The organism is Henriciella mobilis (genome assembly GCF_003576285.1).
Classification (GTDB): Bacteria; Pseudomonadota; Alphaproteobacteria; order Caulobacterales; family Hyphomonadaceae; genus Henriciella; species Henriciella mobilis.
This window is the reverse complement of the sequence record NZ_QWFX01000005.1, coordinates 855,190-912,860: the sequence shown is the minus strand read 5'-3', so window position 1 is coordinate 912,860 and position 57,671 is coordinate 855,190. Positions and strand designations below refer to the sequence as shown.

Genomic DNA, 57,671 nt, shown 5'->3' with positions numbered 1-57,671 from the left:
CCAGAAGTACCGGGACATCGGCGAATTCGAGTCGACAAGCGCCAGCATCTTCGCCAATGCCAACTGGCGCCTGACGCCGGAGTGGGAGCTGATCACCGGCGTGCGCTACACGCAGGATGAACAGGACTATATCGGGTGCTCCGGCGACATTGACGGCTCGATGCAGCCGAACGTGAACATTTTCAACCGCTTCTTCTTCGTCGGTTTCTATCCTGATGTGACGGCGCCGCCGGCCCCGCTCCTGGAGAATAGCTGCAACACCTACAGCAACGTCAAAAACAGCTTCGGCCCTGTCGAATCGAATGTCGATGAAGACAATCTCTCCTGGCGGGTCGTGGCAAACTACACGCCGACCAACATGGAGAACCTGCTGCTCTTCGGGTCGGTGTCGAAAGGTTACAAATCCGCTGCGACGCCGGTCAATGCCGCCTCCAAGGCAGAGCAGAACTTCCCGGCAACGCAGGAAAGCCTGCTGGCCTATGAGCTTGGCATGAAGGCCGGCCTGCTGGATGGCCGGATGCAGGCCAACGCTTCGCTGTTCTACTATGATTATGAGGACAAGCAGGGCGCGCAATTCTTCCCGGACCCGATCTATACGGCCCTGTCACAGCTGCAGAACGCACCGGAGGCCAAAGCCTACGGCCTTGACGCGGAAGTTACCTGGCTGCTGACGGACGAGCTGACGGCGATTGGCGGTCTCACGCTCCTCAACACGGAGTATGGCAGCTTCGATACTTTCGACTTTGCCGGCCAGCCGACCAATGTCGAAGGCGATCCGTTCCTCTACAGCCCGGAAACGGCTGCCAGCCTGACGCTGCTCTATGACAAGCCGATTTCGCCGACGCTCGGCCTGCAGGCCACGCTGAACGGCCGCTGGCAGAGCGACTCGACGGCCGGCGACCCAGACAACCCGCTCTATGACATCGACTCCTACGGCATTCTCAACGGTTCGATCGGGCTCTATTCGCTCGAAAGCGGCTGGGAAGTCTCACTCTGGGGCCGCAACCTGACCGATGAGTACTATTGGCAGCAGATCACTTCCAACGCGAACGTGATCATGCGGTTCGCCGGAAAGCCACGCACTTACGGCGCTTCACTGACCTACCGCTTCTAGCAGCGTACAAAAATTCCTCCCGACATAGCTGGCGCCGGCTTCAAACCGGCGCCTTTTTTTGTTTGGACTCTGCGTACTGAGCCGGTGTCCGCACCTTCTTATCCGGCCTTGGACACGCCATCAAAGCAGATGCAGGCTCACAACACTTGACATTATTGTAAATTGTAAACATTTGAACTGGGAATGAGGATTCAGCATGCCCGACGCAAACGACATCGCCACTGACGCGCCCTCGCAACTGCCCAGCGCAAAGATCGGATCGCGTGCGCCGGACTTCGAGGCGCGCACAACGGAAGGCCTCGTCCGCCTGTCGGATTTTCATGGCCGCTGGCTCGTCTTCTTCTCGCATCCAGCAGATTTCACGCCTGTCTGCACCTCGGAGTTCATCACTTTCCAAAACCAGATCGACCGTTTCAGGGCGATGGATTGCGAACTGCTCGGCCTGTCAGTGGACAGCCTGTATGCGCATCTGGCGTGGGTGCAGGATATCGAGGCGCGTTTCGGCGTGCGGATCACCTTCCCAATTGTCGAAGACATCTCCATGTCTGTCGCCCGTGCTTATGGCATGGTCCACGACTCCTCGGATTCCACCGCCGCGGTCCGCTCCGTCTTCTTCATCGATCCGGACGGCATCATCCGGGCAATGATACATTACCCGCTCGCCATAGGCCGTTCGGTCGAGGAAATCCTGCGCGTGCTGGCCGCATTGCAGACCTCTGACCGGGAAGGCGTTTCAACCCCTGAGGGTTGGACACCCGGCGAGGCCGCCGTCCTGCCTGCACCGGCCGATATTCGCGAAGCCGATGCCCGCGCCGCGATGAATGGCGGCACCTGGTACTACACCCACAAGGAGGCCGGACAATGAGCCTCGACATGGACAAGATGCAACCGCTGGCCGGAGAAGCCACCGCCTTGCTCAAGGCGCTCGCCCATCCGGCCCGTTTGATGATCTGCTGCCAACTGCGCGACAAAGAACTCTCCGTCAGCGAGATCGAACAGACCCTTGGCATCCGGCAGCCGCGCCTCTCACGTGAGCTCGCCAAGCTGCGCGACGAAGGCCTTGTCGAGACCCGGCGGGATGCCAAGTCGATTTTCTATCGCTTGTCGGACAGCTCCCGCGCCGGTGCCATGGTCGATGCGCTTTGCGCGGTGATGCTCGACAAGCCAGCACCTGCTTCCAAGCCACCTGCGGCCTCCGGTTCCAGCTCACCTCAATCCAGCGGTTCAGGGCATTTTGCCCGGATCGTCAGCTAACGAAAAAGGAAACAGACCCATGACCAAACCAATGGTTCAAGGGTTCTTCGACGACGCCACCAATACGATCAGCTACGTCGTCTGGGACCCCTCCACCGACAAGGCTGCGATCGTCGACTCGCTCCTCGATTTCGATCAGGCCTCGGGGCGCACCAGCACGCAATCGGCCGACCAGCTGATCGCCTTCGTGCGAGACAAGGGCCTGACGGTCGAGTGGATCATCGATACGCACGTCCACGCAGACCATCTCACTGCTGCGCCTTACATCAAGAGCCAGCTCGGCGGACGCACAGGCATCGGCGAACACATCTCGACGGTTCAAAAAGTCTTCGCCAGGATCTTCAACGAAGGTCAGAGCTTCCACACCGATGGCAGCCAGTTCGATCACCTCTTCAAGGATGGCGAAACCTACCGGATCGGCACGATAGAGGCCAAGGCGATCCATACGCCCGGCCACACGCCTGCCTGCATGAGCCACCTGATCGGCGATGCGCTCTTTGTCGGCGACACCATCTTCATGCCGGATTTTGGCACGGCGCGCTGCGACTTTCCCGGCGGCGATGCCGGCACGCTCTTCGACTCCATCCAGAAGCTGTTTTCACTGCCCGATGAGACGCGCGTCTTCCTGTGCCATGACTACAAGGCGCCGGGCCGCGACGAATTCGTATGGGAAACCACGATCGGCGAAGAGAAGGCGCACAATATCCATGTGAAGACCGGCACGACACGCGAGGCATTCATCAAGATGCGCACCGAACGCGATGCGACACTGGCCATGCCGAAGTTGATCCTGCCTTCAGTCCAGATCAACATGCGCGCGGGCAACCTGCCCGAGCCTGAGGACAATGGACAGCGCTACATGAAACTGCCGATCAACGCGCTGTAAACGAGGGGGGCAAACCAGCATGCCATTCCGGCTGTCGAGATACTTCCCCATCCTGGAATGGGGGCGCGAGTACCGCCGAGAAACGCTGGTCAACGACCTGATCGCGGCGGTCATCGTGACCATCATGCTGATCCCGCAGTCACTCGCCTATGCGATGCTGGCAGGCCTGCCGCCGCAGATCGGGCTATACGCGTCGATCCTGCCGCTGATTGCCTACGCCATCTTCGGCACCAGCCGGACGCTTGCGGTCGGCCCTGTCGCCATTCTGTCGCTGATGACGGCCGCGGCCGCCGGAAAGATCGCAGTGCCTGGCTCTGATGCCTATGTGCAGGCCGCGCTGATCCTGGCATTCATGTCGGGCGCAATCCTTTTCGCACTCGGCCTGCTGCGAATGGGGTTTCTCGCCAACTTCCTGAGCCATCCAGTCGTTTCGGGCTTCATCACAGCCTCGGGCATCATTATCGCCGCCTCGCAGCTGAAGCATATACTCGGCGTCGAGGCAGGCGGCCACAATCTGTTCGAGATCGTCCTCGCGCTCGCCCGCAGCCTGCCTGAAACGAGCCTGCCAACGCTGATCATTGGCGGCGCTTCGCTGGTTTTCCTGTTCGGATCGCGGAAGTTTCTCAAGCCATTGTTGCTGAAGGCCGGCCTGTCGGAGAAAGCGGCGACCATCGCCACTCGCACCGGTCCGGTCTTTGCTGTGATTGTCAGTATTCTCGCCGTCGCACTCCTGAGGCTCGATGAGGATGGCGTACGCATCCTTGGTGACGTGCCTCGCAACCTGCCGGACATCGGCCTGCCCACCTTTGACCGGGACACCTGGATGCAGCTGGCCGGCTCTGCCGCCCTGATCAGCCTGATCGGCTTTGTCGAATCGGTTTCCGTTGCCCAGACCCTGGCGGCGAAGCGGCGCCAGCGGGTCAGCCCGAACCAGGAGCTGATCGGCCTCGGCGCCGCCAGTATGGCGGCCGGTGTGTCCAGCGGCTATCCTGTGACAGGCGGGCTTGCCCGGTCTGCGGTGAACTTCGACGCGGGCGCCGAGACGCCAGCGGCCGGCGCTTTCACGGCCATCGGCATCGCGCTCGCGACGCTCTACCTGACGCCTTACCTCTTCTACCTGCCCCAGGCCGTGCTGGCCGCAACCATCATCGTTGCGGTGCTATCGCTTGTCGACCTGAAGACGATCTGGCGGGTCTGGTCCTATTCCAAGGCCGACTTTGCAGCCATGGCGGCCACGATCCTTATCACCCTGCTTTCCGGGGTCGAGCTCGGCGTGACGACGGGCGTTGCCTTGTCGCTCTTCCTGCACCTCTACAACACAAGCCGGCCGCACTTTGCCTTGGTCGGCCAGGTACCGGGCACGCACCATTTCCGGAATGTGAACCGCCATGCCGTGGTGATTTCTGACAAGGCGCTGATCATCCGCATCGATGAGAGCCTCTACTTCGCCAATGCACGCTTCCTCGAAGACACCGTCTATTGTGTGGTCGGCAACCGGCCGGACCTCAAACACCTCGTGCTGATGTGCCCGGCGGTCAATCATATCGACGCCAGCGGCTTGGAGAGCCTTGAAGCGATCAATCATCGCCTGAAAGATGCCGGCGTCACGCTGCACCTGACCGAAGTCAAAGGTCCGGTCATGGACCGGCTGAAGCGGTCCCACTTCCTCGAGGAGCTGACCGGCAAGGTCTACCTCGACACTTATGACGCGATGGTCGACCTCGATCTCGACTGCGTGCGGTCAGCCTTCAGCAAGGATGTGAAGACGACGACGCCCGATGCCATTCCCTGCCCTTCGCTCGCACTGGCAGGTCTGGAACGCGTTTAACCGATCCACAAAAAAAGAAAGAAAGGATGTTGGATATGTCTCTCAGAATTGGCGATACGGCCCCGGACTTCTCGATCCCAACGACAAAGGGCGATATCAGTTTTCATGACTGGGCGGGCGGCAGCTGGGTCTTCCTGTTCAGCCACCCGGCCGACTTTACGCCTGTCTGCACCACCGAGATGGGCCGCACCGCACAGCTCGCCGACGAGTTTGCAAAACGCAATGTGAAGCCGCTCGGCCTGTCCACGGACTCTGTCGAAGACCACATCAAGTGGATCGACGACGTCAACGACACACAGAACACTGACCTCACCTTTCCGATCATCGCCGACACGGAACACAAGGTCGCCCAAGCCTATGACATGATCCATCCGGGCGAGAGCGAGACCGCTGCGGTGCGCTCAGTGTTCATAATCGATCCGAGCAAGAAAATCCGCCTGACCATGACCTATCCGATGAGCGTCGGGCGCAACTTCGACGAGATCCTGCGGGTTATCGACGCGCTGCAGGCCGGCGACAAATACAAGATCGCCACACCGGCCGACTGGACGCCGGGCACCAAGGTTATCATCCCGCCCTCCGTCACCAACGAGGCCGCGCGGACCCTGTTCCCGCAGGGATGGGACGAAATCCGCCCATACTTGCGTTTGACAGAGGTTGAGTAGGAAAACCTTGAAGCGGCCAGCCTGCCTGACGCCTGTCAGGCGGGCTGGTCGGCGAACTGGAGTTCGCCTTCGCGCGGTGGCGAGAAGAGGGGTGCCAGCCTGTTCGAGGTGACCCTCGAAAAGCTTGGTGGGTCCCATTCGGGCGCCGTGTTCGGATCGAGCAGCACAGACCGCATTCCTTCCCGAAAGTTGCGCGTGCAGACCAGCCGCGAGAGAACACGATACTCCAGCCGCAGGGCTTCGCGATGGTCTGACAGGATTGCACCGGTCTGAAGCTGGCGAAGCGCAACACCGGCAGAGAGCGGGCAGGTCTTAGCAATCCGCTTGCCCTGCTCTTTCGCCCAGTCCGATCCAGCCGACAGGGCCGCAATGATCCCGTCGACCGTTTCATGGCTAAAGCAGTGCTCGATTTCCTCACTCGCCGATTCCAGGAATCCGGACTTGACCTCGTGCGGGGGCCCGAGGCTCCCGGGTCCGTCATTGCAGACGTTTTCCTTCAGCGTCTCCAGCTGCTCGGCATCGGCGATGTGCGTGGCAAGGCCGGACCAGACAAGATCGCTGCCCGTCAGCTCCGTACCTGTAAGCACCAGCCAAACGCCAATCCGGTGACGCAAGCGCGAGAGATACCAGGCGCTGCCGGAATCCGGGGCGAGCCCCACGCGGGTTTCCGGAAACTGGAAGCCTGTCTGCGGGGTCACCACCCTGTGGCCGGCCGCCATGGCAAGCCCGATGGCGCCGCCGAGCAGGCGTCCATCAAGGAACGCTACTACCGGCTTGTCATAGCGCCGGATCATGTCGATGAGGCGGTACTGCGCCGCAAAGAAGGATACCGCCTGACGGAAATCCCAGCTCGCACACTTGGCCAGGAAGCGCAGGTCGGTTCCCGAGTAAGTCAGACCGCCGGGATGCGCGAAATCCAGAATGACGTGGTCGACCTCTCTGGCCTCGCGCCATTCACGCAGCGCTTCTGTCATGGCAACAACGACATGCTCGTCGATGGCGTTGGCCGTTTCCGGTCGCGTGAACGACAAGACGCCTGCATGACCGCGGATGGTCCGCACCACATCTCCATCCGGACGCGAGGACCGTTCCGATGACGGAGCGTGACGGTATTTCGACGATGGCAGATCGGACGAACTCATGTCGCGGGGTCTAGGTCCAAATTCTTAAAACTACAATGACGGAAACACTTCAGCTGATGTGGCGCCACTTCGTGTGTAGGTCTGGTGGTCTGCTGGAACAGCATCGATTTCGAATGTCGCACGATTCCGTCCTCCTGAGGGCAAGTGACTCAGCACCTTACGTAAGGGAAGGATGGATAGCAGAATCAGGCCTTGCCGTCACGCATGCTTTGAGCGCTGGCTGCAGTCCACTTGGCCTGGGCCGGCGCCGTCGCGTTCCCCTCAAGCTGCCGGCGCCGCGCAACGACAGAGGAAAACCTGAAACTCATGGCCTGCATGTCGCCATTCGAATTCAGAAGCGCCATACGCTCGGCAGGGCTCAGCAAAGCCGAGAGTTCGTAGACGGAGCTTGCCCGCTCCCCCCGGGCGCGCGCCATGGCAAGCGGGGGATGAACATCGTTGGGATCGAGAGGCCAGAACGGGTCGATCAGGGATGCGCGCTCCCTCTGCCGGTCGCGATCGAGCAACAGCGTCTGCAAGCGATCCGGCTCCAGGCTGGCGAAAACGGGCTTGAGTGACCGAGCATCTGAGTAACAGTCCGGCTCATCCAGGCTCGCTGGCGTCACGAGACCGCCATGACGGCCAGCGAAGTCGCCAGCTTCCGGCTTCGAGGTGAAATAAATGATGGGTGCACTGAAGATCAGACCGACCGTGGCCGGCGCAAGCCAGGCGGCATAGACGGGTGAAATCGCGATGGCTGCCCCGGTCAGGAAGACACCGAGAAAGGTCGGGAAAATACATTGGGTGAAGGTTGTGGCGAAGGAATACCGCCCATCACTGCGGGCCTGCGGCGACCATCCGGAATCTCGCCCGCTGAACACACTGATCACAGCGCCCGTCTGGGTCGCCATCAGGATTGGCGCCATCAGCACGGAAACGACAAGCTCGCTCGCCACGCCCACGGCGGTCCGTGCCGCGCCGACTTTCCTGCGCCATGTCCGGCTGATCCAGCCATAAAGAAGGCCGTATATCTTCGGTGCAAACAGGATCGCCATGGTCACGACGAAGAGGCTCAGCGCACGTTCTGAGTCGATGACTGGCCAGGTCGGGAAAAGCGATGCGCCATCGCCGAAATAGTCCGGCACCATGAAGCTGTTCTGCAGCGAGAGCAGCATGCCAAGCGTAATGAAGATCAGCCATAAGGGCGATGCGAGATAGGAGAAGATACCGTTCACGAGATGGAACCGGCTGGTCCAGGTGAGCTGACGCGCCCGTGCCAGAACGGCCATGTGCTGCATGTTGCCCTGGCACCAGCGCCGGTCGCGAACGACATGATCAATGATTGTCGGCGGGCCTTCCTCATAGGAACCACCAAGGTCTGGCCGTATCTCGACATTCCATCCGGCTCGCCTGAGCAGCGCGGCCTCGACGAAGTCATGACTGAGGATCGACCCGCCAAGCGGCGCCTTGCCGGGTATTGAGGGGAGCCCTGCACTCTCGGCCAGCGCGCTAACGCGAATGATCGCATTGTGCCCCCAGAAATTACCTTCCTTCTGCGCCCACCAGGCGATGCCATGGCCGAGCACGGGCCCGTAGAGTGCAGATGCGAATTGCTGGGCGCGGGCAAACAGGGTGCACGCACCAACGAGTTGCGGGATGGTCTGCACCAGGCCGGTACGGGGTTGGGCGTGAATGGCTTCTACCAGGGCCAGGATCGTCTCTCGCGACATGTGGCTGTCAGCGTCATAGACAATCATGAAATCGTAGCGCCCACCCCAGCGGGTCACGAAATCCCTGATGTTGCCCGCCTTGCGGTGATGATTGATCGTCCGGCGCCTGTACCGGATGGCGACATCAGCGGGTGCCTTCTTCTGCAACTGTCTGACGCCGGCTTCTTCGAGCAGCGCAATGTCAGGATCGGTTGTATCACTAAGAATGAAACACTCATATCGGCCCGGTGCGCCAGCCATCTGTCTGGCGGTTGCCAGCACGGCCGGAAAGACCTGATCAACAGGCTCATTGTAAACCGGGAAAGCGATGACGGTGCGCGCTGTCGAAATACTGACTGGCACGGCCGATGACGTGACCGCAGACCGCTCGGCCCGAACCGCACAAATGAAGCCGATCGTTGCATTCACGAAGGCAAAGCAGATCCAGCTGATATTCAGTGCAAATACGGCCAGCAGCATCCATTCGAGGATGGTGAGACTGGAGACAGCGAGCACCTGATACATTTCATGGGTTGCCCAGCCCGTCAGCGCGAGCGACGCGGCCAGGACGAAAAGCTTGCGCCAAAGGCGGGAGCGTGGCCGATGGCGGAACTCCGCCCGGCGTGACCGGAATGCCTGGTCCGGCATATCTACCGGGAACTCGGTCGGCCGCGAACGATAAACCGTCATGACGCCCTCCAGCGGTAGATCCATGTCTCGGTGACAGCCTTCCCGCCGCGCGTCAGCAGGGCTCGCAGCTCCACAACTTGCGCACTTCCGGGGTCGAGCTCGAAGCTGAGCCGGGTCAGGCCGGTCTCATGCTGATGCTTGATCGTGACATTGGACACCTCGCCCGCTGACGCCGACACGTTTGCCTCAGCAGCCTCAAGAAGCTCGGTATTTGTCGGTTCAAAGTCGATGACGAAAAGGCGATTGCCGCTGTTGGGCACCTGACCGGAGCGCGTTTGGGAGACGGCGGCAACAGACGGGATTGCCGGCGGGTTCAGTGCCCAGTGCAATGTATAGGAGAAGTGGTGCTCCGCACCCTTTTCCCACGCCTTACCCGGCTTCCAGAACACAACGATATTATCGTTGTATTCGTTTGATGTTGGGATTTCGACCAGGGTCAGCTCGCCCTTCTCCCAGCCCTGACCTGGCTCAACCCAGACGCTGGGGCGCAGATGGTATCCGGCTTCGATATCCGAATAGGCATCGAAATCCCGCTGGCGCTGCATCAGGCCGAACCCCAGCGGAACATCATTCGCCAGGATCGACATCTGCAATTGCTGGGGATTGCTCAGTGGGCGCCATACCCACTCACCATTGCGTAGGCGGAAGGACAGCCCCTGCGAGTCATGGACAGCCGGTCGAAAATCATCCCGCTGCTTCACCGCATCATGCGGCGAAAAATAGTACATGCTGGTCAGCGGAACGATGCCGAAATTTTCCAGTTGGCGACGCGGAATGATGCTCGCCTGGACATGAACCTGTGTATCCGGCCCCGGCTCCACGCGAAACGCGAAAGCCCCGGTGACGCTCTTGCCATCGAGAAGCGCATAGAGCGTGATACCATCGTCTCCCGCCTGAGGTTTCTCGAGCCAGAACTCCCGGAACACCGGAAACTCCTCGCCCTCCGATGAGGCGGTTCCGATGGAAATGCCGCGGGCTGAGGCGCCATAAAGCGTGCCGGCACCGAGAGCGCGGAAAAAGCTGGCGCCCCGAAAGCTGATGACTTCGTCGAATTTGCCCGCGCGGTTGAACGCGCTAAGGACGCGAAACCCGGAGTAACCGAGCGCCTGTTTCGCCTCCTCATCGAGCGGAAGGTCGAAAAAATCGAACTGGCCCGGCGCGTAGGATTTTTCGGTGACCTCACCGTTTTCAACTATGTTCAGCTTGATGCGGTGGCTGAAGAGATAACCGCTGGGATCAAGATGAACGCGATAGCCGGCCAGGTCACCTTCCCAGAGGATCGAACCGTCGAGGTTCTGAATGCGGCGGAACTGGTCATAGTCGAGCTGGGAGGCGGCTTTGGGTGTTGCGGGTGGCGGCTCATAGGGTTTGCTGGCGAGCGATCTTGCGGCAGCTTCGACGCGCGCCATTCCCGTCAGCGAGCTTTCGTCGTCCTGTGGCAATGACATATCGCGCGCAGCACCGGTCGGGTCGGCGGCATCCGCCTCGCTGTCCTGTGGGGGGCTCTTTGTGAGGGGTGGCCCGTTTCCGATATCGGGCTCGTGATCCGTAACGATGCCGGGAAAGACGATGCCCGCGGTCTCATCGTGGCCTGATGGCGGCGGCACGGGCTGGTCGCTGGACTCCGGCTCGACAACCGCATTTTCCGGACCCATGTCGCCCTTGGCCGGGCGGTCTTCGCCTCCACAGCCAACGAGACCGAAGACTGCGATTGCAGTGAACAGCTTGCCTGTCCCTGTTACCCCAATCGGCTTCACAGCTCACCTCGATCCTGTCAGCACCAGGCAGGCTCGGCCCGGAAATGCTGCACTGCAACCATCTTTGAGAAGGATCGAATGAATTGTCGCTGAATTGGTTGCGAATTGGGCTGCTTCAGGAACAAAGTTTAATGTTCCGGCGTCGAAATCAGCCAGCGTACAGACCTGGGAAAAGGTTGGAAGTCTAGAGCGTTTCGGAAACGTGGTTGGGCAGACTTGCAGGATTCACCGTGGCGCGCTGCGCCCGGTAAGCCGAGAGATGGGCATCGATGAGCGGCGCCCCGGCCGGCGTGGCCGCGCCCTTCAGGATCAGCGCATAACCGATGCCGACCGACGGCGTCAGCTCCTTTGTCGGCAGGCTCCCCATCGCCCAGGACAAAAGTGCTCCGCCAGTCGTGTGCGCCATGGCCTGCAAGACAATGTGCGATGGGATATCCCGTCCCAGAAAGCCGTCATCGCAGGCGGCACGGACCATGCCCAGCCAGATGGCGCGTGTCTGGTCGATCCTTTCCGGAGAGGAGAGGCCCGTCTCGTCTGGCCCTGTCGTATTAAGCAGCGCGCGCCAAAGCGTGCGGTAGAAGTCCGGGTCGCTGGTATAGTAGCCGAAGGCCAGGTCGTGGGCGGCGAAGATCCGGTCGATGCTGTTGGACACGGCAAGACGCGGGAAGCGTTTGGCAAAATCACGTACATCCTCAAGCACAGCCAGCACAACCGCGCGCTTCGACCCGAACAGATTGTATGGCGTCGACAGGCTGACTTCAGCCCGCTGGGCGAGCGTGCGCATGGAGAGCTCTGTGTCGCCTGTCTCCCGGATCAGGTCGCGTGCCGCGCGGACGATGCGCAAGCGGCGCTCCGCCTTTGCCTTTTCACGCTTGCCAAGATCGTCAGCCACACCCTCTCCCGTGATCGTGCTACGCGGCTACCGCCGCGTGATCTGCTAGACGCGAGATATCTGCCTGCTCGTCGATTGCAAGGCTCCGCAGCATTTCATCGCGGGCCGGGCCGGGATTGGGCGGATAGGCCGCGGCGTTCCGCTTCTTCCCGCGTGACCAGTAGTAGAGCACTTTCATGAGATTGCCCGGCTTTCCGAGCCATTTGTCCGGATGCTCCAGCATGTGAAACCCGCGCATCGCCTGACGGAGAAGCCCCACATCGGAACGTATCGCAATCCGCACGCCGTCCTCAAAGAAGCTCTCCATCATCCGGGCTTTCCAGCCGGCCCGGTAACCGGGTGTCAACGCATTCCTGGCGCGCTTTATGGCCGACCGGTCCTGGCGGCGCTGATTGATGTAGTAGGGCCGCAATTCTTCCTGCAGGGCCGCATGGTAAGCGATCTGCTGTTCGTCCGGATCTGTAGACCGAGCCAGCGACGCTCTCAGTGCTTCGGCGCTAACCGCGGCAAAAGAGCAGCCACGCCCGTATAGCGGATTTGTCCGGACCAGCGTGTCGCCCAGCGGGAAGTAGTTTCGCGTCGCTGGCTTGCTATCGTTGACCATGTAGCGCCAGCGGCTGTGCAGGTCCCCCATGCCATAGACCTTGCCTCTCGGCTCGGACCGGCGGTCATTGGTCCATGGCTCAAGCCCCGGAAGCTCTAGCGTAATTGCATGGAACGTGTCCGGATTGAGGATCGCCTTGCGAAGCTCGATCTCGACTTCCGGCACAGCGATGGTGATCGAAAAACAGCCATTGTCCCCAGGGAATACGCCGAACTTCAGGTAACCAAGATCACCGCTGCCAGGCGGGTTTTCGGTCCGCGACGGCTCCTCCATACCGGGAAGCAGGCGATAGTGGCGGGTGAAATACAGAATACCCGCCGTTTCGCTCTCTTCGGTAATCGTAGCGCCTTCATCCATCAGCTGCTGGATCGTGAATCCTGACTTGCCGCTGGAATCGACTATGACCTGGGCTGTCAGCTCGCGTGTCAAACCGCCCTCCTCGCCGCGCACTCCCAGAACTTCAACAACGCCGTCTTCGGCCTTTCGGGTCATCAGATCACGCACAAAGAAGCCCGGCCTGATGGTCACGTTCTCAAGGCTTTCGACATACCGCCGCATGGTCAGTTCGAGTGTCGTCCGCCGGCTGGTAATAATGGTCAGTTCCGCATCTTCGGGCGCTGGCTCGTAAGTCTCCTGCTGCAGTTCGGTCAGCATCATGTCGAACGTCAGTTCGCGCGCGCCCATGGACAACAACTCGTCCAGCAGACGCGGATGCGATTGCTTGATGATACTCCTGAGACGCGCGAGGAAGGCGTGGCTCTGGCGGACATGCCCGGCGCCCTGGCGGTGCCAGTCCAGAAAAGTTACATCTGGATCGTCGCTAGGCGGCGGCTGGTCCCGCTCCAGCAATGTGATCTGCCGGCCGGTCGGCGCGAGTGAAAGCGCTGCGCACAGACCGCCAATCCCCGCACCGATGACCAGGACGTCTTCTCTCATCCATCAATCTCCTTGAGGAAGCGGAGGATGACCTTGTTCGTCTCGTCCGGTGCTTCCTGCTGCGTCCAGTGGCCGATCCCCGGGATCAGCTCATTGATGCGCAGGTCCCGGACATAAGTCGGCATGGCCTGATAGGCTTCGGCCGCCATCATGATGACGCCATCCTTGAGGCCAGCAAGAAAGAAGGCTGGCTGGTCGATATGCTCAGGCGCGCCTTCTGTGAGCTTCCAGGCAAGATCATGATTGCGATAGTAGTTGAGCGGGCCACGCATGCCGGATCGCTCAAACTCCGCAGTGTAGAAATCGAGATCGTCCTCGCTGAGCCAGGGCGGTAGCGTCTTGGGCTCAGGAAGCCCGGAAAACATGTCGTCATCGGGACCCTTCGCCGGAAGACTGGTAAGATCGGTTTCACCACCGGCCATCACCAGAAATTTCTTCAGGGCGGTTCGGACATCGGCCTCGAATTCAGCCTCGGCGACGCCCGGCTCGAAGAAGTAGAGCTGATAGAAGAATTGCCCCTTGAACATCTCACGCATGGCAGGCATCGGCTGAACGGGCGAGCGCGGCATGAAGGGCACCGACAGGGCCCCAACCGCGCGCACCTTGTCCGGATGGTGCAACGCACAAGCCCAGGCCGTCGGCGCTCCCCAGTCATGGCCGATCACAACAGCTTCGTCATAACCGAGCGTATCGATGAGACCGATGATATCCTTGCGGACTTCGACCTGGTTGTAAGCTTCGATCTCGTGCGGCTTGTCACTCTTGCCATAGCCGCGCATGTCGGGCGCGACGACGTGATAGCCAGCGTCTGCGAGCGGTTTGAACTGATGCCGCCACGAATACCAGGATTCAGGAAAGCCATGCAGAAGCAGGACAAGCGGTCCTTGTCCGGCTTCTGCAATGTTGAGCTCGATCCCGTTTGTCGCGACGCGGCGCTCGCTTACACCCGGCCAGCTCATTCGGCGGCTACCAGTTCAGGCTGGTCATCGCGAGCCCCGGGCAGAATTGCGCCGCGCGCTTCCTGATAGCCATCGCTGGCCGACCAGGCGACGCCGCCACCGACGATGACAGTATCAACGCCGTGGGAGTCGCGAATATAGCGGCTGCCATCGCCCGGGACGTCCTGGACGAATCTCTCGACACCGCGATCAACGGTTTCGGGATCGAAAATGGCAATGTCCGCGATATAGCCCGGCTGCAGCAGCCCACGTTCAGGAATACCCCAGATAGAGGCCGTGTCGGAGGTGATCTTCTTCACCGCATCCTCAAGCCGCATCGTCTTCAGGTCGCGCACGAAGTGGCCGAACAGATAGCCGGTGTCGCCATAGGTCGAGAAGGAGAGAATGTGCGCGCCGCCATCACTCGCGCCGATGTGGACACGCGGATGCTTGAGCAGGCTGACAACCTTGTCGTCGTTGTTGTGCCCCATGTCAGCAGCCAGGAAATGCGCGTCGAGGTCTTCTTCAACGGAAAGATCGATCATCGCCTCGACCGGCGTGACGCCCCGCTCCTTGGCGATCTCGGCCAGCGTCTTGCCGACATATTTCTGGTTCGCGTCGGTCTTCACCTGGCGCAGCACCAGCTTTGGCCAGAGGTCCTTGTATTCAGCGACCTCTTCAGCCCGCGCCTTGCGGTTCTCAGGATCGGCAAAGTGCGCCCTGATCTCTTCCGGGCTGCCGAAGCGCATCACGCGGTACCAGCCGGGGAAGCGAATGAAGAGCAGGCTCGGCACTGCAAAGGAGAAGGAAATGTCGATCGGGCGCGTCTGCACTTGAGGCCAGACACGGGCGCCGCGCGCAAATTGCTCATCGACCCGCTTCATCACTTTATCGACGGCGTCGACATTGTCCGAATTCACGAACAGCGGCGAAAAGGTCGTCGGTATCTGGTACTTGATGGACAGCTCGGCGAGCTGATCGAGCCGGGCAATTGTCAGGTCCGGATCGTAGAATTCCGGCACGATCTGCAGCATGCGGCCGTATTCGCCGAGGACCGAGGCCAGCGCATCCACTTCGCGGGCATCGGCATAGCGGCTGGGGACCGGCTGAAGCGTCTCGTCCATGTCGACATAGCTGGTCGACAGGCCCGCCGCTCCGGCATTGAGGCACTCGCGCAGCACATCCTGCATTTCCGCGATTTCCTCATCCGTAGCGGTGCGCTCTGTGGCGGCGTCGTTCATGACCCAGAGGCGGATGACGCTGTGGCCCACAAGCGGCGCAACGTTGATCGCGAGACCTTTACGAATGCGGGTGATGTATTCGGAGAAGGTTTCCCAGTCCCATACGACACCCTCCCGGAACGCCTTGTAGGGCATCTCCTCGATCTGATTGAACATGCCGACGAGGCGCATGCGGTGATCGGCCTTGAGCGGGGCGAGAGACAGCGAGCAATTGCCCGGAACGATCGTTGTGACGCCATGCGAAAGGGCAGGCTTCGCCGCTCCATCCCAGAGGAGCTGGGCATCGAAGTGCGTATGCGGATCAATGAAGCCGGGCGCGACGACTTTACCCGAAGCGTCGACCTCTTTTCCGGCGGTTTCGGTGATCTTGCCGATCCTGGCGATGCGATTGCCTTTGACGGCGACATCAGCCTGATAGCCAGGCAGGCCGGATCCGTCGACGACGGTGCCGTTGCGGATGATGAGATCATACATGAGGGGTTTCCCTTTGGTCTTGTGTCTGGTCGTTGAGGTAGCGGGCGGAGGAAACAGCCAGCGCATCGCGCACATGCTCCCAGCCCGCACCGGCCAGGTCTTCCGGCTGGTCGGCACCGGTCAGTTCCATCAGCTTGCGGGTGGCGAATTCATCAAGCGTCACGAGCGAGCGCCCGCCATTCTCGAAGGCGAGCGTCACAATCAGCTCGGCGACCCCGTCATGGGCGGCCGCCACCCTGACATGCTGGATGACAGCGCCGCTCATGCAGCGGCGAGTGGCGGTTCGATAAAGATCACATCGCTCGGCAGGATCGGGTTGCCGGCACGCGGGCTTCCCTCAGGCGCAGGCGCGCGCATGAAGACGTGCAGGTTCCAGCTCTGAAGCCCGGATACCGCATCAGCCTCCGCCATGTCCGGCAGCTCACGGGCGGCAATGCTTGCCCAGGTGTCACCGGCTTGCGGCAGCACGGACTTCCTGACTGTTGAAAGTGTTGTCGCCGTCATGTTTCTCCCCTGCATTCGTTTTCTTGTTTTTAGAACATGTTCTGATTTTTTGCGCAAGACGGAATTGGAGGGACGCCAGACCTCATTGATAAAGGCCGGATGGCAGCAAGAAAGGCGAACCCACCGGTTCGCCTTTGCCGTTTTGTCGATTGAGATGGGATCAGGCGTCCGCAAGCGCCTTGCTGCGGCGTCCAAGAAGGATCAAGGCTATCATGGCAATGACGGCACCGCTGGCCATGTAAATCGAAACCGTTTGCAGCCCCTGCCCGGATTCGAACAGATAGCCTGCAATGATCGGCCCGAGGGCCGCACCGCCCCGGCCTATTCCAATCACGAATCCAGTTCCGCCCGCCCTGACATCGGCCGGAAAGTATTTGGCGATCAGCGCATACAGCCCCACCACGCCGGCGTTGGTGAAGAAACCCACCATCGCCGACACAACCGACAATGCCCGCAGCGTGTCATGCCCTGCGCCAAAATAGGTGACGAAAACGAACGCCAAGGCGAGGACACTGATTGTCAGCCAGCGAATATCCAGCTTTCGGGAAAGCAGGCCGAGCACAATGCCGCCAGTCGCGCCACCGACATTGGCCCAGACAAGCACGTTGCCTGCCTCGGAGGGGACATAGCCCATGTCGACCACTAGCTTCGGAATCCATTTCAGGATGTAGTAGAAAGTCATGATGTGGGCGAAGTAGGCCAGCGTCAGCAGGAGCGTGACTGCAATCAGCGCAGGCCCCAGCAGGCGGCGAAGGCCTCCACCACCGCTCGCCGCAGCACTTTCCTTCAGGTCCGGCAACCGCTCCAGCGCAGAATGGCCGAGGCGTTTCAGCGTCCTGTTGATCTTCTCGAGCGCCCCTGCCGGGCGCCGCGCCGCCAGCGACGACACCGATTCCGGCATGGCAACCAGCACCGCCGGCAGCATGAGAGCAGTCATGACACCGCCGAAGATAAAGACGGCACGCCAGTCGAAATGGGCCAGCAATTGCGAGGCGATCACCCCGCCAATGATTGCACCCAGTGGATAGCCGGTGGCCATGATCGTCACGTTGAGGCTGCGATAGCGATCGTTGGAATATTCGGCGACCATCGCGTTCGTACAGGCAAGCATGCCTCCAATTCCGAGCCCCGTGAAAAGGCGATAGCCTGACATGACTGGAACGCTATTCGCCGTCGCTGCGAGGAACATCCCCAAAGTCATGACACACAGGCTCGTAATGATGATTGGACGCCTGCCGATCCTGTCAGCCGCCTGGCCGAGAATGATCGAGCCGACCGACATGCCGATCAGCTCCATGGACAGGACGAGGCCGAGCGCGCCACGGCTGATCCCCCACTCTTCCGCTATACCAGGCGCAGCAAAGCTGATGGAAAGGACATCGAACCCGTCGAGGCCATTAAGCAGTACACACAGAACGATGACGACAATCTGGGCACGCCCCATCCGTTCGCGTGCGAGTATTTCCACGGGCTGATCCGACATTTTTCCTCCCTGTCCATTCTGTTTTCTCACAAGCTCGCAGCTCGTGGATGGACTTTTTTGACGTGACTTCTGGTCTCCGAATATCCGGGTTGAAGTGTTCCCTCTTCATGCACCCAGCAGGATAAGTGCATCGAGTATATCGAGGCCTTTCCCGGCACCGCGCACCACCACTGGATTAAGATCGACTTCAAGGATTCTCGGCTGCGACATCATCAACGCTCCAAGCTCACTGACCATCTCGCATAGCGCATCAAGATCGACTGGCGCACTGCCGCGAAACCCTGTTAGCAGCTTGGCAGATTTCAGCGTCAGCAATTCATCATGAATTTCAGCGGGCGAAAGATCCGGCGGCAGGAGCCGAAAATCCTTCAGCACTTCGGCCTGAACACCACCAAAGCCGACAAGAGTCACCGGGCCCCAGGCAGCATCGCGCCTTGCCCCGACAATCATCTCGACCCCCTTGGCGCTCATCTTTTCGACGAGCACGCCATCGAGCGTCAGGCCGGGTGAGTAATTGCCGACATCGGCGTACATCTTGTTGAAGGCCCGGCGCAGGTCCGCTTCAGACTCAAGGCCCAACGCCACACCGCCCGCATCGCTCTTGTGTGACAGCTCAGCGGACTGGGCCTTGAGCACGACGGGATAGCCGATGGCATCGGCAGCCGCAGCAGCCGCGTCTTCGCTCTCAGCGAATTTGCCGTCCGGGAAGGCCAGACCAGCCTCACGCAGGATGGTCTTGCTGAGATATTCCGGCACAACACCCGCACCACTGGGCAGAGATACGTCAATCTTTCGGGAGGATGGCCGCACAGGCGCCTTGCCCCCTGGGGCCCGGCTTAGCGTTGCGATGGCGCGAATGGCACGCTCGGCGGTCGGGTAGCAGGCTACGCCGAGGGTGCGAAGCTTGCTTATGAACTCGGGCAGCACCTCGGCCCCCTCATCAAGACCCGCATAGATGACTGGCTTTTCCGGCTTCAGCGTTTCGATCGCAGCGATGATGGACGGCAGCTTCTTTTCTGCTGTGGCAGGGTCGGTCTGGATGATGCCAAGCAGGATCGACCCGACCCGGTCATCACCGACGAGCGCAGCGATGGCGCGCTGATACAGTTCCGGATCGACGAGGGCCTGCGCGGTCAGGTCGACAGGGTTCGAAACAGGCACGAAATCGGGCAGCGCCGCGCGCATGGCAGGCGAATCCGCGTCATGCATCTCCGGCAGGTTGAGGCCGACCTCTTCCGCAAGGTCCAGCGACAGCGCCTTGAAAGCCCCTGACTCTGTGAGGATGGCTGCGCCGCTTTCCCCGGAGAACCGGTTAGATCGCATGGCAAGCTCGGTGAGGTCACCCAGATGCTCCAGTGTCTCGGCCATGAGGACACCATGATGCTCGACCAGGCTGCGCATCAGCGCATAGTCGCCCGCCATCGCACCTGTATGGGTCGCCGCGGACTGCCGCGCCGCCTCGCTCTTGCCCGGGTGCAAAAGGATGATCGGTTTGCCCTTCTCGCGGGCCTTGTCAGCCAGGTCGAGAAAGCGAGCCGGATCACGAAACTGTTCGACGATCATGGAGATCACGCGCGTACGCGGATCGTCGACGAGATACTCAACATAGTCCTGGACACCGGTGGCCGCTTCATTGCCCGTCGAAACGGAAAGCGTTACGCCGAGATCCTTGCTGGCGAGGGTGACCTGCAGGACAGCCGCCATCGCGCCGCTTTGCGAGACGATGGCGACACCGTCTCCGTCGCCGAGATTGGCGGCCGGTGTTTCGACGAAGGTCAGGGCAACACCGTCCTTGTTGTTTACAAAGCCAAGGCAGTTCGGCCCTTCGACCGCCATGCCGCCTTCGCGGGCAATCCGGCCAATCGTTTCCTGCTCGGCCATGCCCTCTTCGCCGCCTTCGGCAAACCCGGCCGAGAAGATCACGGCCCCGCCGGTCTTTTTCCTCGCCAGCTCGCGGAGCGCGCCAATAACACCGGCGCGCGGAATAGCCAGAACGGCAGCGTCAATGCCGTCCGGAAGCTGGTCGATGGAATGGACGCAGGGCCGCCCCGATATCATGTCACGCTTCGGATTGACGAGATGGATCTCGCCCTTGAAGCCGCCGCGTTCCAGATTGCCAAGCACCGAAGCGCCAAGAGCGCCAGGCGTTGGCGAGGCGCCGACAATGACAACCGAGCGCGGATTGAGAAGGCGTTCGAGATCGATCGTCGCTGCTTCAGCGCTAAGGCTATCCGACGGCGCAGGCATCAGGCCTTGGCCTTCTTCGTCGTTTTCTGCTTCGACTTGTCATAGGCGCCGAGGCCCGGCTTGTAGGATTTCTCGTCGATAAACTGCTTGATGCCTTCCTTGCGGCCATCATTGTCGAATGAGTTGGCAGCTTCCTGAGCGCGCACAAGGTAATCCTCGGCATTGTCATAGGTCATCTCACCGACACGGCGGATCGCATCCTTCGTCGCCTTCAACGCGACCGGGTTCTTCTCAAGCAGCACGCTCGCCACTTCCGTGACACGTGCTTTCAGCTTGTCCGCCGGCAGGCTCTCATTCACCAGACCCCATTGAGCAGCCGTCTTACCGTCGACATTCTCACCCATCATGGCGTGGTACATCGCATTGCGGAAATTCAGCAGTTCAACTGCGATCTTCGTGGCACCGCCGCCTGGCAGGATGCCCCAATTGATCTCCGACAGGCCGAACTGCGCCTCATCGGCGCAGAAAGCGAGATCGCAAGAGAAAAGCGGACCGTACCCGCCACCGAAACACCAGCCATTGACCATGGCAATGGTTGGCTTCTGATACCAGCGCAAGCGCCGCCACCAGCCATAGGACTCACGTTGCGAGCGGCGCACGGCACCCAGGCCTTCGGCTTCGGTCTCCCGGAAATACTCCTTGAGGTCCATGCCGGCGGTCCAGGCCGAACCTTCGCCCGTCAGGACCAGGACGCCCACGTCATCGCGAAATTCGAGTTCATCGAGCACACGCATCATCTGGCGGTTGAGCTTCGGGCTCATGCAGTTGCGTTTTTCAGGGCGGTTAAATTTCACCCATGCAATTCGGTTTTCGATTTCATAGGCGACGGTGTCGGCCTCGGCGCGGTCTTTGGTCATACTGGTACCCTTGTAAGTTGGTGCCGGGATGGCTCCCGGATTCTTTGAAAAGCGCTGATCGGTCGATCAGATCGGATAGTGGCCGGGCTGGGTTTCCATGGTGATCCAGCGCAACTCGGTAAAGGCATCGATGCCGGCTCTGCCGCCAAACCGGCCATAGCCGGACGCGCCGACACCGCCGAATGGCATTTGCGGCTCATCGTGAACGGTCGGTCCGTTGACGTGGCAGATTCCGGACTTGATTTGCCGCGCAACCGAAAGGCCGCGGGCCGCATCCTGTGTGAAGACCGACGCCGAAAGGCCGTACTCGCTGTCATTGGCAAGCCGGATCGCCTCGGCTTCGTCTTTCGCACGGATCATGGCAACGACTGGCCCGAAGCTTTCATCGCGATAGAGATTCATGTCGGCGGTCACCTTGTCGACGACCGTGGCAGCCATGATCACGGAGTCCGCGACACCGCCCGAGAGTATGTCGGCGCCTTTGTTCTCGGCATCTTCGATGAGGCTGTTCACGTGAGCTACCGCTTTCCGGTCCACGACAGCGCCGAGCGGTGTATTCCCCTCGCGCGGATCGCCGGCAGGCATGGAATTCGCCTTGGCGGCGAATTTTTCAGCGAATGCCTCGGCCACCGCCTCGACAACGATGATCCGCTCCGTCGACATGCAGATCTGGCCCTGATTCATGAACGCACCGAAGGCAGCGGCCTTGACCGCTTCATCGAGGTCTGCGTCTTCAAGAATGATCATTGGCGCCTTGCCGCCAAGCTCGAGCAGGCAAGGCTTGAGGTGTTCGGCGGCGCGCTTGGCGATGATCCGCCCAACAGCCGTCGAGCCGGTGAAATTGATCCGCTTCACGGCCGGATGATCGATGAGAGCGCCAACCACGTCTGCGGCATCTTCGGGCGCATTGGTCACGACATTGACAACCCCTTCCGGGAATCCTGCTTCCGCGAAGGCTTCAATGATTAGCGCATGAGTGCGGGGACAGGCTTCAGACGCCTTCAGGATCACCGAATTCCCACAGGCCAGCGGCACCGCAATCGCACGCACACCGAGAATGATGGGAGCGTTCCACGGGGCGATACCCAGAATGACCCCAACCGGCTCGCGCAGCGCCATGGACAGGCAGCCAGGCTTGTCGGACGGAATCACCTCACCATTGATCTGGGTGGTGATGGACGCGGCTTCGCGAACCATGCCCGCCGCCAGCATCAGGTTGAACATTGCCCATCCGGCGGTCGCGCCAACCTCATTCATCATGGCTGCGACGAAGTCATCTTTGCGCGCCTCAAGCGCGTCAGCAGCTTTCATCAGGACCGCCCGGCGCGCATTTGGGCCCATTGCCGCCCAGTCCGCATGACCGCGGGCCGCTGTCTCGGCGATTGCCGATGCCTGATCAACTGTCATGGCCTCAGCTCTGCTGGCGACGTCCCCCGTAATCGCGTTAACGCGTTCGAATTGCATGGAAACACTCCCTGTCATGCCAATAGGCTTATCAGTTTATTGTTATGACCTATAGCATTACAGAACGCTATATCCAATAGCCTTGTTGAGTTCTGAAGGTCGCACCTTCCACCGGCATACGGTTGGTCATCAATGAGGAGACACCGGGACCTGTGCTCAGGCGCGGACGGGAGAAAGATCGACCAGTGACCGAAAGCCCGCCTCGATCGGCTCCGGCAGGGATTTCGCTCCCTCTTCATTCCGGAAAATGAGTCCGATACTGCGTTCGAGCGTGAAGCCTTCCAGGGGCCGCAGCGCAACACCAGGCGCGTCGTAACTGGCCGGCATGACGGTAATCCCCAGCCCGGATGCCACCATGGCCAGCACACGCTCATCATTGGACGAGCGGAATGAGAAGAACGGACGCACACCCTGCTCGGTAAAGAAACGGCTGGTTTCGGAAAGGGCCTCACAATGGCGCCTGACCATCATGATACTGCCCGCGAGGTCCTCCACCGTCACGGCACTTTGCGACGCGCAAGGGTGATCGGCCATCATCGCGACATGGTAGGGTTCGGTGTAAAGCCGCTCCTCGACGTTCCTCTCGCCGCCGCGCCCGACAATGGTTAGCGCCGTATCAACCCTTCGGCGGGCGAGCGCATTGGTCAGTTCCTTCTCAGAGCCCTCCACGATCTCGACACGCATCTCTGGATGCGCCGAGAGAACCTCGCCAAATGCCTGACCAACGAGGCGCGCCGGGATGGTCGACAGGATACCAAGCCGGAAGACTTCAGGTGTCCCCTCCGAGCGAACAGAAACAGCGGCCTGGTTGAACTCGCTTTCGATGCGGCGGGCATGCGGCAGGAAACGGGCCCCGGCGCTGGTCAGGCTGATCCGGCGGGTTGATCTTTCAAACAGGGTTTCACCGAGCAGGGACTCAAGCTTGGCAATCCCGACAGACAGCGTCGGCTGGGCGACATTGGTCTCACGCGCGGCGCGGGAGAACGTGCCCTGGTCAACAACAGCGAGGAAATAGCGAACGAGATACCGGTCTATCATCTTTAAGCCCGCAGACTTTTCGCGCCTTACAGGTGGCGGCTGATTTATTTATACGGTCTATAACAATGTTCATATTCTTTCAATTTCATCTATTCAATGGCGTCTGGTAAAAGGAGCGCAGACACGCAAGGGAGCCGGACAAGATGAGTGGACTTGAGTTTTCTCTGGGCGAAACAGCCGACATGATCCGCGAGACGACGGCGCGGTTCGCCCGTGACCGCCTCGCCCCCATCGCTGCAGAAATCGACGAGACCGATGAGTGCCCGCGCTGGGTCTGGACGGAGATGGGCGAACTCGGCCTGCACGGTATCACGGTCGGTGAAGAGGATGGCGGGCTCGGCCTTGGCTACCTCCACCATGTGGTCGCGATGGAGGAAATCTCGCGCGCCTCGGCCTCGATCGGCCTATCGTATGGCGCACACTCAAATCTCTGCGTCAACCAGATCCGCCGCTGGGGAACGCCTGACCAGAAGGCGCGCTACCTGCCGAAGTTGATCTCCGGCGAACACGTCGGCGCGCTGGCCATGTCTGAAGCCGGTTCCGGGTCTGACGTGATGAGCATGTCGCTGCGCGCGAGGAAAGTCGACGGCGGCTACGTCCTGAACGGTACCAAGTTCTGGATCACCAACGGCCCGATTGCGGACACGCTGGTCATCTATGCCAAGACCGACCCAGAGGCGGGCTCGAAAAGCGTGACGACCTTCCTGGTTGAAAAGGGCTTCAAGGGTTACTCCTGCTCGCGCAAACTCGACAAGATGGGCATGCGAGGCTCCTACACTGGTGAGCTGGTCTTCCAGGACTGCTTCGTCCCGGACGAGAATGTCATGGGCGTGGAAGGCCAGGGGGCAGCGATCCTGATGAGCGGCCTCGACTATGAGCGCACGGTCCTCTCCGGCGGGCCGCTCGGCATCATGCAGGCCTGCCTCGACACGGTCCTGCCCTATGTCCGCGAGCGCAGGCAGTTCGGCCGCCCGATCGGCGACTTCCAGCTGATGCAGGCCAAGCTCGCCGACATGTATGTCGCGCTGAATTCCTCGCGGGCCTATGTCTACGCTGTTGCCCGTGCATGTGATGACGACCGCACGACCCGGTTCGACGCGGCGGGGGCGATCCTGATGTCGAGCGAAAACGCCGTGAAGATATCGATGGAAGCTGTCCAGGCGCTCGGCGGCGCTGGCTATACCAAGGAATGGCCGGTCGAACGCTTCGTGCGTGATGCCAAGCTCTATGATATCGGCGCAGGGACGAATGAAATCCGGCGTTTCCTGATCGGACGGGAGTTGATGAAGGGATGAGCGGGCCAGTCCTGACAAGCCATGTGAACGCAGGCGATCCGGCCTTCGAGGCCAATCTTGAGCACAACCGGAAGCTCTGCGGCTCGCTGCGCGAGCATATCCAGACCGCCGCGCTCGGCGGTAGCGAAAAGTCGCGCGAACGCCACCTCTCACGCGGCAAGCTGCTTCCTCGCGACCGCGTGCGTCACCTGCTTGATCCGGGCTCACCCTTCCTGGAAATCGCCCAGCTCGCCGCGAATGGCATGTATGGCGAGGATATCCCCGGCGCCGGCATGATTGCGGGCATCGGACAGGTTTCGGGCCGGCAGGTCATGATCGTCGCCAATGACGCGACCGTTAAAGGCGGCACCTACTACCCAATGACGGTGAAGAAGCACCTTCGCGCTCAGGAAATCGCGCTGGAGAACCACCTGCCTTGCATCTACCTGGTCGATTCCGGCGGCGCCAACCTGCCCCACCAGGATGAAGTCTTCCCGGACAGGGAACATTTCGGCCGCATCTTCTACAATCAGGCTAACCTGTCGGCGAAGGGTATCCCGCAGATTGCCTGCGTCATGGGTAGCTGTACCGCGGGCGGAGCCTATGTGCCGGCCATGTCGGACGAGACGATCATCGTTCGCGAGCAGGGAACGATCTTCCTCGCCGGCCCGCCGCTTGTCAAAGCTGCAACCGGGGAAGTCATCTCCGCCGAAGACCTTGGCGGCGGGGACGTGCACAGCCGCCAGTCCGGCGTCACCGACCACCTCGCCGAAAATGATGAGCATGCCCTCACCATCGTCCGTGACATCGTCTCCACGCTGCAGCCAAGCCGCAGCCGCGAGCTGAACTACCAGGACGTCAAAGCCCCTCTATACCCGTCCGAAGACATTTACGGCATCCTGCCGCCGGACCTGCGCACGCCTTTCGACGTCAAGGAGATCATTGCGAGGCTGGTTGATGGATCGGAGTTCCATGAGTTCAAGGCGCTCTATGGCACCACGCTGGTCTGCGGCTTCGCGCATATCTGGGGCATGCCTGTCGCAATCCTCGCCAATAATGGCGTGCTCTATTCCGAGAGCGCCCAGAAAGGCGCACACTTCATCGAGCTGGCCTGCCAGCGGCGCATCCCGCTGCTCTTCCTGCAGAACATTTCGGGCTTCATGGTCGGCGGAAAGTATGAGGCCGAAGGTATCGCCAAGCATGGCGCGAAACTGGTGACAGCGGTCGCCACTGCGCAGGTGCCGAAGATCACCGTGCTGATCGGCGGCAGCTTCGGCGCTGGCAATTACGGCATGTGCGGACGCGCCTACCAGCCGCGCTTCCTGTTCACCTGGCCGAACAGCCGCATCTCCGTCATGGGCGGCGAACAGGCTGCGAGCGTCCTGGCCACCGTCCACCGCGACGCCGACAAGTGGTCGAACGAAGAATCCGAAGCCTTCAAGGCCCCGATCCGCGAAAAATATGAGCGCGAGGGTAATCCCTGGTATGCCACCGCCCGGCTCTGGGACGATGGCATCATCGATCCGGCCCAAACCCGCGACGTGCTCGGCCTTGCCTTTGCCGCCACGCTGAATGCCCCGATCCCCGAACGTGCCCAGTTCGGCATCTTCAGGATGTAGGCCGATGATCAAGTCCCTCCTCATTGCCAATCGCGGCGAGATTGCCTGCCGCGTCATCCGCACCGCCCGCCGCCTCGGCATTCGCACAGTTGCCGTCTACTCCGACGCCGATGCGAGCGCGCTTCATGTGCGCCTTGCTGACGAGGCCGTGCATATCGGCCCGGCGCAGGCCGCCGAGAGCTATCTCGTTGGCAAGAAGATCATCGAGGCCGCCAAGGCCTCCGGCGCCGAAGCGATCCACCCCGGTTATGGCTTCCTGTCAGAGAATGCCGGCTTCGCCGATGCCGTAAAGAAAGCCGGCCTCACCTGGGTCGGGCCGAACGCGGACAGCATTCGCGCCATGGGCCTGAAGGACGCCGCCAAATCCCTCATGCAGGAAGCCGGCGTTCCGACCACGCCCGGCTATCTGGGCGAAGACCAGTCCCCCGAGCGCCTCAAGGAAGAGGCGGACAAGATCGGCTACCCTGTCCTCATCAAGGCGGTCGCCGGCGGTGGCGGCAAGGGCATGCGCAAAGTCGAGACGGCGAAGGATTTTGCCGACGCGCTCGCCTCCTGCCAACGCGAAGCGAAAGCCTCCTTCGGCGACAACCGGGTGTTGCTGGAAAAGTGGATCACCGATCCGCGCCATATCGAGGTTCAGATCTTCGGCGACAGCCATGGCAATACTGTCCACCTCTTCGAGCGCGACTGCACGCTGCAGCGCCGCCACCAGAAAGTGATCGAGGAGGCCCCCGCTCCCGGCATGGATGAGGAGACACGCGAGGCCGTTTGCGCCGCTGCTGTTCGCGCGGCCGAGGCTGTCGACTATGTCGGTGCCGGCACAGTGGAGTTTATCGCTGACGGCTCAGAAGGCCTGCGCGCCGACAGGATCTGGTTCATGGAAATGAACACCCGCCTGCAGGTGGAGCACCCTGTTACCGAGATGATCACCGGGCAGGACCTCGTTGAATGGCAGCTGAGAGTCGCCTCGGGCGAGCCGCTCCCAAAAGAGCAAGACGAGCTGTCGATCAATGGCTGGGCGATGGAAGCCCGGCTCTACGCTGAAAACCCCGCTACCGGCTTCCTGCCCTCCACCGGCAAACTGGATGTGCTGGCCCTTCCAGATACGATCCGGCTCGAAACCGGCGTTTCGACGGGCGACAGCGTCACGCCCTTCTACGACCCGATGATTGCGAAGCTTGTCGCCTTTGGGGCCAATCGCGATGCGGCCCGTATTTCGCTTGCTCAAGCTTGCGACGGCGTTGCGACCTGGCCCGTGCATAACAATGCGGGCTTCCTGTCGCGGCTCCTGCGCCATGAAAACTTTGCTGATTTCAACGTCACAACCGGTTTCATAGATGCCAATCTCGACGCGCTGGTCACGCCGCCAGAGGCGTGCAAAGCCGCGCTGTCCTATGCCGCACTCGAATTGGTTGAGTTGGCCAAGCCGGCCAGTGTTTCCCCCTGGACAGAGCTGACAGGTTTCCGGGCTGGCAGTGCGCCCGATCTGGATACGCAACTGCTTCTCGACGGCGAGATCGTTTCCACCAGCCTCACGAAGCAGAAAGTAACCGACGGCACCTATGTCTACCCGCTTGGCAACGGCGCAATTCTCGTCCAGCAGGGCTGGCCATTCCACGTTCAGCCCAGGCGGCACGACGTGCTGGGCGACGCCGCCCTCGCCACCGGTGCGATTACATCTCCAATGCCGGGCCGGGTCGTTTCGGTCAGCGTTTCGGAAGGTGAAAAGGTCGAAAAAGGTCAGACGCTCGTCACGCTGGAAGCCATGAAGATGGAGCACACGCTGACCGCACCCTTTGACGGCACCGTTGAAGGGCTCAACGCGGAAGCCGACAAATCTGTCGCGGAAGGCGTCCTGCTGATGCAGATCGTTGCGGACGAGGCAGAGGACTGAACGATTGAGCGTACGTATCAGCGCTGGCTTGACCGCTAGCGCCGGACCTTACTCACCTTGGGCGCGCCTTTCGACGCGCACGCCCTCCACCAGAGTATCGCTGGGATAAAGGATCACCTCGGTCCCTTCGCCCGGACCATTGACCAATGCTGCTAGCTGGCCGTTGTTGCGGGCCACGTCGACCGGCACGATCCGGGCGCGCCCCTCCTCCACGATAAAGACAGACCACTCACCGCCTTGCCGGAACAGCGCCGCTGACGGAACGGTCAGCGCATCATCATCTTCCCAGGTGACAATACGAACCTCGACGCGATAGCCATGCCCGAGGGCGCTTCGGTCGGACAGAGGATCGGAAAACCGGATGATGGTGTTGACCCGCTGCTCTTCGACACCGAGCGCCGAGAACTTGGTGAACCCCCATGGCTCGACGCGGTCGACGACACCGCTGAGCGGCTCACCACCGCCCCAATTGTCGATGATGACCTCGTCACCCGGCTCGACCTGGACGGCATCGGACGACAGAAGCTCGGCAAGTACTTCGAGATCATTCGAGACATCACCGATTTCGAGGATGGGCTGACCAGCGGCCAGGGTGGTCTCGCTTTCCTGCATGACCCTGAGCACCCGCCCGCTGATCGGCGCCGTGATCGGGATGGTCACACCGTCGCGAGAAGAAGACGCGTCGTCACCTGCACCGGCACCATTCTCAGACTGGAATTCAATCAGTTGGGCACGCGCATTGGCCAGTTCCGCCTCACGCATCGCAATGACAGCCCTTGCCGTGTCGACGGCGGCATCGGCGGCGCGTTTCACGCGGCGGGCCTGATCAAGACGCGCCTGCGATTCTGCGCCGCTTTCACTGAGATTAGATACTCGCGCAAATTCGGTTTCGGCAAGGTCCTGGTCGGCGATGGCGCTGCTCAGGCTGGAACGCGCAACTCGCAGGGCCGCTTCGGCGGCGCTAACACCGGCACGGGCCTGTTCTCGCGTGCGAACATCCAGAGCTGGTGGTGCGGCGGCCAGCATCCGCGCAATCACGCTATCGCCACCTGCAACGGCATCACCGGGCTCAACATCGACACGCAGCAACTGCCCGCCGACAGGCGCGGACACGACATAGGCATCGCGAACGCGGGTCCGCGCTTCCTCATCGATCGTCACCTGCATCGGCATGCGCTCGACGACGCCAAGGTCGACCGCCACCGGGCGCGGCCAGAAGGCCCAAGCGAACAGGACCAGCAGCGACAGCAAAATGCTGGCAAGAATGATCGGGCGGGATCGCGAATTCCGGGCAGCCATGTCCTACTCTCTCGACTTCAGCGCGGAAACAAGTTCAAGCCGGTCAACATCGCGCTTTACCAGCCAGCCAGCGATCAACGCCGCAATCAGCACTGCCAGGGCTCCGCTCCCGACATTGCTGAACCCTACTTGTGCCGGGATCGTGTAAAGATCGGTTGAAAATCCCGCGGCAATCGCACCAGCAAGCCCCGTGCCGATAAACGCACCCATAGGCAATGCGGCCAGCGTAATCAGCCCCAGCTCACCAAGCAGGACGTAGGACGCTTCGGATTTTGTGAATCCAAGGACCCGCAAGCTGGCCAGGTCATGCGCACGCTCGGCAAAGGCAATACGGGCGGAATTGTAGACAATGCCGAAGGTGATGATGGCGGCGATGATCGCCATGTAATAGCGCGTCGCGCCGGCGCCCTCATCCATCATGCGCTGCAAGGCGTCGCGTGCTTCATCCTTCAAGGAGACGCCTGCGACGGCCGGCATGTTCTTGAGTGCTTCATACACGTCCTGCTGCTTGGCCGGATCGATCCTCAACCAGGCACCGGACACGCGCCCCGGCTCTTCGAGGCTTTCATTCAGGGCGGACAGCTCAAAATAGGCAGGCGCACCCAGCAGGCTCTGCGAGACCGCCACGACAGGAAGGGTGAGAACCGGCCGGCGCCCTTCGCGCACATCGACCGTGACAAGCTCACCTGGCCCGATATCAAGTTTTGCCGCCAGCGGTTTCGACAGGACGATCCCATCCTTGCGGGCATAGACCTGATGGGTCTCGTCGCGCATCGCCCGGTTGAGCTCGGCGTCCTCAGTCAAGCCGTCGAGTGCGCCACGATGTGATTTGACGCCGTTGCGCAGGACGACAGGTACGCTTCGAAACGGTTCGACCTCGATAATTCCATCAAGGCGCTTCAGCTCGTAGATGGTCTTTTCGCCCAGCGGCTCCACGAAGGATACATTTGCATCGCTGCGGTCGATGACGTTGAAGTTCAGCTCGACGGCCTTGTCGAACCCGCCCAGTACACCGAGCATCGCAACCGACAGGCCCATGCCCACGGCTATGCCGATGGAGGCAGCAAAGGACCGCATGGGCTGGCGCGCAATCCGCCGGACGATCATCCGGCTTGGCTGGTCGAGGAAACGGCGCAACGCCGCGACGAGTCGGGCGGAACTTGAGAAATCCGCCGGGGCTGGCGGACGCATCGCGGCTGCCGGGGCGAGCGCAAATATCCGCCGAAGCACAATGAAGCCGCCGGCCGAAGCCGAGGCAACGCTAACGACGATCGCCGTGATGAAAGCCGATGGATCGACCCGGAAGATCAGGAAAGGAAACTTGTAATACTGCTGGTAAAGCCCAGACAGCGCATGTCCAGACATCACCCCGAGGCCGCAGCCAAGCAGCGCGCCGCCCACAGAGATCACCAGGATGAATTTCAGATAGTGCGCGCCGATCTCAGCGCTCGTATAGCCGAACGCCTTGAGCAAGCCGATCTGGGTACGCTCGGACTCGATCATCCGGGAGATGACGATGTAAAGCAGGAAGGCCGCCACCCCCATGAAAACGGGGGGCACGGAGCGGGAAGAGGCGCGCAGGCCGCTGATTTCCTCATGGATGAACCGGTTCGAGATCTGGTCTTCCAGACCGTAGGCCCCGGTAACGCCATAAGGGTCGAGGAGCCGGTCCAGTGCATCAATGACCGCTGGCTCGCTTGCGCCCCTGTCCAGCGAGACGAGCGCTTCGTTGAACGCGCCATCAAGGTCAAAGGCGGCGGCGAGCGCTTCCTCATTCATCCATAGAACGGCGAAGCGGGAGTCATCCGGCGCGAGTTCACCAGGCGCAGTCGAATACAGGAACTCGGGGGCCTGCGCGAGACCGGCGATACGGAAGGTGTGTCGCGCACCATTCATTGTCGCCGTCAGGCTGTCGCCGGGCTCCAGTCCGTGTGCATCAGCAAATCCCTGCAGCAGGAGGATCTCGTCCAGTCGCCGAGGGTCGAGCCGGCGGCCTTCTGCGAGATAGACTGCATTGAGGCGCGGCTCACGGAATTCCGGCAGGGACACGGCCCGTGCCCGCACCTGCACGGTCTGGCCCTCGACATCGACCAGGGCCCCGCCCACCACCCTGCCCTCTACAGCCGAGACGCCGGGAATGGCGGCAATGCGGTCGAGCAGATGATCGGGTGCCCGTTTGACCGGGGCGAATACCTCCGCCAGACGATAGCGGTCATAATAGGCATCGCGCGTCTGGGCGAGCGAATTGACCAGGCCATCCATCATAACAAGCAGCAGCACCCCGACGGCAATCACAAGCGCGATCGCGAAGGATTGCAGTTTCATCCGCCAAAGGTCGCGGAGCAGCTTGCGGTCGAGCGGACTCACCACTCGATCTCCTCGGCCGACAAGCGCGTCTCGTTCTCGATGACTTCCCGGACAGCGCCGTCAGCCATGTGGATGACCCGGTGCGCCATCGCTGCCGTGGCCGCGGCATGGGTTACGATCATGACCGTGGTCCCGAGATTGGCATTCACATCCTGGATCACCCTCAGAACCTGGCGGCCTGTTGTTGAATCCAGCGCGCCGGTGGGCTCGTCGCAGAAAAGGACGGTGGGGCGCTTGGCAATCGCCCGCGCAATCGCGACCCGCTGCTGTTCGCCGCCTGACATCTCGGCGGGGAAATGGTCCTGGCGGTGAGACAGGCCAACCAGATCAAGCGCCTCATCGGCGGGCATGGGATTGTCGGAAATCTCGGTGACGAGGTCGACATTCTCGTGAGCGGTCAGGCTCGGCATCAGATTATAGAACTGGAAGACGAAGCCGACATGGTGTCGCCGGTAGCGCGTCAGCTGCGCATCCGACATCGCCGTCAGATCCTTGTCGAAGAAGTGGGCCTGGCCATCAGTCGCGCGGTCGAGCCCGCCAAGGATGTTTAGCAAGGTGGACTTGCCCGAACCGGACGCCCCGAGCAAGACGACCAGATCACCCTTCGGAATTTGCAGATCGACGCCGCGCAACGCGTGCACGGCTGCCGGACCCTCGCCATAGACGCGGGTCAGCTGCTTCACGTCGAACGTCGTACCGCTCGTCTTGGGATCGTCGCTTGTTTTCATTCCTCCGTCCCGGCCGGAATTCAATCGACATGAGGCTGCAAGAAACATGCAGCCGCAAGCGTCAACAAAGCACGCCTTCATGACAACACCACAATAGGGAGAATGCCGGATGTGAAGCAGATGCAGCGCATTGGGCCATGCCAGCAAGCTCCAAGGAAAGAGACGCACCGGCCGTGATAAATTTTGAGAATGCGATTGACTCGCAAGTTCAAAATCCTTAGGCGCGGCTCACCTGCAATTCATTCTCATGTACATTTAGGAATACGGGGCCTCCATGACCGTCAGCCGGCTGATCGCAACACTCATGATTTCCGCAAGCGCAACGACAATCGCAGCAGCGCAGGACTCTGGCGCCTCGCCTGAGACGGAAAGCCGGCAGGAGACGGTTGTCGTCACCGGCATCACGTCCTTCGGCGCGACAAAGAGCGACACGCCCATTGTCGAGACAGCGCGCTCCCTATCGGTCGAGACCGCGGAGATGTTTATCGACAAGGGCGCGCTGAGCCTTTCGCAGGTGCTGACCTACGTGTCGGGCGTGACAGCCGAGCCGTACGGCTTCTCGACGCGCGGCGACTTTCCGCAATCCCGCGGACTTGAACTGCCTCGCTACCGCGATTCCATCCAGGAACTGTTCGGCAGCTACAATTCAACACGTGCCGACACCTACACGATCGAACAGGTCGAAGTGCTGAAGGGACCCGCCTCTGTGCTTTATGGGCAAGGCTCGCCTGGCGGTATCGTGAACTATGTCTCGAAAACACCGCGCGAAACCTTTGGCGGCGAGCTGCAGGCCGAGATCGGCAATTTTGACCGTTACCAGGCCGCCGGCGACGTGACTGGTCCCGTCGCCGGGACGGACGGAAAGCTGCTCTTCCGGATGGTCGGCCTGTATCGCGATACAGGTACGCAGGTTGATCCAGTCGATGAGACAACAACCGTGCTCATGCCGTCGCTCTCATGGCTGCCGACACCTGACACCAGGTTCACGCTGATCGGTCTGGTGCAGGACACAGAAAGCGATGCGGCGGCCCAGTTCATACCGGTCGAAGGAACGCTCTTCCCGCTCAATGACGGATCCAATCTGGACTACGAAGTGTACGCCGGCGAGCCTGGCTTTAACCGCTATGACACCGAGTCCCAGCAGCTGACACTGCTCGGCGAGCACCGGATCAATGACAATCTCACGATCGAAGGCACCGCGCTGTGGCGCTCTGGTGAGGCTGACTATCACCAGGCCTGGCCAACCTTTACCGGCGCCGGACAGAGCCGGTACCTCAATGACATTCTTTCGGCCAATCCGGCGCTGCAGGCCGCAGCCGACGCGCAGGGCCTGACCTTCACTGACACGACCGTACCGCGTACCTTCTATCAAGGCGACAACACCTTCGACCAGCTCGCCGGCGACATCCGCCTGCGCGGCAGCTTCACCACAGGGGTTCTTGAGCACGATATCCTTGCCGGAATTCAGCACCAGGATGTGGAGACCGACAGCGACACGGCCCGCATCTATGGCGGCGGTGCGCTGGCTGGCGATTTCCGCTATGTGCTGGACCTGAAAAATCCGGTCTATGGCAACTATCCTGACCAGAGCGTGTTCGACGCCCTCCTGAACGATACGCCGGCGGAAAAGGTGCAGGACACGGGCATCTATGTCTCCGATCAGATCTCTGTCGGCAAATGGCGTTTCACGGCTGGCGTGCGCGCGGACCGGGTGGAGAATGACAATGGCGCATCCACCCAGGACGATGATGCCGTTTCCACCAGTGTCGGGGCGCTCTATCGCTTCGACAACGGCGTCGCCCCCTATGTGAGCTACTCGGAATCCTTCGAGACTGTGGTCGGCGCGGATAATCAGGGCAACCAGTTCGATCCACAGGAAGCCCGACAGTATGAAGTCGGCTTCAAATACGAACCGCGCGGTATCCCCGGCCTGATCACGGCGGCGTATTACGACATCGAGATTTCGAACCTTCCCAACCCGAACGGCCTGCCCGGCAACGCCTCGCAGCAACAAGGCATCTCCACCCTTAAAGGTTTTGAGGTCGAAGGCCGACTGCAGTTTGACGAGATATTCGTCCAGGCCGCAGCTTCAACGATTGATGCCGAAGATCCGAGCGGCTTCAAGCTGGCCGCTATTCCGGAAACCCAGGCCTCCTTTTGGACGACCTGGCGACCAGATGGTCCGCTGGAAGGCTTCAAGGCTGGCGCGGGCATCCGCTACGTCGGCGAAACCGTCTCGGAAAACGGCACCGTCCGATATGTCACGCCGGACTACACGCTTGGTGACCTGATGGTCGGCTATGAATGGGATCAGTGGGATCTCGCTGTCAACGCGCGCAACGTCACCGATGAGGAATACCTCACTGGCTGCCTGACGCGAGGAGACTGCTTCCCCGGCTTGCGCCGGACCGTGGTCGCCAACCTCCGTTACAAGTTCTAATCCGGGGGGCGACATGACGACAGCGGACTGGTCCATGATGACGGGCGCGGGAATGGCGAGTCTCGCCGGTCTCGCCCTGCTCTTTTTTGCCTGGAAACGGCCCGGTCGCCCTTGGGTGATAGGTGCTGGATGGGCGCTGCTTTCCGGCGGTTTGGTAATGGCCTGTCTTGCCAATGGCGACCGCGGTGCCGCTCAGGTCATCGTCATCGCGATGGCCGGGGTGACCATATTCCTCACCGCACCCCTACTAGGCGGAATCGCGCCACCAATGGGCTTTCGACGGCGCCGCCCAGCCGGGGAAGCCGCGCCCATTCGGCGCCCCGTCCGTGCCAGCCTGTCAGGGATATGGACGTTTATCCTTACAGGACCGGTCGCTGGTGCGATCGCTCTTTTTGGATCGGCTGTCCTGTTCCGCATCATCCGTCCAGAAAATGGCAGCCCGGCAACCGCAGGCGTGATAGCGATCTTGGCTGCGGTCCTGCTCTGGGCTGTCTTGTCGGTTGCGCTGCTCATCGAGCCACCCACCGGACGCCGATCAGCCTATGCCGGCCTCGCCCTCATCGCGACTGCGACATTCGCCTTCATCTGAGGAATAAACGCTATGGCTTCTTCCATCTGGCCAAAAGCCAACAAACGGCTTGTGGATCGCTCTCTCTCTGCTCACTCGGTGATGGGACTTTTGGTCAGCGCCGTGATGTTCATCGTCTGCCTGAGCGGAACGGTTGCAGTGTTCGAGGATGAGATTGGCTGGTGGGAGCGCCCGACCGCGCCCGTGCTGGCAGTAACACCCGAAGCAGCACAAGCCAGCGCCGAACGGGTCATCGCCACACAGCCGGACACGTCACACATTTATCTCTATCTGCCGCGCGACAACTGGCCCCGCTTCGTGGCGGGCGGGGATGACGGCCTCGAAACAGCGAATACCGAAGGCGCCCTGACCGGCAACTACGAGACACCGTGGAACGACTTCCTGATCCACCTTCACTATTACCTGAACTTGCCCCCAAGCTTCGGCATGATCGTCGTAGCCATTCTTGGCGTAATGCTGGTCGCGATGGCCATTTCCGGCTTCCTCGCTCATCCCCGCATCTTCAGAGATGCGTTTCGGCTGCGCCGCAAGGGACAGGCCAGAATTGTCCAGGCAGACCTGCATAACCGGCTCAGCGTCTGGACATCCCCTTTTACCATCGTCGTGGCCGCGACAGGTGCGATGATTGGCCTGTTCAGTGTCATCGTCCTGGTGCTTGCGCAGACGAGTTTCGACGGCAACACCCGGCCACTCGTAGAAGCCGTCTTTGGCGAAGAACCGCCCCCCGATGCATCCCCGGCCGGCCTGGCCGATATCGGCGCCGCGCTGGCCGCCATGCCCGAAGTTGCGCCTGATGCCGACCCGTTCCTGGTTGTCCTGCACGACCCCGGCACGGCGGGCCAGCACGTCTCCATCTACGGCGAGCACCATGACCGGCTGATCTACGGCGAAACCTACAATTTCGACGCCAGTGGCAACTTCATGGGACATGAGGGCGCGTCCGACGGTGAGGCTGGCCAGCAAATCGCCTCTTCCGTCTATCGCCTACACTTCGGTGATTTTGGAGGCCTCGCAGTGAAGCTGGCCTACGCCCTATTCGGCACTGCGCTCTGCATTATCATTGCAGCAGGAATGAACATCTACTTCCTGAAGCGGGCCGAACGCGGCGCCGCCATGCCGCGGTTGTTCTCCGCCTGGTCGGCGCTCGTCTGGGGCACGCCTGCCCTCTTCACCCTGACGCTGCTTGCCAGTCTGATGGGGATCAGCGGCACCTGGCTGCCGTTGCTGTTCTGGGGCGGAGGCCTTGTCATTGCAGTAGGCGGCGGGCTGCTTGCCGATCACATTCGTGTCGGCCAAATCCTGCGTATGCTTCTTTGGATCGCGCTTCTCGCGAATGTCGCCCTCCATGCTGCCATTCATGCTGAAAATTACGGCAACCCCTATACTTGGATAACCTCGACAATTTTCGTCCTTTTCGCCATCGGACTCTTCGCCAGATCCCTCACACCAGGTTCCGGCAAAACCCGCCTCGAACCCAGTGCTGCCGAATAAGAACGCAACCAAATGGGCTAACGCTCGCCCTACCTCAAACAAAATAAAAGAACCCAACCACAATCTATATTGCGCGAAAACGTGCTTGGAATTTCCAAAATACTGGATAAGCTATTCGCATGAGTGAAGAGCTTTCGATTTTCGACATCAAGATTCTGGAACAGCTCCAGAAAGACTGTTCCATATCAACCGTGGAGCTGGCCGAAATTGTCGGCCTGTCACAATCGCCCTGCTGGCGCCGCCTGCAACGGTTGAAGGATGAGGGCTATATCAAAGCGCAGGTTGCCATTCTTGACCGCGAGAAACTCGGCTATGGCCTGCATATCTTCGCCTATGTGAAGGTCGCTAAACTATCCGAAAAGGACCGCGAGACCTTCAGCCGCAAAATCCAGAACACGCCCGAAATTCTCGAATGCTACTCGATCTTCGGTGAGATGGATCTGCTGATGAAAATCCAGGCCAAGTCGATGAAGTGGTACCAGGAATTCCTGATGGACTTCCTGCTTAACCTGCCAGGCGTGGAGAACGTGAATTCGACGGCGACACTCGGCGAGATCAAATCCACGACGGCAATCCCCGTGCGCGGCAGCATGGCGCTTTAGGCGCGCTGGCGGCCAATCACGAAACCGAGCGCACCCGTCAGCAGTAAGACAAGCCCACCCAGCAGCCAGACCAGCCAGCCACCGCCACTTTTCGGCGCTGTCAGCGCAGAAGACGCAACCTGGGGCGCATAAGCCATGCACTCGACCTCAATTGGCGCGCCGAGCGCCAGTCCATCCGCGCCAAAAGCGCTGCGCGCAGGCATCTTCCCCGGTTCGAAATAGGTCTTGTAGACCTCGTTGAAGGCCGGCCACTTGGACATGTCGTCAATCATCACCGTGCATTTGAAGATACTGGACATATCCGTGCCGGTGCGTTCGGCGAGTGCCTTGATTGTCTCCATGACCTGCCGCGCATCATCCTCAAAGGTTTCACCGCCGCGCCCGATCTGACCTGAGAAGAAAATGATGTCGCCAACCCGGACCGCGGCGGAAAATGGCAAGGTGGCTGGATCGACCGGAAGGCCGTCGGCCTGCATGGGAAAGTGTTCGATGTAATCGCGCTCGCCTTCATACCTGACGGACTGGACTTCCTCTGCGCTCGGGCGATCAGATGTGATGAACTGAGGTCGTTCTGAAAACGGCTTGATGCTCAGCGCCTCATAGATTTCGGACGGGAAGTAGGCGTCGCCATTCTTGACGACCATTCGCGGACTGCGGATGGCCGAAAGGTTCTGCAGGGGGTTACCGGGGACGAGGACGAAGTCGGCCAGTTTTCCGGGCTCGATTGTCCCCAGCTCTTCACCATAACCGAGATACTCCGCAGGCCCCCAGAGACCAATCCGCAGCACGTCCCCTGTCGGGATGCCGGCTTTCTCATAGAGCTCCAACTCCCGATGAACCGTGAAACCGGTTTTATCATCGGTGCCCGGCAGAATGCGGATGCCGGACTCGTGCAGCAGCTTCAATGTGTCCAGAACCCTCTGGAAGCCCTCGACATAAGCAGCATCGGCTGCATCATCCTCAAGCGTCACGAATGTCCGCTTACGGTAGCGTTGATAGCCCACAGGCATATGGTCGAGATAAGCGGCGTCGCCCTCCTGAACCTGCCCTGCGCGGCTCATCATCAGGCGTTCGAGGATGACCGCTGTCGGGTCAACGCCGACGGAGTTTTCCTGCATGAGCGCGATCGTCGCCTCAACTTTCTCTGCACGGAGATCGAGACCAGCCCCGCGTGCCATACCTGTCAGCCTCAGCGGTGTGCGCGTATCTTCTCCAGGCTGCAGCAGCCAACCGAGCATCAACTGGTTGATATGGGTGATTTCCGAGTAGCCAGCCTTGATCATGGAATCGGCGTTGGTGAAGGCTGGGACGTGCCCAATAACGCGCATACCCCGCGCCTTCGCAGCCGTTGCCATAGCAGGCACCCAGGCGGGCGTCATCGAGTTGTAGATCTTGATGAAGGGATAGTGCCGGTCGGCATACCAGTTCACCGCATCGACCGCTTCTTCCTCGCTCGCGACGATGATGCCATGGCGCGCCGAGTATGGGCTGCGGCCCTCGATGAACCCGGCTGGGGTAATGCGCGGGCCGATCAAAGCGCCTGTTTCCTGCTTGGCCAGCAGATCGGCCAGGAACTCATTATCATTGCCCATATCGCGCGTGGAGGTCACCCCGGCAGCGAGATAGTAGAGGCCTGAAGTGGACGAGGCATGGGAGTGCATGTCCCAGAGGCCGGGCATCAGCGTGCCGCCCTCACCATCGAACACGCTCATGCCAGTTTGAACCACCGCATCTGCAGACCATGGCTCGATGGATGCGATCCGGTTGCCGTCGACGGTGACCATGACCGGCTCGCCAAGATCGCCATCGATCGGATCGAGAACCCTGACATTGGCAATGGCAAACGGCTGATCGAATGTATGGCGCAGATCTCTGGCAAGTCCGCTCAGCCGTTCGTCACGCTTTTTCCGCGATATCGCCTGCAACCGCGGCAGGAGGTCGGCATAGCCATCGCGGATCATCGAGAAGTTGGTGAAAAAAATGCCGTCCTCATCCAGCGCGATCAGCGAAGCGCCGAGATCGATCCCCGAAAGGCGGTAAAGCGTCAGGCCGATGGTCTCACCTTCATGATCGATCGAGACATCATCGATCTTTTCAAGGGATATCGATCCAGAAGGCAGGACAGGCATTGTGCCATCCTCGTCCTGCAGCAACGCCCGGGCATAGACGTAATCCGCCCAAGGGCTGCCATCATTGATGGCATAGAGGGTCGGTTCAGACACGCTTTCGCGGCCGCTATCGGCCTGGCTGCTCCACACGGCAACGCCGTCCTTGAGCGCGAAGTTCTCGTTGACACCGGCGCCCATCAGCGATGTGCCTTCGACTGTCCAGCTCACTGGCAGCTCCGCATCATTCAGCGTGATCGATTCTGTGTGCTTGGGACCGCGGCCATTGCTATCGACATGGTAGGTCACGGTTTCGGAGGCTCCGTCCTTCTCGACGCGGAGATAGCCGACATTCTCGTCGTTCTGAATGAGCGTGTAGGCATAGTCCTGCGCGCTGGCCGCACCTGCCAACGAACTGCTGGCAAACAGCGTGAATGCGAGCGCGGAAATCAGTCGATGCATCATTGATCTTCTTCCTGGTCCTGCGCGGTGACGATGAAATCATGGATCGCCTCCGCAAACGGCGCTCGCAGCGCCTCCTCATCAAAGGGCGAGTGGCCCGACACCATCTTCTCGAACTTGACTCGGTCCTGGGGCAAGCCGGCATGCGACAGTGCGTATTGGGTCTCCAGGATGGTGACTGCGAGATCGCGATACCCACCGAACACCAGCAGTCTGGCGTCCTCATTCTGCTCAAGAAACTGAGCCAGCGAGGGTGTCGCATCGAAGCTAAAGACCGGCCGCTTGCCGGACCGGCGCCAGTCCCATGCAAAATTCGCATCGAGGTTCAGGGACCGGTATCCATCGTCCCGGGTGAGACCGGTCAGCCGCTCCAGATAGGCACCAATGTCGTCCGAAATGATCTTGTTTGACCGCCCAAGGCCAAGCGATGGATCATTTGCGCCGTCCGGACGGTCAGGATTGGCGGGTGGACGCTTTTCCTGGGTTACGGCCGTATTCAGCCGGCTGACCAGCTGGTTCTCGTCGGCCAGCACGTTTTCCAGGAAGTCCTGAGTGCCAACTCGCAGATCCGCCTCCAACACCAGCGCCGTTGGCAGCCCTGTCATGCCGGCCACCTTCTCTGCGATTGTCAGCTTGTCGGCCTCTTCCAAAAAGTCACCGCGCTGCAGGGCGACGAGATAGTCGCTCTCAGCGAAGACGCGGGCATTTTCCCATGCTTCTGGCTCGGACTCGGCATCAATGGATGACTTGCCGAACCGCCACGCCGTCGCCGCCATGGTCGGCAATGCGAAGACATGACCGGCATCTCCGTTACTTCCCCCCATATCCAGAGCGGGCGACACCATGACCAGACCTCGAACATCCAGCTCACCCAGCCGCGGCACCATATTGGCGAGCCTGTAGCCGCCATAGCTCTGCCCTGTGATGAAGACTGGCGCACCCGACCTGTCATGAGCCTCAAGCCAGTGATCGATGAAGGCAGCGACGGCCTCGACGTCACCTTCGACGCCCAGGAAGCGGCTCTCGCCATCGGGCGAAGCTGAACGACTGAAGCCGGTCTCCACTGGATCAACGAACACAAGGTCAGCGACCCGCAATAGCGTGTCCTGATTGTCGGCAAATGTCGTCTCTTCTCCCTGGCGGTTCCGCCGGCTCGGGCCAAGCGCAAAGTGAAGCGGCGAGGAGGACGCCCCTGGCCCACCATTAAACAAGAACATGACCGGTCGCATGTTTGGTTCGCAGTCGCACGACCGGATATAGGCCGTTCCGGAAATCGTCGTCTCGTTTCCAGCCTCATCTGCCTCTAGGGCTAGGCTATCCCAATGAACGCCATAGGACACCGGATCCTCGCCGAACCGGTCCTGCACCGCATAGTTGCCGGCATTCTCCACATGGGTAATGGCCGGTGGCTCGCTGGTTTCAGCCTGGCCCGGGCGCGCCGTCGCACAGGCTGAAACGACAACCAGTGAGAGGGCGGCGAGCGATCGAACGGGCGCGGTCATCCAGCGTATCTTCATGCCCCAGAGTGTCTGCTGATTGTGAGCAGATTCCTATGCCGATTAATCATGGAGCTTCATATAGCCGGGCAAAATCATGCAATGGCCTGCGCTTCTGCGAAAAAACAATTCGTCAGTCCCGAAGAAAGCCGAAACTTCGCCGATGATTGGCCGCCGGCAGAGACTAGGCTTGAATGAAGACCTACTGGAGGAGACCCGCATGAAGCTGACCCGCCGCGATGCCCTGACCCTCACCGCTGCCGCTGTCGCCGGTTCGGGCGCTTGCACGGCAACCAGCCAGACGGACGCGGCCTCCACCACGGCCCCTGCGCCCGTTGCGCCTGCCTCCTTGCCTGATACGTCCAGCTTCTCACTGGGCGATACGGTCTATCTCAATGCGGGTTCGCAACATCCTTTCAGCAAGCATGCCCGCGCTTCGATCGACGCATATCTACGCCACCGCCAGACGCATCAGCCCGATGACGGTTACGAGCTTGGCGAGGATGCCGCGATCGAGAAGTTCGCGAAGCTGGTCAATGCAGATCCGGAGGAAATCACCTGGGTGCAGAGCACGACCGCTGGTGAACAGATGATCGTGCGCTCGCTCGGTCTGCCGGAAAAAGGCGCGAAAGTTGTCACTGACACGCTGCACTTCTTTGGCTCCTTCCCGCTTTATGGCGAGCTGGAACGCCAGGGCTGCGAGGTCGCGTGGGTCGAGGCGAAGGATGGCCACATTTCCATGGAGGACATGGACCGCGCCATCACGCCAGGCACGAAGCTCGTCTCGCTGTCGCTCGTCTCGACCATCAATGGCTTCGAGCATGACCTGAAAGCGGTCTGTGACCTTGCCCATGCGCGCGGCGCGCTGGTTTATGCGGACATCATCCACGCTGCCGGCTGCGTCCCCGTCGACCTGCATGGCAGCGGCGTCGATTTCGCAGCATGCGCCAGCTACAAATGGCTGATGGGCGATTTCGGGCTGGGCTTCCTCTATGTCCGGAAAGGCGTCATGGGCCGGCTGGTTCGCACGAATTACGGCTATTATGGCATCAGCCAGTTCGCGACACACATGTATCCGTTCGATGCGCCCGGTGAGACACTTGTCGAATACGGCTTTGCAGACGACGCGTCGGGCTGGTTCGCGCTAGGCACGCATTCGCACACCGTCATCGCTCAGCTCAACGCCTCGCTCGACTACATACTCGACCTCGGCGTGGACAAGATCCAGGCGCACGCCCAATCGCTGACATCACGCCTGAAAGAGGGCCTGAAATCGCAAGGGTTCGCGCTTCTGACCCCGGATAGCACACGGACACCGATTGTGACGGCCGTCTGTGAAAACGCCTATTCAAAGCTTCGGCCCAAGATGCAGGAGCGGGGAATCGTGACAACTGTTTCGCGCCACCGCTTTCGTCCAACGGTGTCGGTGTTCAACACGCTGGACGACATCGAAGCTTTCCTCGCCGCCGTCGGAACCGCCTAGGGGCTGGTCAGGAATTCCCGGAGGTCGTCAGCGAAGGCATCCGCCGTGCCGCCGAGATACAGCATGTGTCCTGAAGCGTAATCCTCATAACGTACGCGCTCCGCCGGGAGGTTAGCGGCCTCAAGCTGCGCACGGGCATCGGCGGGCGTTGTGACCAGGTCATAATAGCCTGAGGCTACAAAGACACGCAGGTCCGGATTCCGCCGCATGGCGATTGCGATGTCTTCAGCGTAGCTCTGGTCTGGCGGGATAGCCCGGCGTTGCCAGTTCCAGCTCTGCAGGAGGTCCTTCCAGTAAATCGCCAGATAGGGCCGGGCGAGGCGCACGTCCAAATCGTCACGCAGCATCTGGTTGAACGCCGCCACAAAGCCCGGGACATAGCGGGTCATTGCCGGATCATCGGCTACAGGGTCATTCCCCGACTGAGCCGATGGCAGCGTGTATCGGCTGTCATACATACCAATTTCGAGGCCTGCGCCGACGAGTAACAGCTTTGCAAATTCACGCTCGTCGACATAGAGGTCATCGCCGATCTGGTCCGCCGATAGTCCTGTCATCCTGGTCAGCTCTGCCAAAACGGATTGGCGCTCTGCCGCATCGAGCGTGCCATCCTGGAGCTTTTGCAAGGCGGCCCTGTAAGGACCATCGGCATAGGCCGCGGCCTGGCTGAATACATCCGTGGCATCGCCCTCGAGCGCTGAGCGGCCGTGGAAAGCAGCCGTCGCGACAATGCCCGGCAAGACCCGCGCCTGCTGTTCTGCCACACTGCCTGTGCCATCCTGCCCACCGCTCCCAGGCCGCGCGCCGAGCGTGGTGCCGAGCAGGACGACGCCGTCCAATGTAATCCCGCGCATGACGCCATTATAAATCGGGCTGCCCATCAGGAAGCGCGGCAGCACCGCTGCACGGATCGAGCCGTAGCTTTCACCAAGCACATATTTCGGCGAATTCCAGCGACCGTGTTCACTGAGCCAGAGCTCGATGAATTGTGCGATGGATTCGGCGTCCTCATCGACGCCCCAGAAACGCCTTGGGTTTACGCCCTCGGCCGGCCGGCTGAAGCCGGTACCAACAGGATCGATAAAGACAAGATCTGCAACATCGAGGACGCTGGCCGTGTTGTCCTTCAGCCCGAAAGGCGGGACGTTGGAAGGGTTTACCTCGTTGTCGAGGACAACCTGCTTTGGGCCGATTGCCCCCATATGGATCCACAGCGAGGCGGAACCGGGCCCACCATTGAAAACAAAAAGGACCGGGCGGTCGGTCTCGTCCACATCGGTGCGTTTGTAGGTAAAGGAAAAAATGCGTGCGGTCGCCGCGCCCGTCATATCCCGGAGAAGCGTCTCCCCGGCGATGGCCTCATACGTGATGGACTGTCCGTTCACATCGAGCGAATGCCGGGTCACTTTCCTGTATGGAGCGTCTGGGCTGCCCTTGCCTGCGCCCACTTCACTCTTCGCTGGCGCGTCAGCCTGCTCTAGCGGGGAAGATGTTGCGAGGTCGTATGGCTGGGCATTCGCACAGCCCGCGACGGCGACCCATCCAACAGCAAGCAACAGGGCCCCGATACGATTGAATACAGATGTCATGCCCCTGCCCTCGCCTTCTGGAATATGAGTGCTGCTGCCGCGATGTCCTGAATGACATGGCCCAGCGAATTGTAGATCGTAATGTCATCAGCGCCGACCCGTCCGTCGATCTTTCCCGACAGCACTTCGCCAATTTCGCCGAGCAGGTGAGCATCGCTGATCGCACCACTCTTCAAGGCATGTCGGAACTCGGCGCCTTGGGCACGAACCGACGCGCTTGAATCGGCGAATAAACGGCTCCTCGCAATCAGCGCATTGTCGATTTCTCGAGGGCCATCAAAACTGGAGCCAACAAGATTGATATGCGCACCCGGCTGTACCCAGTCCGCAAGAAGAACGGGTTCGCGCGCAGCCGTCACGGTGGAGATCATATCGGCCCCATCGACGGCCTGCTGGACGGTCTCGCTCACAACGATCGGGCAATCTGTTTCCTGTGACAGGCGATCCGCCAGGGCGCGAGCATTCTGCGTGCTTCGTCCCCAGACACGCATTTCCGAAATCTCCCGGACCTCACGCATCGCCAGTGCGTGATGCCAGGCCTGCTCACCGGTCCCGATAATCGCGGCAACGCCGGCGTCCGCCCGGGCAAGCCGATCTGTCGCCATGGCACTGGCGCTGGCTGTCCGAATAGCCGTCACTGCACCGGCTTCGACCTGGCAAGCGGGGGCGCCGCTGGCCGGGTCAAACAGGATGACGACGCCCTGATGGGACGGGATCGAAGGGTCTGCGCGTTCCGGGGTGACGCTGACGAGTTTTGCCCCCCACGCCCCGCCGGGCCCCATGGTTCCAGCCATGATGCCGAACATGCGTCCATGATCGAGTGGCAGGATATTACGCAGCATCTGCTCGGTCGTTCCCGAGGACAGCATCTGCATGGCGTCTGCCATGACCGGAATGCAATCACGGTAGGTTAGCAGGTCATGCACGTAGGCGGCATCAATCAGCAACATCGGCTGGCTCCGTCAGTTGCCGCCATTTGCCCAGCTGCCACTGCCTTCGACCCAGTGACGGATATCATTACCGAAGGCCTCAGCCGTTTCGTCGATAGAATAGGCCATGTGCCCACCCTGGTAGAAGGAAAGCCTAACCTGTTCCATCGGCCAGTCTGCCTGCGCAGCAAGATACTCGGCCGCCCCGACCGTCGTCATGGTGTCATGATACCCATTGCCGATCAGTAGACGGAAGCCGGGGTTAGCTTCAAAGGCATGGTTGAGCCGGACGCTGTAGTCGAAATGGGAAAACGGCGAAGAGCCGCCCCACTCCCAGCCAGCGAGACCACCAACATTGGCCAGCGTCTTGTACTCTTCCCCAATCTCGAGGTCGAAGACGGAAGATAGGTAAGCCTTGAAGCCTTTCAGGTATGCCTCGGTCAGTATGCCCGAAGCGTCACCGCGCGGATCGTCGCCGACATAGCGTCCATCACTGCGCCCCAGCACCTTCCCTTCCGCCCTGAGCAATTCAGTGCGGTATTGCTCCTTGCTGATCCGAAGCCGGTTCTCAACGTAATAATCCGCGGGGATGCCAGTATACTCTTCCAACTTATCGGCTATGCGGCGTAACTCGTCATCCTCCAGTCGATTGCCCTGGAAAAGCGCGGTGAGATAATCCGTCTCGCCGAATTTCGTAGCCTCCGCGATGAAAGTCTCGAAGTTCCGACCCTTCCGGTCTACCCGGTCCTGCTCCCATCCCATCGCCGCAAGTGTCGGCAAAGAGACGACATAGCTGATGATGTTCTGGCGGCGCTGGGCATATTCGATGATATTGACCGCCTGCCCCATCAGGAAGACTCCCGCTGCTGGCGGCGGACCGCCCTCCTCCGCTAGTTGGCCAGCCGCTTCCGCCGCGCGCATCGTTCCGTAGCTCTCGCCGAGGATATAGACCGGCGTTCCATCTCGCCTGTGCCTCGCCAGCCAGGCTTCGATAAAATCGACGAATTGGGCTGCATCCGCTTCTATGGAGAAGAACGCAGAGGGGTCGCCGCCGTCTACGACATGGCTGAAACCGGTCGATGCAGGATCGAAGAAGACAAGATCTGCAACGTCCAGCGGAGAATGCGTATTATCGACCAGTTCGAAAGCATCGACTGGTGCCGAAAGGTCGTCGGGCGCCGACACGCGCTTCGGACCAACTGCGCCGATATGCAGCCAGAGGGAGGCGGAGATTGGCCCGCCGTTGAAGACAAACAATACTGGGCGCTGAGTATTCTCATCGACCTTTTCAGCGACGTAAGAAAAGGCCGAAAGCCGGGCCGCGGGCCGATCGTCAGTTCCTGCTATGTCGAACGTTTCAAGCGCGGCCGTATAGGTAATCGTCTCCCCGTCGAAAACACCCTCACCGCGAACCGTGCGCTCGAGAGATGATTCCGGCGCCTGCTCGGCGGGCTCGCCTGAGAGATTGTTATCGGCGTGGCTGACACAGGAAGCCGCAAACACCATCGCCACGAGACAGCCGACCGTTCTGGTCGTCCATCTCGCGGCGATGAGCGGCCCCCGAAAGGGCGTAGGCTTGTTTCTGTCCGATCGTGTCTCTGGCATCAGAAGCGTATATTGAGGCCGGCGAAATAGCGCCGCCCGAGAATATCGCCATATCCCAGCGTCGGATAGGAGGGCTTTTCGTCCGTGAAGTTGGTCACACCTGCCCGAAGCGTTACGCCGCTGTCGAACGAATAGAGCGCGGAGATCGAATGCGTGATGTTGCTGTCGATCACCGGAACCGGCGTATTCTCGATCGTAGCGCCCTCCTCGGCCAGCACTTCGCTGAGATAGTCGAGCTGGTAGGTCATGCGCAGCGGGCCATTGGTGTAGACTGCATCGAACTGACCAGCCCAATCGGGCTGGTCGACCGTATTGTCGGTGCGGTTGAAGGTTGTGCCGGTCACCGATGTGCTGAGCTCGGAAGTATGCGTGGCCTGCAGCCCCAGCGAGAAGTCGCCAACGGACGTGTCGAAGGCATAGTTCAGGTAATAGACCTCACCGCGATAGATGATTTCACCGGCATTGAACGTGGTCGAGCGGCCGCTGATCACGGTACCGGGCGGGTTGGAACCGTCGGCCACCTGGAGGCGGGTGAAGACCGAACAGATGTCCGCGGGCTGCGGCGAGCTGTCATAGCAGGTCGCCATGAAGTCGCCATTGGTGAAGGCCGACAGACCATCCTCCAGGTCGATCTCGATCCGGTCCGCTGAAAAAGTCAGCCCCGGAACCAGCAGGTGATCAACCACGATACCGTAGGTGGTCGTATCGGATATCTCATTCTTGAGATCGGGATTGCCACCGCTGGTGATCTCCGCAATCGAGAAATTTTCGGCCGGGTCCTGGAAGGTTGCGAGATCGCCATATTGCGGATTGGCAGCCCATTCGGCCTCACAGTTGGCCCGGCGGATGTCAGGGTTCGGGCCAGCATTGATGCGGTCTGCATCGCAGGGGTCGATACCGGCATTGGTTACCGTAACCGTCGTCGGCGCGAACAGTTGTGTCAGCGTCGGCGCCCGGAAGTTGCGGCTGCGTGTTGCGCGCAGGGTTACCCCGTCAACCGGCTCCCAGCGCGTGCCGAGGCTCCAGACCGATTCCTCACCCGCAATCGAATTGTCGACAAAACGATAGGTACCGCTCAGCTCAAGGGTCTGGACCAGCGGCAGGGTGAAGTCCCCACCCACGATCGGAACGAGGAACTCGGCCGACAATTCGTTCGTGTTGTAGTCGCCCGATGTCGCAACCTCCATCGTACCCGTGCCCGTCAGACCGAGCCGATTGGCCAGCAGCGGTGTGAAGCTCGCTTCTTCGCGCCGGTGCTCAAAGGTGAAAACCGCATCGACGGGCCCCGCTGGCAGCTCGAAAAGTTCCGTTCCGATGGTCGCCAGAAGGTCGATCTGCTCGTTCTTGAACGTATTACCAGTGCGAACAGAAACGAAATCCGTCGCAGCCTGGCTGATATTGCCGGCTCCAAACGGATTGAGCGGCGCACAATCGGGATTGTCATTGGATGGATCAGCGTCGGCATTGATCGCGCAGACGATCTCGCCGCTTCCATTGCGAACCGCGTTGAGAGCCTGGTTGAACTTCACCCGGTCGGCACCCCAGGAGCGCTGGTTGCCCTCGACTTCGGCATAGCTGCCCGACACGGTCCAGTAGAAGTTGCGCCCGCCGGCATCGAAATCGCCTTCCAGGCCAGCCAGCGCACGCCAGGTCTCGGTGTCGTTCTCCTGGATATTGCTCGGGAAGAGGTCATCGTAGAAATGACGCGACAGCCAGAACGGCGCACCGAAGGCAAAGCCCGGATTGACCGAGGTCAGCGTGTCGATGGCATCCTGCGTCAGGAACGGGTTGCTGATATTGAAGAAGATCGCGCCAAGGGCCGGATCGGTCTGGTTCAGCACTGTGCGGGGGGCGCCTTGGGGCACGCTTTCGCCCTCGGTCTTGGCATAGAGGAACTCGGCATTGAATCGCAGATTGTCGTTTATGTCGTAGCGGCCGATGATGTTGCCCGTATAGCGGTCTACCCCGGTGCGAAGCCCGACAAGGTCACTGTAGCGTGTACCCTGTCCACCCTCGGCAAACGGAATGCCGATAATGTTGCCCGGATCGTAGGGCACGATTGACCCGTCAGGTGCAAACTGCAGCGGCACACCGTTCAGGCGCGCCAGGAAGTTGGGTGGCGGCGCCGGGATGCTGAAGATCACGCCATTGCCGTTGAAGTTCCAGAAATAGGCCGGCATCACTTCGCGAACGGACGGAATTCCGTCGTTCGGTCCCGTATCGGCCGGGTTTCCTTGCGTGATCCGGGAACGGTTTGAAACGTCGAAATCAGAGAACCGCACAAGCGGCGTACTGGAGATTTCCAGATTGGCCGCGACATTGCCCTTGCCATCGGCGAAATTCTTGCCGGCCGTGATGCGGAATGCCTCCGTTGGATAGGCACCGTTCTCGGTATTGCCGACCTGGGCATCGAACTCGAGGCCCTCGAAATCATCCTTGAGAATATAGTTCACAACGCCCGCGATCGCGTCGGAGCCGTACACAGCGGCACTGCCGGCCTGTGCAACTTCAATACGGTCGATCAGGCCGGTCGGAATGATGTTGGCATCGACCTGCGCATCGCCGAGACCGCTCGACGTCGTCACAAAGCGGCGGCCATTCACCAGCGTCAGCGTACGCCCGGTACCAAGGCCAAACAGCTCCGGAAACTGCTGACCGCTGCCACTGGCAGTGCCATCGCCGGGGGCCTGGTTGAAGTCGGGCCGGATCGAGGTGATGTCGTTAAGGGCATCCGCGGCGCTGATCAGGCCGCGATCCTCGAAGTTCTGCGCACCATAGGTCGCGACGGGCGCTGGCGTCGATGCAACGTCCCGCATGATCCGGGACCCCGTCACTACGACCCTGTTCATGGTGGCAACATCTTCTTCTTCGTCGTCGCTGACCGTTACCGGCGCGTCGTCTGCTTCCTGCGCTTGCGCAGCCAAACCGACGAGATTGGGCAGAAGAGCTGCAATCGCGCACCCGCCGAGCAATCCTTTCAATACCGCGTCACTCTTCATGGTATTCCCCTTCCAAGACTTCAGCTGGCGAACCCGGTCGCGGGCTCGGAACCTTCTCTGACCAGATCCACGCTAGGAACCGGATGACGGTTTTTTTATACTTTTTGGCTGACCTCCCCGTCAGCGACGGCAACAACTATTCTCCAGCCGACGTGTGCGGAATATTTATTTCACCGGTGTGGAACGCGTTCTCAACCGCGTGCGATGGCCCGTCCAGCAGACTTCTTGCGAGCTTTGACCGCGTAGTAGATTGAGCCTGCAAGCCCCCAACCTCCGAGCAAGGCGTAGGGTCGCCAATCGGCTGACCAACCAATTACGATGATCAGAACTCCCAGCAGGATACCAAGCATGGCTGCCACCTGAAGGACTGGCTTTGCGGGGCGGAAACTTGCTTGCGCATGCAGCACAGGCTCGCGGCGCAAGAGCATCAGTGAAGCCAGGCAGGTCGCGCCGTATTTGAGGAGCGTCGGGATGTTCACGGCCAGGAAAAGGAAAATGAGATTGCTCGGCATGAAAAGGCCGAGACAACACAGCGCGAATGCCAGAAGAACGGCGCGCCGGGGCACGCCTGAATCCTGGTGAATCCTGGACAGCGACGATGGAAGCATATCGGCCTTTGCCATCGCATACAGAAAGCGCGACATGATGATGAAGGTCGCGTTGATCGAGCTTCCGATGGCCACTGTCGCACTGACCAGGATCAGCACCTGGCCTGCCGTCCCCAGAGACGAGATAGCGGCATCCAGAAGCGGCGCATCAGACTGGGCAAGCCCATCGCTTCCAAGCACCCCAATCGCCGCGAAAGCCACGCCGAAATAGACCGCCGCCGTCAGCAGGACGGAAATGGTTATGCCAAGCGGTATGTTGCGCCCCGGATTCCGCACTTCCCCGCCAACCTCGGTCGCGCTTTCAATACCGAGGAAAAGGGAAATCATCAGAGGGACAGCGGTGAGTATTCCCATGACTCCCATGCTGGCGAAGGGCTGAAACCCCGCAAGGTCGATCGACGGGACACTGCCAAATGTGAAAATCAGGCAGGTCAGGAGAAGGATGACCAGCATGATAGTCTGGCTCACGGCCGCGGCCGAAACGCCAACGAGATTGATGCCGAAAACCACGACCAGAAGCACGAACATGGTCGGCTTCAGCGGGACCTCGATGGCTGTGCTGAGATAGGAGACGAGCACCATGGTCAGCACAATTACGGCCGACGTGCTGCCAGCTATCCTCAACCAGCTTATAATGAATCCCAGGAACGGATGGACGAACCGGCGTGGCCATTCAAAGGACGCGCCCGTCACCGGCACCGCGGCGCCCATGAAAGCATATACGAACCCGAAGACGACCATCGGCACCATGGCGATCAGCATGGAGATCAACATGGCTGGACCGGCGAGTGCGGTCGCGGGGGCGAGAACGGAGAAGACTGAAACGCCGATTGCCGTCCCAAGACCGAGCGAGACGACCCCGGCGAGCCCAACGCCCCGCTTCAGGTCAACCGACACGTTTTCAGATTTGGCCATCAGGCAATCCGCTGGCTTTTCGCATTCTGCTTGCGGTACTCCTTCAGACCGCTGGAGAGCCGGTCGAGTCCGGCGCTCAGGCGCGATTCGTCCAGAGCATAACCAATGCGAATATGACCGGCCATACCGAAGCATTCGCCCGGCACGACAACGACCCCATGACTGGCAATCAGCCAGCGCGAAAGCGCCACCGTATCCTCGACGCCGACGACGCGCGCAAAGCAAACGCACCCCTGCAAAGGCATGGACAGCTCGACGAGCTCAGCAGCGCTCAACTCGCTGAATGCCGATTCCGCAACGGGCATGGCTGCATCCATGTGCCCCGTCCGCCACCGATCGAAATCATGCGCCCGGGCGAACACTTCGGCCGCTATGGAATGTGAAAGCTTCGACACGGCAAAGTCGACCCGGTCGCGATACGCCTTCAGCTGCTCCAGCGTCCGGCCCGACGCTATCATCCAGCCGCATCGAACACTGCTCAGACCGAAGATCTTGGTCATGCTGTTGACGCGGATGGCATTCCAATGGCGTGAGACATCGAACCGGCAAGGCTCGGCGTCGTAATAGTCGCGGTAAACCTCGTCGATGAGGAGGTAGACGCCACGTTCGCGAAGCGCATCGGCAAGCTCCGACAGCGTCTCGTCAGAGACAAGCGCCCCGCTGGGATTATGAAGGTTCGTGACCACGACCATTCTGGTCTTGGCGGTCAGCGCCGAAAGCACCGCATCGACGGACAGCGAAAAATCCGGAGCCGGACGGTCGAAGAAACCGATCTCGATCTCGGCATCCAGCGCATAATTGGCAAACATGTCGAAGCCCGGGCGCTCGATCAGGATATGATCGTCGCGGTTGAGAAGCCCCGCATAGATGAGCTGGACCGCCGAGGTCGCCCCAGTGGTACAGATGATCTGTTCAGCAGCCGCGCCATAGCGCTCGCCAAGCCGGAGCGCGAGGTCCGGATTGTTTCGCATGAAGACGCTCTGGTAAGTTGCTGGAGGTCCATTGCGGAAAGCCGCCGATACCGTGTCAGCCAGCATTGCGGACGGTTCAGGCACCGAGCTTTCGAACAGGCCGATCTTGCCGGGCGCGCCATTACGCATCAGGGCCAGAGCATCCTGCACCCAATGCGGATAACTGATCCAGCCCGCCGCTTCCATTTCCAGACTTGAAGCATCCACGATCGCTGACCCCATTCTTTAAAGTGCCTGCCGGGCCAGGACCCGAAACAACCGCAGACCTGATCACGAACTGACCTTACGGCCCGCGCCAAGAATTTTTATGCAAAGCGCGACGGACAGAACGGTCCGAGCGCATAATTGTTCTGAAAGGCGGCCCCGCTTGAAAAGCCCATTCCTGTTGTGTGATGCGTTGGACTAGTCCTCGTTCGTCACAAACCGGCAGGTCTTGGGGTCTGCATCGCTGGCTGGCAGCCACTGCATCGCGTCAAAGCTTTCACCGTCCTGTTCAAGCGTGACCCGCTCGCCAACGACGCACGGCCCGAAGCTGCCAGCAGCTGGAAAGAACACCATACCATCGACATGCAGGGCCTTGTGGAACGCTGTCTCGTCCTCGCCAGTCTGCTCTCTGACGAGTTCACGCCACTTGTCTGGCGTCAGGGCAATGTCGCCTGTTTCACGCGCGACAAATACGTCGCTGAGGAAGCTGTGAAGATCTCGCTCGCCACCGCTTGCGGCCCGGATGCGGGCATCGAGATCGGCGAAATAGAGTGCACCACGCTGATAGGGAACGTGACGAATGTCATTGTCGTCGAAGCCGACTTTCTTGATTTCGGCAATCGACCAGTCACGTCCGGGATTGGTGTAAAAGTTCCGGCTCAGGCGGTTGATCCCCTCCACGTACTCTTCGAAGGCAATCTCGCCCGCCTTGAAGGGCAAGGTGTACTGGTAATAGGTTGTCAGGCCTTCCGACCACCAGTTCTCATCGATCGATCCGCCTTCCACGGAACCAACCCATTGGTGCAGCAGCTCATGGACGAAAACCATGCGGATGTCGCCATAGTCCTCGTTCTTCTCTTCCTCTGGCTGGACCGGCCCCCGCGACAACATGAAAGAGTTCGCCAAGGCTGTTCCACCACCATAAGGCGGGGTCTGCAGAAGCCGCATGAAGACCCGGTACTCCGGTGCCGGGTCGAGATGTTCGAAATAGCCCTCGAAATAGTCATACATCTTCGCGGTAAAGCTCATGCCCTCGCGCTCGTCGAAGGGGAAATCGCCAAGCCAGTAGGCGTGGAAATCCCCTTCGATGACATCATCCGGATAGTGCTCGACCGGTCCGGCCATGTACCAGCCTTGCATGATAGCTGGCGGCGGACCTTCAACCACGGCCCGCCCATCACCAAACGTCGTCACGCCAAGCGATGGCGCGTCGAAGCCTGAAAGATCCCATTCGAGGATGGATTCCTGCGAGGCGGCATTGGACGGCACCAGCATGAAGCCTGCACCCGCACCGCTGATGCCGCCTACTGAGGGGCGGATGCCGAAGGCGGGGCCACCTGGACCACCTTCCGGCTGCACGAGTGCGCGATAGTTGATACTGACCGGAAAGGTCACGTCCCTCTTTGCTGTCCAGTGCCTGAAATAGGGATAGCCGCCGGGCACCGGATCATCTTCTTCAATCGTGAAATCGATCGCCCCAGACGCATCCCGGACGTCAAGCTCAGTGACCCGGTCCGCAATGCCCATGACGTTGACGTAGACGACAGGGGCAAACAGCTTCAGCCGCTCTTCACCGTCAGCCAATCCGCCTGTCAGCTGGGAGCTGACTTCAATCGCTTCGACAACCCCATTTTTGTCCAGCTCCGGTTTGAGCGTCAGGGCATAAAGCGGCGTATCAGTTCCAGCGACCAGCTCGACCGCGGGTGTTGAGGCTGTGGCCGGAGGCGGTGTCTCAACCTTGGGCTCGGCCATCTGGCAGGATACCAGGATGATACCGGGGATTGTCAGCACGCCGACCTCAACAAGACGGCTCCATTTCTGCTCGCTGAACGCCTCATTTACCGCTTGCATCGTCACTCCAGTCCCGAATGGTCCTGCCTGCTCATCGAAAGCTTTTTCACACGACGGACAAACAAATGCTATTCGAACCAGCCCACCTTTCCAGCGAGCGCGGCATGATTTCATCGAAACCTTGCGGCTGGGCGCATACCTCTTGCGGCCTACGCCAACTTCCGTCGTTCCAATGCGCTATCAAGTCTTTGCTCGCATAATCCATTCAGCCAAAAACAAAAGACGATGGCATTCGACTAAACATTGCGGGCTCACCGCCTAGACTGGACATTCGTCAATGAGGGCCTGCCGATGTCTGTTCCAATGCGCTGTATCCCTGCCGTTCTCGCCTGCATCGCGATGGCAGGTCTGGCTGCAGCCGGGTGCACCGGTTCTTCTGCGCCGGTGAACGAGCCAGCGGGCCAGGACGCCATGACGATTTCGATCGCACCGCGCCTCGATGGGGGTGACAAGGTCTCATCCATCGATGTTGCCATGACTCTCCCGGCGCCAGGCCTGAAGGAGGGCGACACCTTCCTTTCCATGGCCATCGTAAGGGTGATGGCCCCCAGCGCGCTGTCGGACCCAAACAGCCTCACCGCCAGCGACAGTCTGGGGACGATTGCAATGCGGATTGAGGAAGATCCGGAAGACCCTTCGGACTTTCGTCAGGACCGTCGATGGATTCTCGAGCGCGATACCGCCGGCACTGTCGAGGTCCGCTATAAGCTGGCACCGCGAGTGATCACACCAAGCACCCGGCCCGGCCCATTGATCGACACGCGGACCGAACTCTGGGGCGTCTACGGTTCGGGCAATACGATGCTCGCTCTGCCGGTCGCTGGCTGGCCGCGGACGGTTCGCGTCGATTGGAACCTCGATGACATGCCGGCCGGAGCCCGCGCTGCCTCCAGCCTGGGGCTCGGCAATGTCGAGGCAGAGGTCACCCAACAGAACCTCAACAATACCTTCTTCATGGCCGGCCCGCTGAAAAGCCAGCCAGAAAGCGGCGAAGGCGAATTCGTCGTCTACTGGATGACCCCGGCTGCGTTTGACCTGGAAGGCGCGGCGGCCTGGACGCAGCAGGCCTATGCGTATTTCGTCGACTTCTTCGGCCAGGATGTCGATGCCTTCAGGGTCTTCATGCGTACGACAGAGCGGTTCCAGGGCGGCGGTGGCGGCGGGTACAACTCCTTCATCTTCGGCACCGTCGAAGGCGAAGACCGCGATCCGGCGGAAGTCCGCTCGCTACTCGCTCACGAAGCCATTCACCACTTTGTTGGCGGCTATGGCGATGGCGGCGGAGCGGGCGGCCAGCAATGGTACTCAGAGGGCGCAACGTCTTACTACACCATCGTTCTGCCTCATCGCGCAGGGTTGACCAGCCTCGAGGACTACATCGAAGCCTTCAACGCGCATGCCCTGAATTATTACACCAATCCGCAGAGCGGCCTGTCGAATGAGGAGGTGACGCGCCTCTTCTTTTCGGACTCCAACGCACAGCTCGTTCCCTATAATCGCGGGCCGCTCTACTTCGCCCTGCTGGACTATCGCATGCGCCAGTCGACGGAAGGAAGGCAGCGGGTCGATGACCTGATCTTCCGCTTCATTGACGAGCGCGACAGCGCCGACGATCCGGTCGCCTTCTGGCGCGAAGTTCTGACTGACGCGCTGGGCGAAGCTGAAGGCGCGGCTTTCGACGCGATGATGGCCGGCGCACCGCTTGGACTGCCGGCAGACCTGTTTGGCCCCTGCTTCGAAGGCGAGATGCAGACGCTAAGCAACTTCGCACGCGGATTTCGCCCTTATGAGGATGAGAACGGCCGCACCCGGATCGGGCCAGTGACGCCAGGATCTCCGGCAGACGCTGCCGGTTTGCAGCGTTTTGACATCATCGCAAACCCGGACGCCCTGGAGGCGGCTGAAGACGCTCCGCCCGGGAGCCCCGTGATGCTTGAAATCGAACGGGACGACGAAAAGCGTTCTGTCGAATACGTTCCGTGGACCAAGCCTGCGCAAGGCCAGCAATGGACGCGGACGGAAATTCCGGCCGAGGACTGCTCTCTCTAAGCGGACTTCAGGCCGTCAGGACGATTCCCATCAGCGTGCCATTGAGAAGATTGGCCATAATACCGGCCCACATGCTCTTTATGCCGAGGTCGAGAAAGTCCTGCCGCCGCTCGGGGCACATGGCTGACAGCCCGCCGATCATGATGGCGAGCGCGCCGAAATTGGCAAAGCCGCAGAGCATGTAAATCATCATCATCCGGCTACGGGGCTCCATGTCCTCGAGCGGGATACCGGAGAGATTGATGAAGGCGAGCAACTCGTTCAGGACGATCTTGATTCCGACAAGCCGGCCCGCGTCGACGCTGTCCTGCCAGGGGATGCCGAGGAGATACATGAAGGGCGAGAGCAGCCAACCAAGAAGACGCCCGGCCGTTACCGGTGCCCCATTCACATCTGGCAG

Annotated in this window: 42 protein-coding genes (2 of these 42 only partly in view); 15 read left to right on the top strand and 27 right to left on the bottom strand. The window is 60.6% G+C overall.

Annotation, left to right across the window (positions count from 1 at the left end; all coding sequences use genetic code 11):
- The 6 genes from D1223_RS04205 to D1223_RS04180 all read left to right on the top strand — a co-directional run.
- Nucleotides 1-1,114, top strand: partial view of a TonB-dependent receptor gene (locus D1223_RS04205; RefSeq protein WP_119375131.1) — the 3' portion only. 1,532 nt of this gene lie to the left of the window's left edge; only the last 1,114 of its 2,646 coding nucleotides appear in the window; its start codon lies off the left edge, out of view; the stop codon is at nt 1,112-1,114.
- A 196-nt stretch (nt 1,115-1,310) separates the two neighbouring features.
- Complete coding sequence (locus tag D1223_RS04200) at nt 1,311-1,979, top strand: peroxiredoxin (protein ID WP_119375130.1); 669 nt, start codon at nt 1,311-1,313, stop codon at nt 1,977-1,979.
- The gene (locus D1223_RS04195; protein ID WP_119375129.1) at nt 1,976-2,368 is read left to right on the top strand and encodes an ArsR/SmtB family transcription factor; all 393 of its coding nucleotides are present in this window, start codon (nt 1,976-1,978) and stop codon (nt 2,366-2,368) included. Before D1223_RS04200 ends, D1223_RS04195 begins: the two co-directional genes overlap by 4 nt.
- Before the next feature lie 19 nt (nt 2,369-2,387).
- Entirely contained in the window at nt 2,388-3,254 is an 867-nt protein-coding gene (locus tag D1223_RS04190; protein ID WP_119375128.1) for an MBL fold metallo-hydrolase, read from the top strand.
- 19 nt (nt 3,255-3,273) lie between these two features.
- Nucleotides 3,274-5,082 carry a SulP family inorganic anion transporter gene (locus tag D1223_RS04185; protein ID WP_119375127.1) on the top strand — a complete coding sequence of 603 codons (1,809 nt, stop codon included), beginning with the start codon at nt 3,274-3,276 and terminating at the stop codon, nt 5,080-5,082.
- Nucleotides 5,083-5,117: 35 nt separating this feature from the next.
- Entirely contained in the window at nt 5,118-5,747 is a 630-nt protein-coding gene (locus D1223_RS04180; RefSeq protein ID WP_119375276.1) for a peroxiredoxin, read from the top strand.
- Nucleotides 5,748-5,782: 35 nt separating this feature from the next.
- Here D1223_RS04180 and D1223_RS04175 read toward each other — a convergent pair whose 3' ends face one another.
- The 14 genes from D1223_RS04175 to D1223_RS04110 form a co-directional block, all read right to left on the bottom strand.
- Entirely contained in the window at nt 5,783-6,889 is a 1,107-nt protein-coding gene (locus D1223_RS04175; protein WP_119375126.1) for an enoyl-CoA hydratase/isomerase family protein, read from the bottom strand.
- Between the two features lie 185 nt (nt 6,890-7,074).
- Nucleotides 7,075-9,267 (bottom strand): glucans biosynthesis glucosyltransferase MdoH, encoded by a 2,193-nt coding sequence (gene mdoH / locus D1223_RS04170; protein ID WP_119375275.1) that lies wholly within the window; start codon nt 9,265-9,267, stop codon nt 7,075-7,077.
- Nucleotides 9,264-11,024 carry a glucan biosynthesis protein gene (locus D1223_RS04165; RefSeq protein ID WP_119375125.1) on the bottom strand — a complete coding sequence of 587 codons (1,761 nt, stop codon included), beginning with the start codon at nt 11,022-11,024 and terminating at the stop codon, nt 9,264-9,266. Before D1223_RS04165 ends, mdoH begins: the two co-directional genes overlap by 4 nt.
- Nucleotides 11,025-11,208: 184 nt before the next feature.
- Nucleotides 11,209-11,916, bottom strand: coding sequence for a TetR/AcrR family transcriptional regulator (locus tag D1223_RS04160; protein ID WP_119375124.1), 708 nt, complete (start codon nt 11,914-11,916; stop codon nt 11,209-11,211).
- Between the two features lie 19 nt (nt 11,917-11,935).
- The gene (locus tag D1223_RS04155; RefSeq protein WP_119375123.1) at nt 11,936-13,456 is read right to left on the bottom strand and encodes an FAD-dependent oxidoreductase; all 1,521 of its coding nucleotides are present in this window, start codon (nt 13,454-13,456) and stop codon (nt 11,936-11,938) included.
- Nucleotides 13,453-14,415, bottom strand: coding sequence for an alpha/beta fold hydrolase (locus D1223_RS04150; protein WP_119375122.1), 963 nt, complete (start codon nt 14,413-14,415; stop codon nt 13,453-13,455). The genes D1223_RS04155 and D1223_RS04150 overlap by 4 nt, the downstream gene beginning before the upstream one ends.
- Nucleotides 14,412-16,109, bottom strand: coding sequence for an N-acyl-D-amino-acid deacylase family protein (locus D1223_RS04145; protein ID WP_119375121.1), 1,698 nt, complete (start codon nt 16,107-16,109; stop codon nt 14,412-14,414). Before D1223_RS04145 ends, D1223_RS04150 begins: the two co-directional genes overlap by 4 nt.
- On the bottom strand, nt 16,102-16,374 hold the full coding sequence (locus D1223_RS04140) for a hypothetical protein (protein WP_119375120.1): 273 nt from the start codon (nt 16,372-16,374) through the stop codon (nt 16,102-16,104). The genes D1223_RS04145 and D1223_RS04140 overlap by 8 nt, the downstream gene beginning before the upstream one ends.
- Nucleotides 16,371-16,613: a hypothetical protein gene (locus D1223_RS04135; protein WP_119375119.1), complete on the bottom strand. Its 243-nt coding sequence runs from the start codon at nt 16,611-16,613 to the stop codon at nt 16,371-16,373. Before D1223_RS04135 ends, D1223_RS04140 begins: the two co-directional genes overlap by 4 nt.
- 160 nt (nt 16,614-16,773) lie before the next feature.
- A complete protein-coding gene (locus tag D1223_RS04130) occupies nt 16,774-18,096 on the bottom strand; it encodes an MFS transporter (protein WP_119375118.1) in 1,323 nt (440 codons plus the stop codon).
- A 105-nt stretch (nt 18,097-18,201) separates the two neighbouring features.
- The gene (locus D1223_RS04125) at nt 18,202-20,343 is read right to left on the bottom strand and encodes an acetate--CoA ligase family protein (RefSeq protein WP_119375117.1); all 2,142 of its coding nucleotides are present in this window, start codon (nt 20,341-20,343) and stop codon (nt 18,202-18,204) included.
- Entirely contained in the window at nt 20,343-21,200 is an 858-nt protein-coding gene (locus D1223_RS04120; protein ID WP_119375116.1) for a p-hydroxycinnamoyl CoA hydratase/lyase, read from the bottom strand. Before D1223_RS04120 ends, D1223_RS04125 begins: the two co-directional genes overlap by 1 nt.
- Before the next feature lie 66 nt (nt 21,201-21,266).
- Nucleotides 21,267-22,664: an aldehyde dehydrogenase gene (locus D1223_RS04115; RefSeq protein WP_119375115.1), complete on the bottom strand. Its 1,398-nt coding sequence runs from the start codon at nt 22,662-22,664 to the stop codon at nt 21,267-21,269.
- A gap of 156 nt (nt 22,665-22,820) precedes the next feature.
- Nucleotides 22,821-23,702 carry a LysR family transcriptional regulator gene (locus D1223_RS04110; protein WP_119375114.1) on the bottom strand — a complete coding sequence of 294 codons (882 nt, stop codon included), beginning with the start codon at nt 23,700-23,702 and terminating at the stop codon, nt 22,821-22,823.
- A gap of 143 nt (nt 23,703-23,845) precedes the next feature.
- Between D1223_RS04110 and D1223_RS04105 the strand changes: the two genes are divergently transcribed.
- Genes D1223_RS04105 through D1223_RS04095 form a run of 3 tightly spaced genes read left to right on the top strand, consistent with a single transcriptional unit; the run spans nt 23,846 to nt 28,489 of the window.
- Nucleotides 23,846-24,997, top strand: coding sequence for an acyl-CoA dehydrogenase family protein (locus tag D1223_RS04105; RefSeq protein ID WP_119375113.1), 1,152 nt, complete (start codon nt 23,846-23,848; stop codon nt 24,995-24,997).
- The gene (locus D1223_RS04100) at nt 24,994-26,595 is read left to right on the top strand and encodes a carboxyl transferase domain-containing protein (RefSeq protein WP_119375112.1); all 1,602 of its coding nucleotides are present in this window, start codon (nt 24,994-24,996) and stop codon (nt 26,593-26,595) included. The genes D1223_RS04105 and D1223_RS04100 overlap by 4 nt, the downstream gene beginning before the upstream one ends.
- A gap of 4 nt (nt 26,596-26,599) precedes the next feature.
- Complete coding sequence (locus tag D1223_RS04095; RefSeq protein WP_119375111.1) at nt 26,600-28,489, top strand: acetyl/propionyl/methylcrotonyl-CoA carboxylase subunit alpha; 1,890 nt, start codon at nt 26,600-26,602, stop codon at nt 28,487-28,489.
- Nucleotides 28,490-28,537: 48 nt separating this feature from the next.
- Here D1223_RS04095 and D1223_RS04090 read toward each other — a convergent pair whose 3' ends face one another.
- Genes D1223_RS04090 through D1223_RS04080 form a run of 3 tightly spaced genes read right to left on the bottom strand, consistent with a single transcriptional unit; the run spans nt 28,538 to nt 32,883 of the window.
- Nucleotides 28,538-29,788 carry an efflux RND transporter periplasmic adaptor subunit gene (locus D1223_RS04090; protein WP_119375110.1) on the bottom strand — a complete coding sequence of 417 codons (1,251 nt, stop codon included), beginning with the start codon at nt 29,786-29,788 and terminating at the stop codon, nt 28,538-28,540.
- 3 nt (nt 29,789-29,791) lie between these two features.
- On the bottom strand, nt 29,792-32,155 hold the full coding sequence (locus D1223_RS04085; protein ID WP_233353030.1) for an ABC transporter permease: 2,364 nt from the start codon (nt 32,153-32,155) through the stop codon (nt 29,792-29,794).
- Entirely contained in the window at nt 32,152-32,883 is a 732-nt protein-coding gene (locus D1223_RS04080; protein ID WP_119375108.1) for an ABC transporter ATP-binding protein, read from the bottom strand. The genes D1223_RS04085 and D1223_RS04080 overlap by 4 nt, the downstream gene beginning before the upstream one ends.
- Before the next feature lie 274 nt (nt 32,884-33,157).
- On the opposite strand from D1223_RS04080, the gene D1223_RS04075 reads away from it, so the two are divergent.
- The 4 genes from D1223_RS04075 (at nt 33,158) to D1223_RS04060 (ending at nt 38,005) form a co-directional block, all read left to right on the top strand.
- A complete protein-coding gene (locus tag D1223_RS04075; protein ID WP_119375107.1) occupies nt 33,158-35,323 on the top strand; it encodes a TonB-dependent siderophore receptor in 2,166 nt (721 codons plus the stop codon).
- A gap of 13 nt (nt 35,324-35,336) precedes the next feature.
- Nucleotides 35,337-35,912, top strand: coding sequence for a hypothetical protein (locus tag D1223_RS04070; RefSeq protein WP_119375106.1), 576 nt, complete (start codon nt 35,337-35,339; stop codon nt 35,910-35,912).
- Between the two features lie 12 nt (nt 35,913-35,924).
- Nucleotides 35,925-37,403, top strand: coding sequence for a PepSY-associated TM helix domain-containing protein (locus D1223_RS04065; protein WP_119375105.1), 1,479 nt, complete (start codon nt 35,925-35,927; stop codon nt 37,401-37,403).
- Nucleotides 37,404-37,522: 119 nt separating this feature from the next.
- Nucleotides 37,523-38,005, top strand: a complete 483-nt coding sequence (locus D1223_RS04060; RefSeq protein ID WP_119375104.1) for an Lrp/AsnC family transcriptional regulator — start codon at nt 37,523-37,525, stop codon at nt 38,003-38,005.
- Here D1223_RS04060 and D1223_RS04055 read toward each other — a convergent pair.
- On the bottom strand, nt 38,002-40,575 hold the full coding sequence (locus D1223_RS04055; RefSeq protein WP_233353029.1) for a Rid family hydrolase: 2,574 nt from the start codon (nt 40,573-40,575) through the stop codon (nt 38,002-38,004). The two genes, D1223_RS04060 and D1223_RS04055, sit on opposite strands and share 4 nt — an antisense overlap.
- Nucleotides 40,572-42,074 carry a S10 family serine carboxypeptidase-like protein gene (locus D1223_RS04050; protein ID WP_158588397.1) on the bottom strand — a complete coding sequence of 501 codons (1,503 nt, stop codon included), beginning with the start codon at nt 42,072-42,074 and terminating at the stop codon, nt 40,572-40,574. Before D1223_RS04050 ends, D1223_RS04055 begins: the two co-directional genes overlap by 4 nt.
- Before the next feature lie 214 nt (nt 42,075-42,288).
- On the opposite strand from D1223_RS04050, the gene D1223_RS04045 reads away from it, so the two are divergent.
- Nucleotides 42,289-43,551, top strand: coding sequence for an aminotransferase class V-fold PLP-dependent enzyme (locus tag D1223_RS04045; protein WP_119375273.1), 1,263 nt, complete (start codon nt 42,289-42,291; stop codon nt 43,549-43,551).
- Here the strand turns inward: D1223_RS04045 and D1223_RS04040 are convergent.
- The 7 genes from D1223_RS04040 to D1223_RS04010 all read right to left on the bottom strand — a co-directional run bounded on the left by D1223_RS04040 (nt 43,548) and on the right by D1223_RS04010 (nt 55,222).
- The gene (locus D1223_RS04040; RefSeq protein ID WP_119375102.1) at nt 43,548-45,140 is read right to left on the bottom strand and encodes a S10 family peptidase; all 1,593 of its coding nucleotides are present in this window, start codon (nt 45,138-45,140) and stop codon (nt 43,548-43,550) included. The two genes, D1223_RS04045 and D1223_RS04040, sit on opposite strands and share 4 nt — an antisense overlap.
- Complete coding sequence (locus tag D1223_RS04035) at nt 45,137-46,090, bottom strand: ornithine cyclodeaminase family protein (RefSeq protein ID WP_119375101.1); 954 nt, start codon at nt 46,088-46,090, stop codon at nt 45,137-45,139. The genes D1223_RS04040 and D1223_RS04035 overlap by 4 nt, the downstream gene beginning before the upstream one ends.
- 12 nt (nt 46,091-46,102) lie before the next feature.
- A complete protein-coding gene (locus D1223_RS04030) occupies nt 46,103-47,575 on the bottom strand; it encodes a S10 family peptidase (protein WP_119375100.1) in 1,473 nt (490 codons plus the stop codon).
- A gap of 98 nt (nt 47,576-47,673) precedes the next feature.
- Entirely contained in the window at nt 47,674-50,673 is a 3,000-nt protein-coding gene (locus D1223_RS04025) for a TonB-dependent receptor domain-containing protein (RefSeq protein ID WP_119375099.1), read from the bottom strand.
- Between the two features lie 191 nt (nt 50,674-50,864).
- Nucleotides 50,865-52,196, bottom strand: a complete 1,332-nt coding sequence (locus D1223_RS04020; RefSeq protein WP_119375098.1) for an APC family permease — start codon at nt 52,194-52,196, stop codon at nt 50,865-50,867.
- Nucleotides 52,196-53,389 (bottom strand): pyridoxal phosphate-dependent aminotransferase, encoded by a 1,194-nt coding sequence (locus tag D1223_RS04015; protein WP_119375097.1) that lies wholly within the window; start codon nt 53,387-53,389, stop codon nt 52,196-52,198. Before D1223_RS04015 ends, D1223_RS04020 begins: the two co-directional genes overlap by 1 nt.
- Nucleotides 53,390-53,569: 180 nt before the next feature.
- Nucleotides 53,570-55,222: a M61 family metallopeptidase gene (locus tag D1223_RS04010; RefSeq protein ID WP_158588396.1), complete on the bottom strand. Its 1,653-nt coding sequence runs from the start codon at nt 55,220-55,222 to the stop codon at nt 53,570-53,572.
- A 291-nt stretch (nt 55,223-55,513) separates the two neighbouring features.
- On the opposite strand from D1223_RS04010, the gene D1223_RS04005 reads away from it, so the two are divergent.
- Nucleotides 55,514-57,271: a M61 family metallopeptidase gene (locus tag D1223_RS04005; protein ID WP_119375095.1), complete on the top strand. Its 1,758-nt coding sequence runs from the start codon at nt 55,514-55,516 to the stop codon at nt 57,269-57,271.
- Nucleotides 57,272-57,278: 7 nt separating this feature from the next.
- Here the strand turns inward: D1223_RS04005 and D1223_RS04000 are convergent, their stop codons facing one another.
- On the bottom strand, nt 57,279-57,671 hold the 3' portion of the coding sequence (locus D1223_RS04000; RefSeq protein ID WP_158588395.1) for a NupC/NupG family nucleoside CNT transporter. The gene runs 876 nt beyond the window's last position; 393 of the gene's 1,269 nt are visible here — the last part of the coding sequence; its start codon lies beyond the right edge, outside the window — the gene reads right to left on this strand; it ends in the stop codon at nt 57,279-57,281.

Excerpts from the sequence above, each read along its gene's own strand:
- D1223_RS04200 (WP_119375130.1), top strand. The coding sequence starts at position 1,311 with ATGCCCGACGCAAACGACATCGCCACTGACGCGCCCTCGCAACTGCCC.
- D1223_RS04195 (WP_119375129.1), top strand. The coding sequence starts at position 1,976 with ATGAGCCTCGACATGGACAAGATGCAACCGCTGGCCGGAGAAGCCACC.
- D1223_RS04190 (WP_119375128.1), top strand. The coding sequence starts at position 2,388 with ATGACCAAACCAATGGTTCAAGGGTTCTTCGACGACGCCACCAATACG.
- D1223_RS04185 (WP_119375127.1), top strand. The coding sequence starts at position 3,274 with ATGCCATTCCGGCTGTCGAGATACTTCCCCATCCTGGAATGGGGGCGC.
- D1223_RS04180 (WP_119375276.1), top strand. The coding sequence starts at position 5,118 with ATGTCTCTCAGAATTGGCGATACGGCCCCGGACTTCTCGATCCCAACG.
- D1223_RS04175 (WP_119375126.1), bottom strand. The coding sequence starts at position 6,889 with ATGAGTTCGTCCGATCTGCCATCGTCGAAATACCGTCACGCTCCGTCA.
- mdoH (WP_119375275.1), bottom strand. The coding sequence starts at position 9,267 with ATGACGGTTTATCGTTCGCGGCCGACCGAGTTCCCGGTAGATATGCCG.
- D1223_RS04155 (WP_119375123.1), bottom strand. The coding sequence starts at position 13,456 with ATGAGAGAAGACGTCCTGGTCATCGGTGCGGGGATTGGCGGTCTGTGC.
- D1223_RS04150 (WP_119375122.1), bottom strand. The coding sequence starts at position 14,415 with ATGAGCTGGCCGGGTGTAAGCGAGCGCCGCGTCGCGACAAACGGGATC.
- D1223_RS04145 (WP_119375121.1), bottom strand. The coding sequence starts at position 16,109 with ATGTATGATCTCATCATCCGCAACGGCACCGTCGTCGACGGATCCGGC.
- D1223_RS04140 (WP_119375120.1), bottom strand. The coding sequence starts at position 16,374 with ATGAGCGGCGCTGTCATCCAGCATGTCAGGGTGGCGGCCGCCCATGAC.
- D1223_RS04135 (WP_119375119.1), bottom strand. The coding sequence starts at position 16,613 with ATGACGGCGACAACACTTTCAACAGTCAGGAAGTCCGTGCTGCCGCAA.
- D1223_RS04130 (WP_119375118.1), bottom strand. The coding sequence starts at position 18,096 with ATGTCGGATCAGCCCGTGGAAATACTCGCACGCGAACGGATGGGGCGT.
- D1223_RS04125 (WP_119375117.1), bottom strand. The coding sequence starts at position 20,343 with ATGCCTGCGCCGTCGGATAGCCTTAGCGCTGAAGCAGCGACGATCGAT.
- D1223_RS04120 (WP_119375116.1), bottom strand. The coding sequence starts at position 21,200 with ATGACCAAAGACCGCGCCGAGGCCGACACCGTCGCCTATGAAATCGAA.
- D1223_RS04115 (WP_119375115.1), bottom strand. The coding sequence starts at position 22,664 with ATGCAATTCGAACGCGTTAACGCGATTACGGGGGACGTCGCCAGCAGA.
- D1223_RS04110 (WP_119375114.1), bottom strand. The coding sequence starts at position 23,702 with ATGATAGACCGGTATCTCGTTCGCTATTTCCTCGCTGTTGTTGACCAG.
- D1223_RS04105 (WP_119375113.1), top strand. The coding sequence starts at position 23,846 with ATGAGTGGACTTGAGTTTTCTCTGGGCGAAACAGCCGACATGATCCGC.
- D1223_RS04100 (WP_119375112.1), top strand. The coding sequence starts at position 24,994 with ATGAGCGGGCCAGTCCTGACAAGCCATGTGAACGCAGGCGATCCGGCC.
- D1223_RS04095 (WP_119375111.1), top strand. The coding sequence starts at position 26,600 with ATGATCAAGTCCCTCCTCATTGCCAATCGCGGCGAGATTGCCTGCCGC.
- D1223_RS04090 (WP_119375110.1), bottom strand. The coding sequence starts at position 29,788 with ATGGCTGCCCGGAATTCGCGATCCCGCCCGATCATTCTTGCCAGCATT.
- D1223_RS04080 (WP_119375108.1), bottom strand. The coding sequence starts at position 32,883 with ATGAAAACAAGCGACGATCCCAAGACGAGCGGTACGACGTTCGACGTG.
- D1223_RS04075 (WP_119375107.1), top strand. The coding sequence starts at position 33,158 with ATGACCGTCAGCCGGCTGATCGCAACACTCATGATTTCCGCAAGCGCA.
- D1223_RS04070 (WP_119375106.1), top strand. The coding sequence starts at position 35,337 with ATGACGACAGCGGACTGGTCCATGATGACGGGCGCGGGAATGGCGAGT.
- D1223_RS04065 (WP_119375105.1), top strand. The coding sequence starts at position 35,925 with ATGGCTTCTTCCATCTGGCCAAAAGCCAACAAACGGCTTGTGGATCGC.
- D1223_RS04060 (WP_119375104.1), top strand. The coding sequence starts at position 37,523 with ATGAGTGAAGAGCTTTCGATTTTCGACATCAAGATTCTGGAACAGCTC.
- D1223_RS04055 (WP_233353029.1), bottom strand. The coding sequence starts at position 40,575 with ATGATGCATCGACTGATTTCCGCGCTCGCATTCACGCTGTTTGCCAGC.
- D1223_RS04050 (WP_158588397.1), bottom strand. The coding sequence starts at position 42,074 with ATGACCGCGCCCGTTCGATCGCTCGCCGCCCTCTCACTGGTTGTCGTT.
- D1223_RS04045 (WP_119375273.1), top strand. The coding sequence starts at position 42,289 with ATGAAGCTGACCCGCCGCGATGCCCTGACCCTCACCGCTGCCGCTGTC.
- D1223_RS04040 (WP_119375102.1), bottom strand. The coding sequence starts at position 45,140 with ATGACATCTGTATTCAATCGTATCGGGGCCCTGTTGCTTGCTGTTGGA.
- D1223_RS04035 (WP_119375101.1), bottom strand. The coding sequence starts at position 46,090 with ATGTTGCTGATTGATGCCGCCTACGTGCATGACCTGCTAACCTACCGT.
- D1223_RS04030 (WP_119375100.1), bottom strand. The coding sequence starts at position 47,575 with ATGGTGTTTGCGGCTTCCTGTGTCAGCCACGCCGATAACAATCTCTCA.
- D1223_RS04025 (WP_119375099.1), bottom strand. The coding sequence starts at position 50,673 with ATGAAGAGTGACGCGGTATTGAAAGGATTGCTCGGCGGGTGCGCGATT.
- D1223_RS04020 (WP_119375098.1), bottom strand. The coding sequence starts at position 52,196 with ATGGCCAAATCTGAAAACGTGTCGGTTGACCTGAAGCGGGGCGTTGGG.
- D1223_RS04015 (WP_119375097.1), bottom strand. The coding sequence starts at position 53,389 with ATGGGGTCAGCGATCGTGGATGCTTCAAGTCTGGAAATGGAAGCGGCG.
- D1223_RS04010 (WP_158588396.1), bottom strand. The coding sequence starts at position 55,222 with ATGCAAGCGGTAAATGAGGCGTTCAGCGAGCAGAAATGGAGCCGTCTT.
- D1223_RS04005 (WP_119375095.1), top strand. The coding sequence starts at position 55,514 with ATGTCTGTTCCAATGCGCTGTATCCCTGCCGTTCTCGCCTGCATCGCG.